The sequence below is a fragment of the Salmonella sp. SSDFZ54 genome, from assembly GCF_004010735.1.
Taxonomy (GTDB): domain Bacteria; phylum Pseudomonadota; class Gammaproteobacteria; order Enterobacterales; family Enterobacteriaceae; genus Salmonella; species Salmonella enterica.
The window spans coordinates 114,217-170,757 of the sequence record NZ_CP034820.1; the positions used below are offsets into that span (position 1 = coordinate 114,217).

Annotated in this window: 57 protein-coding genes and 8 pseudogenes (2 of these 65 cut by a window edge); 46 read left to right on the forward strand and 19 right to left on the reverse strand. The window is 52.2% G+C overall.

Translation table 11 applies throughout. The features are described from left to right. On the reverse strand, positions 1–752 hold the 5' portion of the coding sequence (locus EOS97_RS25055) for a methyltransferase (protein ID WP_001167416.1). Its footprint begins 10 nt before the window's first position; 752 of the gene's 762 nt are visible here — the first part of the coding sequence; the start codon lies at positions 750–752; its stop codon lies beyond the left edge, outside the window. An 80-nt stretch (positions 753–832) separates the two neighbouring features. Next, the gene (locus EOS97_RS25060; protein WP_000277497.1) at positions 833–1,597 is read right to left on the reverse strand and encodes a hypothetical protein; all 765 of its coding nucleotides are present in this window, start codon (positions 1,595–1,597) and stop codon (positions 833–835) included. Between the two features lie 320 nt (positions 1,598–1,917). On the opposite strand from EOS97_RS25060, the gene EOS97_RS26835 reads away from it, so the two are divergent. From EOS97_RS26835 to EOS97_RS25190, 26 genes are all read left to right on the forward strand, one after another. Beyond that, the gene (locus EOS97_RS26835; protein WP_000803860.1) at positions 1,918–2,085 is read left to right on the forward strand and encodes a hypothetical protein; all 168 of its coding nucleotides are present in this window, start codon (positions 1,918–1,920) and stop codon (positions 2,083–2,085) included. A 72-nt stretch (positions 2,086–2,157) separates the two neighbouring features. Next, on the forward strand, positions 2,158–4,548 hold the full coding sequence (locus EOS97_RS25065; RefSeq protein ID WP_000694550.1) for an Ig-like domain-containing protein: 2,391 nt from the start codon (positions 2,158–2,160) through the stop codon (positions 4,546–4,548). Between the two features lie 434 nt (positions 4,549–4,982). Next, positions 4,983–5,453 (forward strand): hypothetical protein, encoded by a 471-nt coding sequence (locus EOS97_RS25070; RefSeq protein ID WP_000170638.1) that lies wholly within the window; start codon positions 4,983–4,985, stop codon positions 5,451–5,453. A gap of 49 nt (positions 5,454–5,502) precedes the next feature. Further along, the gene (locus EOS97_RS25075) at positions 5,503–5,799 is read left to right on the forward strand and encodes a type II toxin-antitoxin system RelE/ParE family toxin (RefSeq protein WP_000581857.1); all 297 of its coding nucleotides are present in this window, start codon (positions 5,503–5,505) and stop codon (positions 5,797–5,799) included. Positions 5,800–6,041: 242 nt separating this feature from the next. After that, positions 6,042–6,989 (forward strand): flavin reductase, encoded by a 948-nt coding sequence (locus tag EOS97_RS25080; protein ID WP_164846946.1) that lies wholly within the window; start codon positions 6,042–6,044, stop codon positions 6,987–6,989. A 407-nt stretch (positions 6,990–7,396) separates the two neighbouring features. Next, positions 7,397–7,774, forward strand: a complete 378-nt coding sequence (locus EOS97_RS25085) for a hypothetical protein (protein WP_000853477.1) — start codon at positions 7,397–7,399, stop codon at positions 7,772–7,774. 94 nt (positions 7,775–7,868) lie between these two features. Next, entirely contained in the window at positions 7,869–8,297 is a 429-nt protein-coding gene (locus EOS97_RS25090) for a hypothetical protein (RefSeq protein WP_001133498.1), read from the forward strand. Positions 8,298–8,361: 64 nt separating this feature from the next. Continuing rightward, positions 8,362–8,619 carry a hypothetical protein gene (locus EOS97_RS25095; protein ID WP_001290637.1) on the forward strand — a complete coding sequence of 86 codons (258 nt, stop codon included), beginning with the start codon at positions 8,362–8,364 and terminating at the stop codon, positions 8,617–8,619. Between the two features lie 155 nt (positions 8,620–8,774). After that, positions 8,775–9,383 (forward strand): hypothetical protein, encoded by a 609-nt coding sequence (locus tag EOS97_RS25100; RefSeq protein WP_000833773.1) that lies wholly within the window; start codon positions 8,775–8,777, stop codon positions 9,381–9,383. A 168-nt stretch (positions 9,384–9,551) separates the two neighbouring features. After that, on the forward strand, positions 9,552–10,802 hold the full coding sequence (locus EOS97_RS25105; protein WP_000104323.1) for a site-specific DNA-methyltransferase: 1,251 nt from the start codon (positions 9,552–9,554) through the stop codon (positions 10,800–10,802). 280 nt (positions 10,803–11,082) lie between these two features. Next, positions 11,083–11,229 carry a hypothetical protein gene (locus tag EOS97_RS26840; RefSeq protein ID WP_001426334.1) on the forward strand — a complete coding sequence of 49 codons (147 nt, stop codon included), beginning with the start codon at positions 11,083–11,085 and terminating at the stop codon, positions 11,227–11,229. A 415-nt stretch (positions 11,230–11,644) separates the two neighbouring features. Beyond that, complete coding sequence (locus EOS97_RS25110; protein ID WP_000556022.1) at positions 11,645–11,971, forward strand: hypothetical protein; 327 nt, start codon at positions 11,645–11,647, stop codon at positions 11,969–11,971. A 65-nt stretch (positions 11,972–12,036) separates the two neighbouring features. Continuing rightward, complete coding sequence (locus EOS97_RS25115) at positions 12,037–12,294, forward strand: hypothetical protein (protein ID WP_042634392.1); 258 nt, start codon at positions 12,037–12,039, stop codon at positions 12,292–12,294. Positions 12,295–12,520: 226 nt separating this feature from the next. Further along, positions 12,521–13,312 carry a hypothetical protein gene (locus EOS97_RS25120; RefSeq protein WP_046788417.1) on the forward strand — a complete coding sequence of 264 codons (792 nt, stop codon included), beginning with the start codon at positions 12,521–12,523 and terminating at the stop codon, positions 13,310–13,312. 51 nt (positions 13,313–13,363) lie between these two features. Next, positions 13,364–13,813 (forward strand): hypothetical protein, encoded by a 450-nt coding sequence (locus EOS97_RS25125; protein ID WP_000182314.1) that lies wholly within the window; start codon positions 13,364–13,366, stop codon positions 13,811–13,813. Positions 13,814–13,985: 172 nt separating this feature from the next. After that, on the forward strand, positions 13,986–16,370 hold the full coding sequence (locus EOS97_RS25130; RefSeq protein WP_000469466.1) for a phosphoadenosine phosphosulfate reductase family protein: 2,385 nt from the start codon (positions 13,986–13,988) through the stop codon (positions 16,368–16,370). Positions 16,371–16,619: 249 nt separating this feature from the next. Further along, positions 16,620–16,859: a hypothetical protein gene (locus tag EOS97_RS25135; protein WP_001180999.1), complete on the forward strand. Its 240-nt coding sequence runs from the start codon at positions 16,620–16,622 to the stop codon at positions 16,857–16,859. A 62-nt stretch (positions 16,860–16,921) separates the two neighbouring features. Beyond that, entirely contained in the window at positions 16,922–17,233 is a 312-nt protein-coding gene (locus EOS97_RS25140; protein ID WP_000172889.1) for a hypothetical protein, read from the forward strand. Continuing rightward, the gene (locus tag EOS97_RS25145) at positions 17,230–17,418 is read left to right on the forward strand and encodes a hypothetical protein (RefSeq protein WP_000159618.1); all 189 of its coding nucleotides are present in this window, start codon (positions 17,230–17,232) and stop codon (positions 17,416–17,418) included. The genes EOS97_RS25140 and EOS97_RS25145 overlap by 4 nt, the downstream gene beginning before the upstream one ends. A 60-nt stretch (positions 17,419–17,478) precedes the next feature. Beyond that, positions 17,479–18,012: an HNH endonuclease gene (locus tag EOS97_RS25150; RefSeq protein WP_000241454.1), complete on the forward strand. Its 534-nt coding sequence runs from the start codon at positions 17,479–17,481 to the stop codon at positions 18,010–18,012. A 111-nt stretch (positions 18,013–18,123) separates the two neighbouring features. Continuing rightward, positions 18,124–18,735 carry a DUF6012 family protein gene (locus EOS97_RS25155; RefSeq protein WP_077248242.1) on the forward strand — a complete coding sequence of 204 codons (612 nt, stop codon included), beginning with the start codon at positions 18,124–18,126 and terminating at the stop codon, positions 18,733–18,735. Between the two features lie 227 nt (positions 18,736–18,962). Continuing rightward, positions 18,963–19,190, forward strand: a complete 228-nt coding sequence (locus EOS97_RS25160) for a hypothetical protein (RefSeq protein WP_000276410.1) — start codon at positions 18,963–18,965, stop codon at positions 19,188–19,190. Positions 19,191–19,369: 179 nt separating this feature from the next. Beyond that, entirely contained in the window at positions 19,370–19,690 is a 321-nt protein-coding gene (locus EOS97_RS25165) for a hypothetical protein (RefSeq protein WP_001133831.1), read from the forward strand. A gap of 515 nt (positions 19,691–20,205) precedes the next feature. After that, the gene (locus EOS97_RS25170; protein ID WP_001165367.1) at positions 20,206–20,517 is read left to right on the forward strand and encodes a DUF957 domain-containing protein; all 312 of its coding nucleotides are present in this window, start codon (positions 20,206–20,208) and stop codon (positions 20,515–20,517) included. Between the two features lie 122 nt (positions 20,518–20,639). Further along, the gene (locus EOS97_RS25180) at positions 20,640–21,344 is read left to right on the forward strand and encodes an IS6-like element IS26 family transposase (protein ID WP_001067858.1); all 705 of its coding nucleotides are present in this window, start codon (positions 20,640–20,642) and stop codon (positions 21,342–21,344) included. Between the two features lie 101 nt (positions 21,345–21,445). Continuing rightward, a complete protein-coding gene (locus EOS97_RS25190; RefSeq protein WP_000888203.1) occupies positions 21,446–21,925 on the forward strand; it encodes an Rrf2 family transcriptional regulator in 480 nt (159 codons plus the stop codon). A 69-nt stretch (positions 21,926–21,994) separates the two neighbouring features. On the opposite strand, the gene EOS97_RS25195 is transcribed toward EOS97_RS25190, so the two are convergent. Together EOS97_RS25195 and EOS97_RS25200 are read right to left on the reverse strand one after the other, a co-directional pair. Beyond that, positions 21,995–25,147, reverse strand: a complete 3,153-nt coding sequence (locus tag EOS97_RS25195; RefSeq protein WP_032495443.1) for a multidrug efflux RND transporter permease subunit OqxB2 — start codon at positions 25,145–25,147, stop codon at positions 21,995–21,997. A gap of 23 nt (positions 25,148–25,170) precedes the next feature. Beyond that, entirely contained in the window at positions 25,171–26,346 is a 1,176-nt protein-coding gene (locus tag EOS97_RS25200) for a multidrug efflux RND transporter periplasmic adaptor subunit OqxA2 (RefSeq protein WP_063865358.1), read from the reverse strand. 319 nt (positions 26,347–26,665) lie between these two features. Here EOS97_RS25200 and EOS97_RS25205 point away from each other — a divergent pair, with 319 nt between their 5' ends. After that, positions 26,666–27,370, forward strand: coding sequence for an IS6-like element IS26 family transposase (locus tag EOS97_RS25205; protein ID WP_001067858.1), 705 nt, complete (start codon positions 26,666–26,668; stop codon positions 27,368–27,370). Positions 27,371–27,423: 53 nt separating this feature from the next. On the opposite strand, the pseudogene EOS97_RS25210 reads toward EOS97_RS25205, so the two are convergent. The 3 genes and pseudogenes from EOS97_RS25210 to dfrA12 all read right to left on the reverse strand — a co-directional run. Continuing rightward, positions 27,424–28,011 (reverse strand): annotated as a pseudogene (locus EOS97_RS25210) (AadA family aminoglycoside 3''-O-nucleotidyltransferase); the annotation flags it as partial. Between the two features lie 5 nt (positions 28,012–28,016). Then, positions 28,017–28,307 (reverse strand): DUF1010 domain-containing protein, encoded by a 291-nt coding sequence (locus tag EOS97_RS25215; RefSeq protein WP_001336345.1) that lies wholly within the window; start codon positions 28,305–28,307, stop codon positions 28,017–28,019. Between the two features lie 111 nt (positions 28,308–28,418). Then, on the reverse strand, positions 28,419–28,916 hold the full coding sequence (gene dfrA12, locus EOS97_RS25220; protein ID WP_001083725.1) for a trimethoprim-resistant dihydrofolate reductase DfrA12: 498 nt from the start codon (positions 28,914–28,916) through the stop codon (positions 28,419–28,421). Between the two features lie 144 nt (positions 28,917–29,060). Between dfrA12 and intI1 the strand changes: the two genes are divergently transcribed. The 5 genes and pseudogenes from intI1 to EOS97_RS25245 all read left to right on the forward strand — a co-directional run bounded on the left by intI1 (position 29,061) and on the right by EOS97_RS25245 (position 34,692). Continuing rightward, a complete protein-coding gene (gene intI1 / locus EOS97_RS25225) occupies positions 29,061–30,074 on the forward strand; it encodes a class 1 integron integrase IntI1 (protein ID WP_000845039.1) in 1,014 nt (337 codons plus the stop codon). 202 nt (positions 30,075–30,276) lie between these two features. Further along, positions 30,277–30,627 (forward strand): annotated as a pseudogene (locus EOS97_RS26845) (DUF3330 domain-containing protein); the annotation flags it as partial. 125 nt (positions 30,628–30,752) lie between these two features. Then, positions 30,753–31,313: a recombinase family protein gene (locus EOS97_RS25235; RefSeq protein ID WP_000147567.1), complete on the forward strand. Its 561-nt coding sequence runs from the start codon at positions 30,753–30,755 to the stop codon at positions 31,311–31,313. Between the two features lie 2 nt (positions 31,314–31,315). Continuing rightward, complete coding sequence (locus EOS97_RS25240; protein ID WP_001138064.1) at positions 31,316–34,282, forward strand: Tn3-like element TnAs3 family transposase; 2,967 nt, start codon at positions 31,316–31,318, stop codon at positions 34,280–34,282. Next, on the forward strand, positions 34,216–34,692 hold the full coding sequence (locus tag EOS97_RS25245; RefSeq protein ID WP_223171565.1) for a hypothetical protein: 477 nt from the start codon (positions 34,216–34,218) through the stop codon (positions 34,690–34,692). The genes EOS97_RS25240 and EOS97_RS25245 overlap by 67 nt, the downstream gene beginning before the upstream one ends. An 84-nt stretch (positions 34,693–34,776) precedes the next feature. On the opposite strand, the gene EOS97_RS25250 is transcribed toward EOS97_RS25245, so the two are convergent. Further along, positions 34,777–35,481, reverse strand: a complete 705-nt coding sequence (locus tag EOS97_RS25250; RefSeq protein WP_001067784.1) for an IS6-like element IS1006 family transposase — start codon at positions 35,479–35,481, stop codon at positions 34,777–34,779. A gap of 63 nt (positions 35,482–35,544) precedes the next feature. On the opposite strand from EOS97_RS25250, the pseudogene EOS97_RS25255 reads away from it, so the two are divergent. The 5 genes and pseudogenes from EOS97_RS25255 to EOS97_RS25275 all read left to right on the forward strand — a co-directional run. After that, positions 35,545–36,375: pseudogene (locus EOS97_RS25255) on the forward strand (IS91-like element ISVsa3 family transposase); the annotation flags it as partial. A gap of 30 nt (positions 36,376–36,405) precedes the next feature. After that, the gene (locus EOS97_RS27320; protein WP_001447541.1) at positions 36,406–37,290 is read left to right on the forward strand and encodes a DUF3363 domain-containing protein; all 885 of its coding nucleotides are present in this window, start codon (positions 36,406–36,408) and stop codon (positions 37,288–37,290) included. Between the two features lie 216 nt (positions 37,291–37,506). Then, a complete protein-coding gene (gene floR, locus EOS97_RS25265; RefSeq protein WP_000214122.1) occupies positions 37,507–38,721 on the forward strand; it encodes a chloramphenicol/florfenicol efflux MFS transporter FloR in 1,215 nt (404 codons plus the stop codon). A 27-nt stretch (positions 38,722–38,748) separates the two neighbouring features. Next, positions 38,749–39,054, forward strand: a complete 306-nt coding sequence (locus EOS97_RS25270; protein ID WP_001255015.1) for a LysR family transcriptional regulator — start codon at positions 38,749–38,751, stop codon at positions 39,052–39,054. Between the two features lie 111 nt (positions 39,055–39,165). Further along, complete coding sequence (locus EOS97_RS25275) at positions 39,166–40,659, forward strand: IS91-like element ISVsa3 family transposase (RefSeq protein WP_015344975.1); 1,494 nt, start codon at positions 39,166–39,168, stop codon at positions 40,657–40,659. 235 nt (positions 40,660–40,894) lie between these two features. On the opposite strand, the pseudogene glmM reads toward EOS97_RS25275, so the two are convergent. Further along, positions 40,895–41,137 (reverse strand): annotated as a pseudogene (gene glmM, locus EOS97_RS25285) (phosphoglucosamine mutase); the annotation flags it as partial. 86 nt (positions 41,138–41,223) lie between these two features. Further along, positions 41,224–42,039, reverse strand: a complete 816-nt coding sequence (gene sul2, locus EOS97_RS25290; protein ID WP_001043260.1) for a sulfonamide-resistant dihydropteroate synthase Sul2 — start codon at positions 42,037–42,039, stop codon at positions 41,224–41,226. An 89-nt stretch (positions 42,040–42,128) separates the two neighbouring features. Between sul2 and EOS97_RS25295 the strand changes: the two genes are divergently transcribed. Further along, a protein-coding gene (locus tag EOS97_RS25295) for an IS4-like element ISAba1 family transposase (RefSeq protein WP_085940648.1) occupies positions 42,129–43,219 on the forward strand; the annotation gives its coding sequence in 2 pieces (ribosomal slippage) (positions 42,129–42,669 and positions 42,669–43,219; 1,092 coding nt in all). A 196-nt stretch (positions 43,220–43,415) separates the two neighbouring features. Here EOS97_RS25295 and EOS97_RS25305 read toward each other — a convergent pair. The 3 genes and pseudogenes from EOS97_RS25305 to EOS97_RS25315 form a co-directional block, all read right to left on the reverse strand. Further along, positions 43,416–43,901: a hypothetical protein gene (locus EOS97_RS25305; protein WP_006581703.1), complete on the reverse strand. Its 486-nt coding sequence runs from the start codon at positions 43,899–43,901 to the stop codon at positions 43,416–43,418. 37 nt (positions 43,902–43,938) lie between these two features. Further along, positions 43,939–44,073, reverse strand: a complete 135-nt coding sequence (locus EOS97_RS27545) for a phenol hydroxylase subunit (RefSeq protein WP_223231885.1) — start codon at positions 44,071–44,073, stop codon at positions 43,939–43,941. Positions 44,074–44,126: 53 nt separating this feature from the next. Next, positions 44,127–45,650 (reverse strand): annotated as a pseudogene (locus EOS97_RS25315) (Tn3 family transposase); the annotation flags it as partial. Positions 45,651–45,711: 61 nt separating this feature from the next. Here EOS97_RS25315 and EOS97_RS25320 point away from each other — a divergent pair. After that, complete coding sequence (locus EOS97_RS25320; protein ID WP_000602738.1) at positions 45,712–46,464, forward strand: IS6 family transposase; 753 nt, start codon at positions 45,712–45,714, stop codon at positions 46,462–46,464. A 110-nt stretch (positions 46,465–46,574) separates the two neighbouring features. Here the strand turns inward: EOS97_RS25320 and EOS97_RS25325 are convergent. The 3 genes and pseudogenes from EOS97_RS25325 to aac(3)-IVa all read right to left on the reverse strand — a co-directional run. Beyond that, positions 46,575–46,880, reverse strand: a pseudogene (locus EOS97_RS25325) (AAC(3) family N-acetyltransferase); the annotation flags it as partial. 5 nt (positions 46,881–46,885) lie between these two features. Beyond that, positions 46,886–47,911 carry an aminoglycoside O-phosphotransferase APH(4)-Ia gene (aph(4)-Ia, locus tag EOS97_RS25330; RefSeq protein ID WP_000742814.1) on the reverse strand — a complete coding sequence of 342 codons (1,026 nt, stop codon included), beginning with the start codon at positions 47,909–47,911 and terminating at the stop codon, positions 46,886–46,888. Positions 47,912–48,139: 228 nt separating this feature from the next. Continuing rightward, positions 48,140–48,916 (reverse strand): aminoglycoside N-acetyltransferase AAC(3)-IVa, encoded by a 777-nt coding sequence (gene aac(3)-IVa, locus EOS97_RS25340; RefSeq protein ID WP_001199192.1) that lies wholly within the window; start codon positions 48,914–48,916, stop codon positions 48,140–48,142. 113 nt (positions 48,917–49,029) lie between these two features. Here aac(3)-IVa and EOS97_RS25345 point away from each other — a divergent pair, with 113 nt between their 5' ends. From EOS97_RS25345 to EOS97_RS25365, 4 genes and pseudogenes are all read left to right on the forward strand, one after another. After that, on the forward strand, positions 49,030–49,734 hold the full coding sequence (locus tag EOS97_RS25345) for an IS6-like element IS26 family transposase (protein ID WP_001067855.1): 705 nt from the start codon (positions 49,030–49,032) through the stop codon (positions 49,732–49,734). A gap of 302 nt (positions 49,735–50,036) precedes the next feature. After that, the gene (locus tag EOS97_RS25355; protein ID WP_001617865.1) at positions 50,037–50,912 is read left to right on the forward strand and encodes an extended-spectrum class A beta-lactamase CTX-M-14; all 876 of its coding nucleotides are present in this window, start codon (positions 50,037–50,039) and stop codon (positions 50,910–50,912) included. Positions 50,913–50,946: 34 nt separating this feature from the next. Further along, positions 50,947–51,264, forward strand: a pseudogene (locus EOS97_RS25360) (IS5/IS1182 family transposase); the annotation flags it as partial. A gap of 259 nt (positions 51,265–51,523) precedes the next feature. Continuing rightward, a complete protein-coding gene (locus EOS97_RS25365) occupies positions 51,524–51,940 on the forward strand; it encodes a fosfomycin resistance glutathione transferase FosA3 (protein WP_014839980.1) in 417 nt (138 codons plus the stop codon). Between the two features lie 4 nt (positions 51,941–51,944). On the opposite strand, the gene EOS97_RS25370 is transcribed toward EOS97_RS25365, so the two are convergent. Genes EOS97_RS25370 through EOS97_RS25380 form a run of 3 tightly spaced genes read right to left on the reverse strand, consistent with a single transcriptional unit; the run spans position 51,945 to position 53,919 of the window. Then, positions 51,945–52,463: a FidL-like protein gene (locus tag EOS97_RS25370; protein WP_014839979.1), complete on the reverse strand. Its 519-nt coding sequence runs from the start codon at positions 52,461–52,463 to the stop codon at positions 51,945–51,947. Next, complete coding sequence (locus EOS97_RS25375) at positions 52,463–53,209, reverse strand: winged helix-turn-helix domain-containing protein (protein ID WP_071448054.1); 747 nt, start codon at positions 53,207–53,209, stop codon at positions 52,463–52,465. The genes EOS97_RS25370 and EOS97_RS25375 overlap by 1 nt, the downstream gene beginning before the upstream one ends. A gap of 5 nt (positions 53,210–53,214) precedes the next feature. Then, positions 53,215–53,919, reverse strand: a complete 705-nt coding sequence (locus tag EOS97_RS25380; RefSeq protein ID WP_001067855.1) for an IS6-like element IS26 family transposase — start codon at positions 53,917–53,919, stop codon at positions 53,215–53,217. 65 nt (positions 53,920–53,984) lie between these two features. Between EOS97_RS25380 and EOS97_RS25385 the strand changes: the two are divergent. The 3 genes and pseudogenes from EOS97_RS25385 to EOS97_RS27325 form a co-directional block, all read left to right on the forward strand. After that, a pseudogene (locus tag EOS97_RS25385) lies at positions 53,985–55,499 on the forward strand (Tn3-like element TnAs1 family transposase); the annotation flags it as partial. Between the two features lie 73 nt (positions 55,500–55,572). Beyond that, a complete protein-coding gene (locus tag EOS97_RS25390; RefSeq protein WP_181728339.1) occupies positions 55,573–55,959 on the forward strand; it encodes a hypothetical protein in 387 nt (128 codons plus the stop codon). 166 nt (positions 55,960–56,125) lie between these two features. Beyond that, a protein-coding gene (locus tag EOS97_RS27325; RefSeq protein WP_001027750.1) for a hypothetical protein crosses the window boundary here: on the forward strand, positions 56,126–56,541 show its 5' portion. The gene runs 112 nt beyond the window's last position; 416 of the gene's 528 nt are visible here — the first part of the coding sequence; the start codon lies at positions 56,126–56,128; the stop codon falls past the right edge of the window.

A 56,541-nucleotide genomic window follows, 5' to 3' on the forward strand; every position in this document is an offset into this window, starting at 1 on the left:
AGATCAATTTCAAGGCGGGCTGTTTTGACCTTTGTTCCGGACTCCCTAAATGTATCATCCGGAAGAGGCGAAATTTGTCCGCCAAGTTGTTTGACTCGCTCCCTGAGCGCTTTTGTCAGTGTGTCTTCCCGGAACAATACCCCAGCTGACAGAATGGCCTGTAAGCGACCTCGCTTAGCGAGCATTGCGATGGCATGCATGACATGTTTAACGTCAGAGCGTTTAAGGAATGGTGGATTCATAACGATAACATCAAAAGTTTCATCGGGCTGGTACCCAAGAAAGTCGGTATGCACCAGCTCGGCCCCTGTGCTAAGGACACTATCGTTCTTCACTGCAAGGAATCGCTCATCGTTCAATTCGATCCCGGTAATCAATGCATCCGGAGCCGCCAGTTTTAAGGCTTTCAGAATGCGGCCATCACCAAACTCAGGCTCCAGAACACGTTCCCCGGCAGCTGGTTCAGCGCGTAGAACCATATCTGTGACTAAATTCTCAGGGGTAGGGAAGAAATTGAACAAATCACGTGGGATGTCGACCGAACCTGTCAGAATGATTTGCTCGATACGCTCAGCTGCATCCGCCGTAAAAATATGTGCCTGCTCTTTTCGGTTCCATTTGCCACCGGCAGCTTCCAGCACTTTGTTTGTCTTAACATAAATGCTGCGGTCGAGCTGGTCGGCCAGGAAAAGAAAGTTCCCTTCAGCACGGCAGCGAGATAAGACGTTCAGAACTTCAGTTGAGATTTGCATTAAAACTCCATTAAGAGGATTTACCCGCCTGGCGGCAGCGGGTTGGTTACTTAAACAGGACAATTCAGATTTGGCCTTGGTTAGTCGGCAGACAACAGCAGGGATGGGCTGTTATAAGCGAAGCGGTCAACGGGAGCCTTCTCAAATCGCTGACCGCTTGCATCAGGGGTCAGAACGAGTCCGTTATGGGCGCAATGAATGTGGAGCAACATATCCCCGCCGGTGTTGATGTGTAAGGCAGGCACACCCTGATCGATTTCGAACATGACACCAAAACAGGGGTTACCTTCCTTGTTAACAACTTCACAGTGGATGTTATGTTGGCCGGTAACGCTGACCTGATAGGCCTGACTGTCCTCTTCTCTCAGTGTTTCCTCCTCCAGGCGCCAGTCCTGAAGTGTGAGGCTAATTTCAGGGGTATCATGCTCCTTCTGAAGAGCCTGGATACCTTTACGGAACAGCTGCATCATTTCATGAGTAAGGCAGTCTTCCTCAGCTCCAAAATGTTCTTTCCAGCCTTCAGGATCTGCATACATCCAGACGTTTTTAGCGAGCGAAGGTAAGGAAGCATCAGGCTCTACAAGGAGGTGAGGGATGCTCTCTTTGATTCCGAGATAACGTACTGGCTGGCCGTTAAGCGGTAACCCATCCGGCACTGTAACTTCAGCTCCTGGCAAGACGACGCTGTTTACCAGACCTCCACAATGTTCTGCCACCACCCGGCCTAAATCTGCCATAAACATCCGATGCTTTTCTGGTGAGTCCAGCTCACCAAGGAGTTCAGGTTTAAGCAGTAAACCGGTAATAATCTCAGTCAGTTCACGAGGAGATACTAATTTATACATTTTGTTTTCCTTTTCTGTGTTGGCTTTATATTAACAATCCAGATGCACGAGCTAATAACCTCCAGACAACTTTTTCAAAAATTATATACTTAAAGCAGGGGCTAATATGCGCAAGAAATGAATTTAGGAAGGATGGCTTCAAATTTAACTTTTTGGTTTTTTATTTTAGACGGACTTTAAAATAGCATCGCTGGTAAAATAATAAACATGGTTTATTTTTTGTTTGTATTGACAATCAAATGGGTAAAAATTAATTTACTTACATGGCGTATATTTAATGCCACCGTCCCGGCGGCACCGGGCATAAAAGGAAAACCATCTTGAAACCAATGCTCAAAAAAGATTTTTTTTCAGCTATTGAAAACCTTCTCAAAGCTGGCTTTCAACCTCGCTTTTACACTGTTAACAGTGGACGAATCGGTCTCATTACATTCACTGATAAAAATGGAACAAAACAGGTCCCGCCGGGCAGAAAAGAAAAACATTAAAATTAGCTATTTTCCCGAAAAGATCTCGAACACTGAAAAAGTATCATGGGGAACCTGATCAGGAGACAACCCATGAAAATCAAACTAGCCCTGCTTATTGCATTTGCAGGTTTCAGCGCAGGAGCTTCCGCTGAAATCGCAGAATTCAGCTTTAAAGATACCCTGAACGTTAAAAAGACCGTATCGCCTGCATCCGTATGGATTAATCCGGTAACGAGCTTTGACGTTGCCGTTATTTCCGGTCTGGACCGTTATATTACGCTCAGTCTGCTGAAAAGTGACGGGAGCCTCATCTGGAGCACGAAAAGCAGCCTGGTTACCGTAGATGACCGTACCACATCTTCGACAGGCTTTGATTATTACGGCAAGACTCTGACCGTACCAGCGATGGGAGAAGATAGCTTCACCCTCAGAGAGGTGATTACCGACTTGCAAGGGAAGGAGGTCTCCCGGCAGGATTACCCGCTTGCAATTGACCGAACGCCTCCGGCAACGGGTACCATAAGTTATACGAGAAACGGGTGGAACTTTGGCAGCGAAGCGATCTTCACTTCAGTACCAGCCGGTATGCAGTACGCCAGCGTCCAGGCACTGGTCTTTAATGGACTGAGTGATAAAGGTTCCGGGCTTGCTAATGCTGAATATTTCATAACCGATGCCGCTGGAGTGGAGCGTAAAAAGCCAGCGGAAATTAATACAGTGGAAGGTAGCGTAACCGTTCAAGTCGCCGACGCAAGCAGCAATGCCCTGGCACCGGAAAACCGCTCTGAATATAAAGTGGGGATCTACCTTTATGACAAAGCGGGAAACAGGATCGAACTAAGCCGCCGAAGCGTAATTGATCGGGTTAAGCCTGACGATATCATCCAGGTGCAGGACGCCACTACCGGATCATGGGTCACTTATCAGTCTGGCATGACCGTCTTCCAGAACCCTATTTCCGTACGGGTATTAAGGAAAAAAAGTGACTTTACTGCTGTTAACGGTTCCAAATATGGCTGGGCGGACTCGAATTTCCAGACGTCCGATAGCACTTATAATATTTATACTTTCAAATACATATATCCCAATGTGGGGGATACTTATCATGAATTCCAGACTCTGGCAGGAGGAGTAAGACGAATTCATCATAACTCCCTCAACTTCACTCCAGCCCCGGCGATGGAAATAGCCCCGAAGATAGTGGCTAAAGAGATGTACCGGAGTGATACCAGTGAGTGGTTAACTCAGGCCTCAATCAGCGTTAAAACCGCCACCATTAGCCGCATAAAGGTAACCGCTGAACCCCGACCATACGTGCAAAAGTTCAGAACGGTAAAAAATGCAGCCTGGTTCTGCACTATACCTATCGGACAAAGTTCATGCGAGATGACGGTTAACTTCAACTACACCAGTGACAAAGGATTTGAGTATCTGCACCTTTACTCGGGAAAAGATGGTGACAGCATATTCGATGCGCTTGCTGGTAATTTTACGGTTATCTGGGATAACAACCCACCGGTGGTTAATGTCGCTCAGGTAAACAAGGCCTCCAAGACAATCACTATGACGGCCACCGATAATGATCGCGTCAACGCCTGGAACATCAGCTACTGGGATACCAAAGTTTTCGAAGCCACCCTTAAAAATGCCCGGGGGGAACCTTTCACGCTGAAGCCTGTGACCGTCAGTGAAAGCGATTATAAAACCAAAAACGCCACCTTCTCATACGCTGGTCTACCGGACGGGGATTATACGGTGGTTAGCGTCTCTGCCACGGATCTTGTTGGAAACACCGGAACCAAAACGCTTAATGCACCGCTGAAAATTGACTCAACGCTTCCGGTTATCGCGTTCAGTTTTAATGGCGCAGACGCAGAAGGAAAACTGGTTAAAGGGCTTGAGAACCTTCGCATAAGCGTTACTGATGCCTCTGGGGATGCTTCCCTGACATCGCTTCAGCTCGCTGGTGGACCTAACTCTGAAAAGGTCACCCTGGCATTCACGCCGTTATCCAAGGATGTCTTTATTCCGGAATACCCCAGAATCTTCCCCAACACTGACGAATCGGGACAGATGTATCATCTGGAGGCACTGGCTATTGACGAATCAGGTAACCGGACCACTAAAACGCTTAATTTTACCTACCAGCCTGCGAATCTGATTATGCTGGATAATCTCAAGACGCTGGCCACAGCCGTAGCACTGAAAGCAACGGACAACACGCCGCTGGCCATCATCCGAACCAGTGTGTTGCGGCGTCAGGACGGTTCTATCATTACCGGACAGTTAAACGGAACCCTGACTGTTCAGAAAAATGCCCAGTTCGGCGTTACGGTTGCCGGAGTTACGGTCCAGCCTGGTGAAACTAAATCGCTGTCACTGGATCTTGGTAATGGTGAAGAGCGCACGTATCCCGTTACTCCCGCTGTAAGTGGTCAATCTGGCACGGCCACATTTGCTATAGAATTCCCTCAAACATAAGCTCTTCAGAAGGGTGCGGTAGTATGCCGTACCCTGTTACGCCATCCTCAATGTAATATGTAGAGTTGAGCATGACTTAATTATTACTTTCTCATTAAGTGGCTCTTAAATTGCAAACGGGAAAGTAATATTCCCGAGACGGGAAGGACGCCTTCCTTTTGGTTTTAATCTATGATGCTAAACCGTTTAATCACTCCGGAACAATGCCCGCGTTTAAATGGCTGGCACCAGTACATGATTTATCCATGAATGCTTTTTGATGCACTTTTACTTCAGAATGCTCTTAATTTTTTAAACAAAATTATATTTGAATCCTTCGTGTATAAATTTGCAGACCCTCTCTCAATGTTTTTTTAAAATATTTACTCTCAGGTTATTAGCCAGTAGATTCATTCTGTCATGATTACTCCAGAACTAACCGGAGGAATCACATTATGACCAAATATTATGATCGCAGTGGAATTGAAATCTCCAGCGCAAAAATCCGCTGTGTTGATTCTGTAAAAGGTACTGCGGAATATACTTTTCGTATTCTTTGCGATAAATGCAATGGTCGGGGAGAGCGTAAGCATTTTTATAGAAGTCGCTGTATGGCTTGTAAAGCCACGGGTTACAGCCTCGAAACGACCCGCACTGCTTACACGCTGAATGCGCTGTACCGCATTAATGCTCAAGCTGCCCGCAAAGTGTCAGCATCCTTGCAAAACGAGCGTTTGAGGACTGAAAACGCCCACAACTCTGCGTTCAATGCATGGTGCAGATCTCATCAAAAAATGGTTGATGCAATCACCCAGCAATCCAGCAGTAATAATTTTCTGGAAAGCCTTAAGTCTTCTTTAACCCACCAGCGTCAGTTAAGTGATAAGCAGCTGGCAGTCGCCGCCCGCATTTTAGGGATTCATTAATTCAAAGCCCTTTTAATTTAATTTTAAGGTCAATTATTACGGAGGAACTATGATCCATTCATTTAAAGACAGACGGCTTGAAAAGTTCTTCCGTAATGGAAAAACAACGGCAGGTATTCCTTCTGAAATTATTAACGCGATTCTGTGTCGACTCGAAACGCTGGATAATGTCCAGAGTGAGCGGGAGTTATTATCCAACAGCTTGCGTTATGAACGCTTAAGAATGACGTCAAACCGTTATTCCTCCATTCGAGTAAACTCTAAGTATCGATTATTCTTTGAATGGAATGATGGCGCACATAATGTCCATTTGTCAGCACATGACTATAAATCGCTCATCCATTAAGGTTAAAAATGAAGCTATTTTCAATTTCATCCCGGGATACAAGCATGGACGCGATGTTTTATATCCAGGCCAGTACTAAACAATAGGCAAGTTACATATTTAGTACCCTTTCCCCGAAGCCTACTGCGAACTGCCAGCTTACAGATTTGCAGAATGAGACGGTCGTCCCTTCCATAAGCCCTATTTCGCTTTCACTTAACCCCTGGTCGATCAATTCCCAGTCCCGAACCCGGGAATTGAGTATGGCCACGCATGGTCTTAACCTGATCTGTGCAGTCACGGATGAGCATACCCGTCAGATAGTAGACTTTTGCGATAACCTTGGACAGCAGCTTAAGGATCCGGACGACAAAAGCGCCTGGGTTAAGCTCATTAATTCTGAATGCGCATTGCTTAATTCTCCGCGTTTATATCCCGTTCTGCTGGAGCCGGAGACACCGGCACAATTTGAAATCTTTGTGCCAGCTCCGGAAGATGGCGATCACGACACGGTTATAGCCAGCGTTGTTGAAGAATGTTTCGGAGATGAATGCCGGTACAGAGCAACGGACAAAGCTTTTGCAATGTCGGAAAAGCCAATCATCAGGCTGGAAGCACATTTCAATGACAAACGGGAAAAGGTTTTAGAACTGACCTTTTCCAGTTTCAACCTTTCACTTTCTGCGTCCGTGTATGAACACCAGCTACGTCAGATTTTATTACTTTGCGAAGATTTTGGCGTAAGGCTTCAGGGTAGAGCCGGGGCATCCTGCCACATCAATATGCGCAGCGCTTACCGTCGTCTTGCACATGTCGGCACCGGCTCTCGCCCAGGTGATGGGAGTGATGTGCGGGGCTATACCTCATCTAAAGAGCAAAAAGATGTTAAGGGGCTGCTCGATAAGTCAACCAGGGGAAGTGAGCTTGTACCGGCGAGGCACGGGCAGCAGTTTAACGGTGTCTTAGTGAATGCCACACCCGCACCGGCCACGACGGGTTTTATATACCTGTCGCATGATTTTCCGGAAGGCCAGTTTATGATGACAGCCGAGGTGTTGCATGTTGGAATAACACCGGGCGGGATCTACTACATTGAAACACTGGACGGATACCGGTTTATCGTTACAGCGTTTGAAAAGGGATTAATGAACGGTTTAAGGGAGTTTTTGGCTGTAAATGAGGACTACTTTAAGTATTACCGCTGGTCTTAGCGTCTGACCTGAAACCGGTAGGCCAGGGAAGGCAACCGGGAAAATGCAATTTAACCTGATCCTCTCCCTACCACTACCTTTACCCACGTATAATAGCCCGACCAAATTATAATGCCCGATCACCGCATTGGCTGAAACCACACATATTCTTCTTAGGCCTCGCCTGATGAACTTCGACCACAAGACAAAGGAACGTAACTAATAAATAAAATTTATGAGCTGCACAAAAGTTACTTTTCCATAATGGCGCTTCACTTACATTGTGGTTTCATAATCATTGTTGGTATTTAAAAAGGATGTGTTCAATCTTAAATAAAAGGCGGTGTTTTTTTTCTGAAAATTTGCTGGGAGGTTATTAGCTGGGGGTTGGGTAACAGTATAATAAGTACAGATGAAAAGGAGGTTTTATGAAAACGTTAGACGTGATTTCAACTCAACTCAACTTTAATAATCTGCTGAATCAGGCAGGATATAATCTTTCAGAAATTGTTGTTAAACGCTACAGCGCTGCACCCGCCTTTAACGAAGGGCACTGGTTGTTCATTGCAGAGCAGGATAATCGCTACATTGAAGTGGTCAGTCTTCTTTCAAAGGCATCAGAAAGCGGAGAGCAGCATGTCGATATCTTTATCAATATGTTCGAAGATCCGATTGATGACATTATCTCCCGAAACATTGAACCCAAAACATTTGCGACACTTTATAAATACATTGAACGTATACCTTTTACACCGGACGTAAAAAAAGAATTCTTGAGCAGTATTGAGACTATTAATTTTAGTTAACTAAAAATTACAGATTTTCTTTCACCAAGTTATTAGGTAATGATATCGACCTGGTATCATTACCGTATCATGAATATGGACGGGGACGGGTAAAATGCCTAATAATACTGAAGTCATTAGCTGCGACTTATTTTCAATTCTTTCCTCACTTAATTTTAGTGTTGAGGATATTACAGGGCTAACTCCGGCCAAATTCAGAAAGGGGGCTTTCTTGCATGCAAAAATATCTGCAAGCCAGGCCACGCGAGCAGCTGATATTTCCCTTCAATTACTCACGGATCGTGTTTCAGGTGAAATGAACTACGTAATAGTAATTGGCAGGCACGAAGGGCTCCTGCAAAGCGAAGCAATTGACCCAAACGCTGATAAGCAGTACCGGGAAAACCGTCATTCTCGCCATTTTATCCCAGTAACCGATGCCAATACCAAAGCCCTGAAAAAAACCTGCAAGGTAATGAAAACATATATCAAAGAGCAGGCATTTAAGCCTAACACCTGGGGGCACAATTTCATTAAGGGTTGATTTATTCTTGCCCCGGTGAACCGGGGCAACGCTAAATTAACCTCAACCTGAGCTGGAGGCACAAATGTCTGAAAAACACTTTATCGTAAAGATCCAGAACCGTAACGGCGACCATGAGAAAAGCTATGTTCGTATACTCGTCAGCGATTGTGAGAAAAATGCTTGCCAGACGGCACTGATTTCCGAGTGTGCTGGCGAGGTTGAACAGCTGAGTTTTGAAGACGGTGGGGTTTATGACTACAACGGCGAAAATCACTACAGTGTCAGGAGCTGCGTGGAGGTTGCCCCTGAAGATGTTGCAACTTTGCAACGCTACCTTTAACACCTGCGGCATTAAAAAAAATATCGGGTGTCTGTTACAGGATGCCGCTGTTTTAAACGATGCCTCAAAGATCGCTATCGCTCCTGATGCCTTCATTAAGAGCGGGTTTGTGGTAGGTTCAGCGTAACAAAACTACTGGAATTTTGGTTGCCTCGATGAAGAGCTGCTTTTCTGATTTACCCGTTAAAGACGGCAAGTCCGGAACTTGGAAACTGGACACTTTCGAAATTACCACAGATAAGGCGCTGACCCTCGCCCTTCGTGCCGAGTGTACTGGTAATACAGATGAGTTTATCCCGCCCGGTAGATATCGCCGCTTGTCCAACGGCTGGGATGTGGTGATGTCCAATACCCCGATGGAGATCCGAACCTGCCAGGATTTTATAGAGCGAGCCACCGGGCGGGTGCTCATTAATGGTCTTGGTCTTGGTATGGTGCTCCACGCCATTCTTCAGAAAGACGATGTAACCCATGTCACGGTAATCGAAAAAGAACAGGATGTTATTAACCTCGTTGCAGCCTCGTTTGCAACCGATCTTCGCGTTGAAATTATTAATGCTGATGCAATGGAGTATTGTCCACCAGCTGGCGTTACGTACAACGCTTGCTGGCATGACATATGGACAGACTTCGCAACAGCTAATCTCGCACAGATGGATAAGCTGGAAAGTAAGTACCGGGACATCTGTGACTGGCAGGGATCGTGGGGCAGGGAGGAGTGTGAGCAAAAGCTCATTGAGTTCCAGAATCTTGAGGCTGATTAATCCAACTTGCGAAGGTGTCTCCGCTAAAGGAGCCCGGCTCGCTCTGTGCAAGCCCAGCTGTGCTGCATGATTTGGCAAAGTCTTCAACAAACCAGATCGGTCTGATTTAGTAATCTCACTTCCAACCATCAGGCCGATATAATAACTGTATCCCCATTAGGATGGCTGATGAGTACGATTAATACGGACTTAATTGCGCATATCTACGCTGCCTCCGAATCGCCGTTGACCAACGACGAGCTTTATCGCGAAGTGCAGCGTAAAACTGGCATGTCGGATGCCGAATTGCACGAACTGAAAGAATTTGGGTCAGATAAAACCAGAACCAGCGGCGTCAAACATAAGGTTCGCTGGTTTCAGCAGACTCTCCGTCAGGCCGGGGTCATCGAACGCGTTCCAGAAAAACGGGGCGTCTGGAGATACGCCTCTAAGACGAAAACAAACCTGCATGAGTCATGGGAAAAGCTCTGTGTTGTCGGTTTCTCAACTTCTCTTGGGGCATCGGTTTTTGGAAACGCCTATGCCTTCTTCAGCAATATCACCGAGCAAATTCATCTTTGCCTGACCTCGCCACCTTACCTCCTTCGAAATTCAAGAGACTACGGGCACGGAGGGGGGCGTGGCGAGCAGGCTTATATTGACTGGCTTCTGCGTATCCTCGAACCGATCGTGAAACAGCTTGTACCGGGCGCAAGTGTGGCATTGAATATCACTCAAGATAGCTTTAATAGGGGTAGGCCTTCACGTTCTCTGTATCTGGAGCGTCTGACACTGGCATTATGTGACAAGCTGGGGCTTGAGCTCATGGACAGGCTTCAGTGGGTGAATCGCAGTAAGCCCCCATCGCCAACGCACTGGGCATGTAAGCAACGGGTGCAGCTCTGCTCATCGTATGAGCCTGTGCTGTGGTTTACCAATGATGCGAGTAAGGTTCGTTCAAACAACTTACGTGTACTACAACCGCATTCAGACCAGCATCTAAAATTGCAGGCAGCAGGCGGTGAAAATCGCACGACCTTTTATGGTGATGGGGCGTACCAGCTTAAAAGCGGTTCCTTTGGAAATAAAACAGAAGGAACGATCCCCAAGAATACTTTGTTTTACGGCAATAGCTGCGCTGATACGAGATTTTGCCATTCCATTGCCCGCGAGCTCGGTTTTCCGCTGCACGGTGCAACGTCTCCTACCAGGCTTGCAGCGTTTCTGATTGAGTTTTTGACAGAGCCGGGAGATCTTGTTGTAGATCCCTTCGCTGGCTTGCATAAAGTCCCCATCGCAGCCGAGCGACTTGGCAGACGTTGGCTGGCGACGGACAAAATCATGGAGTGGCTGGCGATTTCCCGAAACCTTTTTACGGCCGCACCGGGATATAAGAGTAACCCCATGCTGGATGAGCTCGCCGAACTGTATCGGACTTAATGCAAGTTAACGGTTTTGATAAAGTGGTTTGAAGCGACAAACGGTTTATTCATTTAGCAGTGGTTCCACCAGAGAATGGCAATATTAACGGCTTAGCATATACCGCTGAGATAATCAGGTAGTCATTCATTTCCGGTTGTCTGTATTAACGAGTGTATTCATTATTCACTTGTTTCTACGATATAGACCCAACAAAAACAAATTGATGGTTGTGATACAGATGTTGTTGGATTAACTAATTTGGTAATTTAGACGGTTTCTAAATTAAAGGTGGACAGATATGAAGTCAGATTCAGAAATGGCTTCTCCTATCGAGTTGCACATTGGCGATCATGTCCAGCGGCATGGTGCTTTATCTGAGGTCATGCATATTGTTGAATCCAAATGCGATATTCCCGGCGGCATCCGGGTAGCAGCATGCATTTGACGGGTTATCGGTAACGTTCCGGGCAATATTCCTCGTGGTTGGCTGGAAACACCGAAGCGTATGGCTGAGCGAGGCGTTAAGTGGGCGACGAGTCTGCCCGGAGGGCTTTACTTTAACATGCAGGGGAACGCACATGCGAAAGTAAGCCGGGTTATTCGTAATGTGACTAACTGAAACTTTTTTCTGAATTGCGGTGTAAAAGTTACTTTTCACCGCGTCGTTTTCCATCACTACTAATTCAGAGTTTTTCTGAAATAAGCAGAGTTAAAGCTAACGATTTATTCAGGCCATTTTATTCTAATCATTATCCTACACTTCAAAAATATGCAATATTTTTTCTTCTGACCTATTAGCCAGAATTCTCGATTCGGTATCATTTACTTACGGTAATTCTTTTAAAAACGAGGTAAATGGCATGCATTCTCAGGATCCTATCACGAAATTAACCCAGACGTTGCAACGCGACGATGGTTCTCAGGTTCGTATTGTAGCGCAGCGGGGATATGGAAGCGGGCTTACAGCCTCGCTTGATGTGTACGTTCTCCGTCGTGATTCCTCTGAAAGCAACTGGTCACTGTGCGGAAAAGATCCTCACCCCGAGTGGAGAAAGATGTCAGTAGATGAGTATCAGAAATTTGGACGCTCAGAAATGCTGCGCTATGCCACACCAGGTGAAATTCTCAGGGTGGCATCCGCTATTGGCCAGCCAATGAGCTTCCTCGATGGCAACCCTGCGTTTTAGCCTGAACCCTGGCGACGCCTTTTAAACCGGCGTCATTCTTTTTACGAGCAACAGACGGAGAAAAAATGAATCTGAACGAACGAAGCACGAGCGCAGCGACGCCAGATTTGAGCCGACTTTATCTCATTTCCGGGCGCATTATGTTTGATGATGATGATCAGGCCTACCCGGTCGAAGCCGATTCCCCTGGTGATGCAGAGGAGGCTTTTCGGCATCATATTGCCGACAGTGCCGACGACTTAGAAAAGGTGATTATAGTTTCCTCTACAAGTTTCGCTTCAGCTCACAGCAGTCGCGTAATTTGTCGGCCTGCCGTGAAGTAATTTCAGCTTCCAATGATATTTCCCTCTTTATAAAAGCCGCCGTCTGGCGGTTTTTATTTGCAAAAATGAATATTAATCCTGAACAATATTAATTTAAGATGAGGTGGTGTTCATATTCTTCTTAATATTTTTTCTAAAAAAACGACTTCAGGTTATTAGTTGGTAGTAGTGTGTTTGTTATGATCTTCTCATCAAATACATTAATTAAATAATCAAGGAGTCAACTGTGGCAGATAATTATACTCTGGCGTCGTTTATTATTCCCTGCACTCAGGAGCAGGCTAAAATGGCACAAGAAGCAATCACATTCGTTACCGAAGCAGAAATTGCAGAAGGTGAGCGTTTGATTGATAAGCCACTGGCAGATTGTTCTCTGACTGAGAAGCTGATTCTCAGTATTATTGAGAACCACCCTGAGTATGACCCTTCAGAGCCGAGCTTTGGGCAACCATCCTGCCCAGACTGTAATTATGAACTGTCGTTCGCAACAGAAGTTAACAGCAGTGGGCTGTCAGTTTTTCATGGAGAGACTATTGATCTTGACCATGCAATTTGCCTCACAACTGCCGTGCTGTCGGTATTCGACCTCCCGGAAATGGTAACAATTACTGCTGCATTTACATGCAGTAAAAGCCGGACAGATGAATTTGGGGGTATGACTATTCTGGTCACAAAGGATACCCACTATTACCAGGATGGCTGTCAGTTTTCTCGTCTCATGAATGAGGCTCACAAAGCCGGTATCCAGTATGCTCTGTGTAAAGTGACGCATTACCACGGTGAGAGCAGCTATGTGGCAAGCTATGTCCTGAGCTGCGACGTAGCGGATTCAGCCCAGGAGGTCGTTAACAGACGACTGAAGGCATGTGCCGGAAAAGAGCCAGAAGACGGAATCTATATTCTGAGTGAAGAAGACAACACCAGTCTTTCGGTCGAACTCGTTACAGAACTGTCTCCGCTCGATTACGACAAGCTGAGCAAGCTTCTTCCTTCCCTTGACACCCTTTGCGGCGCATAAGCCTGCCTGATAACCGTAGCCACCGGTTCCCCCGGTGGCCTGGAGCCTGCCATGACCAATAAATTCATAGTATCTACCGTTGTTTGCATCAATGACTTTGCAAGTGATGTTCCGCAAAGTGTTTCCTTACGGATAGATACAATGCTTGAACAGCGTATCCGCAAATTGGCGACATACGTGAAAAAAAACGATCTTCAGTTAACTGAGTTTTACTTCTATGACGCTAACTGGTCATTTTGTGGTGAAGATGAAATTCAAGAAATAACAGACCAGGATGAATATAAGCATAGCGATAGCACAAGGCAGGAAGCGATGCTGCGGGAAGTAATGCCATCAGCACGTACGGAATGCCCGGTTATTAGGGTGATGAAAGATTCATTTCAGCTTTCTGCTCTACCACGCCATTGTGGTGATGACATGACTCTTAACACTCCTTCAATTCCGCTGTCTGAGTTGAAAACAAATGTCACGGCTTTTATTACACCACCAACCTATATCTAATAGCTGTGCTGGGAGATTAAATTACAATGGGTTTTTATTTTAAATCTATTTAAGAATTAAATTTGCGTGATTTTGATTTAATATAATTTCGCTAAATGGTTGCGCTGTAGTTATTTTAAAGTTCTAATAAAAATATCAGTGATGCAGCATATGCCGTGGTTCAGGAAAATATATGTTTATTGAAAAAAGTGACTCATTCCTTGAATTACCCTCAGAAGTTATTTTTCCTGAGGCGGCTAATGCTGCCATTTTGAAACATGATAAATGGGCTGATGTTTGGGAGACCCTGACAACCGATGCCGATCTGAACTATACCGATGAAAAGGAGACTGTGAGTCTTTCTTCTCTGGTCACGTCAGCCACATCTGCTATTTATCAGGCTATTACGGACGGATGGACGATGTGCGTGGGATACAGTGGCGGTAAAGACTCCCATTCTCTTCTTCACCTATTTCTGATGGCATTGATCAGGGCAGTACGTAACGGCACAAATATCAGCGAACATCATTTCATTCAGATGTCCGATACGCTGATCGAAAACCCTGAGATGCACTATCAGGCTTCACAGGTTCTCAACCAGCTTAGAATGTTCATTGCTGAACACCAGCTACCGGTCACAGTCCTTGTCGCCCAACCGTCTCTTACGCAGAGCTGGGTAGGCCGCATTCTGACTGGACGTGGACTTCCGACCTGGACTAATTCTTCAACCCGTCAGTGCTCAACCGACTACAAAATCGCCCCCCTGCGCAAGGCCAAAGCTCGTTATCTAAAAAACGCCCCGGCATCCGTACGAAGCAGGGTATGCCTGATGCTGGGCTCCAGGGATGATGAAAGTGCCCGAAGGGCCGGAAATATCCTCAAAATGGGAGGGCAGGCGAGGAAAGTAACCCTGACTGAGCACGGTGGTGAACTCTATCCAGTAAAGGAGTGGCGCACTCAGGACATCTGGTCTTTTCTAATGGCCTGTGGTTCCGAATCCCGCTTCCCTTTACCAAGCTTTATGCCGGATAACTTCAGCCTGGCAACGCTTTATAAAGACGCCACCGGAGAGTGTATCTGGTCGCCGGAGAAACCCACGCGAACCTCAGCTTGTGGGGCTAGATATGGGTGCTCGCTTTGCACAGCCGTAGGGGTTGACCATTCAATGGAAACGCTCCTTCGCACTGACCCTGAGAAATATGGTTATCAGGCAGGCCTAAGTCGTCTTCAGCGATTTCTTTCTAAGATCCAGTACGACTGGAGCCTGCGGGATTATATCGGTCGTAAAGTGTTCGAAGGCGGGTATGTGCGTCTTCAACCCAATATCTTTTCTTCGTCCCTGACTGAACGTCTTTTTCATGTCTGTTGCAGCCTTGATTATGTTGAAGCCAGACGTGCGGCAAAGCATCGCAGAAAGCTACTTTCCGGCGAGGTGGACGATACGGCTTATAACCGTCGTATGGCTGAGCCACAATTTCGGCTTGTACATGAAGCAAACGTGATCCACGTTGATTTCCTCTGGTCGTTGCACTGTTTCAACCCTCGCCCGTTTCGGGCAATTGAGATCTATCGCAGAGTCTGGGAAGAGGCCGATCTGGACCTTCTTGAGGATGAGCCTGACATGCTGCCTGTGGCCCGTACACCAATGCCAGCTCCACTCTGGATGAAACTGCCCGGAGGCCGGTTCGGTACAGCTTATGATGGACTGACTGATACGTTGCCGCTGATGACCTATTTTGACGGGCAGGCTGACCCCAGGGCTTCACGTAGCCTAAAGACCGGAGAGAGCAGTTCTGTCGTCGTGGCATTCGAGGAAGAGGATGAGCTGACTGTTGAAGAAGATACGGCGTCCTGGATTATCTGGCATGAATACGACGGGTTACGCCAGAGCATCGCTGACGGTGAGTTTACTCCAACGACTGCTGCTCAGTATCTTCTTCGTTATGGCGCGGTCCGAATTTCAAAAGGGAAGGGCGCTGTCTATCATCGTCTCGCACAACGGGGACAAACCTTTTCCCGCCTGGGGATAGGCGAAAGAGTGTCGCTTCCAGAGCTGGTTGCCAGTCGGCGTTTTAAAATACTCAGCGATACTGCATACCGTCAGGTTGTAGCCCGGAAATTGCGTGGACAGATAAAAAAGTTCAGATTCTGGGCATGCGTAGCTGCCTGTGTACAGTTGCACGTACACAACAAGACGGCACTCGGAGAAAGAATCTTAACGTTACTCGAAGGTGAGAGGGAACAGCAACAAGGTGCGATCCAGGCGAAGCTGAAGGCGGGAATGATGGATGCAGTTCTAACTCTGTGTAACCAGCGACTCCGGGTGAAAGAAAATACTAACCAGCCAGAGGAGTTCCGCTATTACCGTGCCGTAAGAGCTCGTTTCATGCGCCATTTATCTGAATGCCTTAAGCCAGAAAATGGCGGCGTTATCCGTGACGTTATCTGGGAACTGAGGGTGCTGAGCAGTGCTCACGGTACGACCAAAACAGGTTTTTACTATGTCGATAGCAATCGCCCGACAGCGAAAGGACTGTTAAACCGCCTTCTGATGAGGATGGTCAGGCAGGTCGTATAAGCGTCTGAAACGCGAAACACACGAAAATGAAGGGGTTATACAAAAAAAACTTAGCTTTGATCGTGATGTAATGTGGACATCATGTCCAAGCGTTGCTGCATCCAGAAAAGTAACTTTAATCCTGTTGATACAGCCTTTGCATTACCTGTTTACGCATAGCCTGGAAACGTTCTAATTAAACCAGACAAATATAAATTTAAATTAATTCACTCACCCCCGGAATCGGGGAACTAAACAAAAGGATCATCAATGCAAAATCAAAATACCCCCGCTCAGGAAAAACACACCGTATACCTTTTTAATGCTGAACATGCTGACAAGACAGCCGCCAAGCAAGCCGGGAAACTCTTCACGCTGGACATTGAACACCCAATGACCCTCAACGATCTCTCGCTGCTGTGTGAGTCGGTCGCGGACGCTGTGGGAGCACCTGGCGGTATTAAATATGAAATCACAACAGAGCCTAATGGGGTTCAGGAGGAATACTGAATCAGTGTGGTGTGAGTCCATTTTAATTTGAGGTTTCATGAGTTCTATCGAGAGGCTGAAGTATGACTTTGAAAATGGGAAGTCCCCGGACTTCCAAGCCTGAGGGGCCATTTGTATTAATCACTTTTGAGGGGGACGAATTTCTTTTTGATGACAGACATAATGTCGTCAAGATAAATGGCAGGCCTAAAAAAATGGATGTAAAGCGAAATTATTTTGAGTCCGATCTGGGAGAAGGGAAAGCGAAATACTGGACTTTAAATATCGAAGAGGCTCATCGGTTCAATTCGATTGATGAAGCGACAGAACAACTTTGTAAACTGAATCGCCCTCATCTGATCAAAATTCGCAAAGTTGAGGGGGTATCTGAATGACCAAAGAGATGTTTTTACGCATTTTAAATGAGGCACAGGCTCGTGTGGATAACGATTCGCTTCCGCTTGATGTTCGTATCCGGTCACGCACCACGGTAAATGATTGCGTCATCCGGGCAGATAAAGAGGGGTGGCCTATTGAGTATAAACAGAAGGTCTGGGTAGAGGCAGTCAGTGGCTGTTAACTTCAGCGGTTACTTAAGCCAGCTCCTGTGCCCGTGAGATTAGTAAAGGCGGAAAATGATATGGTCAAGGTGATAAATATCAACGGGAATTTAGTTGAGTTACCTGAGCCCTCAGCAAAGTTATCCAAAGCGGAATCACCTGATGGTAGGTTCTCAAAACCTAAAAATAAGATCTCTAAAATACAGCGAGCTGAGCTGCGAATGAAATTTGGGGGGCGTTGTGCCTATTGTGGTTGCAAGCTTCCTGAAAAAGGGTGGCATGCCGATCATGTTGAGCCTGTTCGACGCGACTTTGAACTGGTGAGAGCCCCGGTCGGCAGCGGCGTAACTCATGTTGCCCGAAGTACGGGTAAGGTTATGCACCCTGAACTGCATGCAATAGAAAACTTATTTCCATCATGCGCTCCCTGCAACCTTTTTAAAGGAGCTTTTAGTGTTGAAGGAATGAGAAATGAAATTACCAAACAGGTTGAACGGGCTCGCGCATATAGCGTGAATTTCCGTACCGCAGAACGTTTTGGTTTGCTTCATATTGTAGTAAAACCGGTCGTCTTCTGGTTTGAGCAGTATAACGAACAGAAACAAAACGAATAATTTCTCAGAGACATAAAACAAGTCAATCAACAGTGGTTAACCAATTAAAAAAGTCTATTAACTATTTTGATGCTGCTGAGGATCTGCCAGTTATATCCATAAAAGGAGAAAATGATGTATCTGCATCTTGTGCCACGTATTCTTCACCATATGAAAAACAAGTGTACTCTCATGTCCGTGTCTGTCCCTGAATTGTCACTTGAGCTTAAAGCTGATTCGCTGGTGGCAATGAAACCCTATCCCAACAAGACCTACCACGTTGGCATGCTGAAGGGGCGACGAGCATTAAATGGCTTTCTGGTAAAGAGCCCACGAACTTTAGCTGAGTTCACAATGATAACGCTCTGGGAAATAGACGGCTTTGGGGAAATTAGTCATACCGTAAAAACGCTCGTTCAGGACAACGACTATGACCTGGTCTCCCACGATGTCCTTTTGGCACATGCATACCATCAGACGGAGGAGGGATTGGGGTACCGTGTTCATCCATCCTATGACAGTTTAGCCCCTGTCGATTTTGAGCCAACAATGCAATCCCGGTACATAAAGGAATCCGACCTTTCTCACGACGTATGGGAAACCTATTCATGGGGGGAATTTCTGCGTTCGCGTGAAGAGACATTTCTGGCGATGACCATTTCTTCTTCTCGTTTAAACCACCCTGCATTTATCAGAGGAAACCGGCTTCCTCAAACTGACCAGGCCATCATTATTAGTTCCTAACTCTGCCTGGAATAAAAGTCAGACGACGGGTCAGATTTCTAGCATCTAATTAAATGAATGCCCGGTAAGCCGGGCTTTGTCTATTCAGCAATCAGCTTCTAAAATATAGTTGCTAACCGAAATTCACTCCTCCAGCTTGTTAGCTAAAGTGCTTACTTATGTATAATAATTTACGTCTGGTTATAAATTTTTTTGAATCATTTAACACAACGTCTTAAGGATACATAATGTATAAGTTCACTCCCGTCCAAATTATTGCTGATTATATACTGAGGTTTCTTAAAAATAATGCGGATGCCAAGCTTTACGAGGCAATGCAGCGGCTTGAAACAAAAATCGGTCAGTTTATCGCTGATGGGGTTGATGAACATCAACTACGCTCTTCATTAAGCAAAGCCAGTCGATCTCGTTCCAGGGCGACTCTTATACAGGAGTGTGAGAAACTTATTTCGTAAAAAGAGCATCATCCGGGAAAGTTACTTTAACGATAAATGGCTCCCTTCTTATCGGTTTAAGTTGACGGCCATCCCTACTAAAGCCATCATAAAGCTTGATTAGCATTCGAGTGTAGCACAACTGATTTTCATAGAGTCTTTATCCATTCTCCAGTTCTCTAACTGTATAGGTTCTATTCATGCCCAATAGCTTCGATAAGCCGCAGACGCGCCCAGCACATAACTCTGATGCCGAACCCTTTTTTCCCAAAAACCTTGGTTCGTTTATAGAGCAGGTGTCCGGAAGAGATCTGGCAATGCTCACAGAATCCGAAAAAGAACAGCTTGCGCACCTAATCAAAATTGGACGGAGATATGGAGTTTCTGTAGCTATCGTTCCCGATACAGACTCTGCTGAGCTTCATGAATTACTGTCTAATGCCGGTTCCATTGAAAGGCAGTTTTCCATCTATGAACGCATCCAGACGAAGATTGCGTTCACACGGTGTCAGGAAGCATAAACAAAGTGAGAAATACAACTACGTGGTATGACGTTGTACATGTTGAAATCATTACAGGCGAGCGAGACGGCAGGATATGGGTGCTGAAGCTCTCCTGTGGCCATACAGTATTTCGTCGAATACCTCCTCTTCGTCTTCATAGCCTCACCGCTTTTTCTCTGCGGGAGCCCCCAGAAAAATGTCGGTGCTCCCTTTGTAATTCGAATCCAAAATAAAACCTTTTTAAGGCCCCAAACTGAATATCACTGGATAAATCAACCTCTACAGCGTTCAATCATAAACGCTAAATTTATATTTCATTCATTCTATTTTAAAAGCGATATAAAAGACGGAATCCGATTTAGTCTGTTTGATGCTTAAATCATCTTTAGTGCCCTTTATCTTTTACACAGCGACTTTAACATTAACCTGAGCAGAAAAGTTGTTTTCAAACAAAGTGCGAAAACTTTCTGCTCAGGTTATTAGCCGGGTAAGCCACTTTGTTATATTTGTTTCACATTAACAGAGGAGGCGATATGCAAATTGAAAAGGTGATGTCATTACTTGAAGTGCTTTCAAGCTGGCTTGAAGATAACATCAATATGGATTCTGAAATTATCTTTGATAATGACGAAGATAATACCAACTCAGAAATTCTGTATCCTGCTGTAGAAAAGGCTAATGCCGTTTTGCGCAAAATGGCATCTTTATCTTCAGATTCTGTTCATGCAATTCGACAGCGCTTGCAGCTTGCCGTAGAAGGCAAAGCTGAATTGTCCCTCAAGGATGTGGGAGAGCTTCTGCTGGCAACAAAGTATCTGATGTTGTCCACTGAAGAGGGAGAGTAAGCCTGTGACCACTCTCGTATTTGAAATGGCGGATATTAATAAACTGATCGAAGAAATTCGGCACTGTTGCAAATAGTCGGTGGTGATAAACTTATCATCCCCTTTTGCTGATGGAGCTGCACATGAACCCATTCAAAGGCCGGCATTTTCAGCGTGACATCATTCTGTGGGCCGTACGCTGGTACTGCAAATACGGCATCAGTTACCGTGAGCTGCAGGAGATGCTGGCTGAACGCGGAGTGAATGTCGATCACTCCACGATTTACCGCTGGGTTCAGCGTTATGCGCCTGAAATGGAAAAACGGCTGCGCTGGTACTGGCGTAACCCTTCCGATCTTTGCCCGTGGCACATGGATGAAACCTACGTGAAGGTCAATGGCCGCTGGGCGTATCTGTACCGGGCCGTCGACAGCCGGGGCCGCACTGTCGATTTTTATCTCTCCTCCCGTCGTAACAGCAAAGCTGCATACCGGTTTCTGGGTAAAATCCTCAACAACGTGAAGAAGTGGCAGATCCCACGATTCATCAACACGGATAAAGCGCCCGCCTATGGTCGCGCGCTTGCTCTGCTCAAACGCGAAGGCCGGTGCCCGTCTGACGTTGAACACCGACAGATTAAGTACCGGAACAACGTGATTGAATGCGATCATGGCAAACTGAAACGGATAATCAACGCCACGCTGGGATTTAAATCCATGAAGACGGCTTACGCCACCATCAAAGGTATTGAGGTGATGCGTGCACTACGCAAAGGCCAGGCCTCAGCATTTTATTATGGTGATCCCCTGGGCGAAATGCGCCTGGTAAGCAGAGTTTTTGAAATGTAAGGCCTTTGAATAAGACAAAAGGCTGCCTCATCGCTAACTTTGCAACAGTGCCCTCTGCGGTGCTAAAAAGAACAAGATTCACCGCAACCCAGGACACTGCCATGTTAGATTACCGCTTCCCGACAGCTTTGCAGATGGTTCTCAGCGTAGCAATGGCGGAGCAGATGGGTGAACGTTCGACGAGTGCGATTCTGGCCTACGGCCTGGAAGCGAACCCGAGCTTTATCCGTAAACTAATGGTTCCGCTAACTCGTGACGGCATTATCGTCTCCACGCTTGGTCGCAACGGCTCAATTCATCTTGGCCGTCCGGCGGACAAGATCACCCTGCGTGATATCTATCTTTCGGTTATCGAAGATAAAAAACTGTGGGCGTCGCGTCCTGACGTCCCGGCCCGCTGCGTGGTCAGCGCCAACGCCTGCTGGTACTTCAAATCGGTTGCCGATGAAGCAGAGCAGGCTTCGTTAAACGTCCTCGCTCGCCATACCGTGGCCAGCGCGCTGGAGGCGGTCAAAAACGCCGATACCAGCGGCTGCGACCCGGTGCCGGAAATGATCGCCCGCTTTAAAAAAGCGCATTAATCATTTTCTGGTGACGAAAAAAAACCGCCTTCAAATTGTGAAGGCGGTTTTTTTGTTATCTGCTGCAGGCTAGGCGGGCAGATCCTCCTGGACCGGCTTCCTGCGGGTCACCAGTTTCCGTAGCGTCACGTAAAACACCGGCGTCAGGAACAGACCGAAGAGCGTCACGCCCAGCATCCCGGAGAACACCGTGATCCCGGTGACGCCGCGGACTTCCGCCCCCGCGCCGTGGCCGAGGATCAGCGGAATGGTCCCGGCGATAAAGGCGATGGAGGTCATCACGATCGGGCGCAGACGCAGGCGGCATGCCTCCAGCGCCGCTTCCATGATGCCTTTCCCCTGGATCTCCAGCTCGCGGGCAAACTCGACGATCAGAATGGCGTTTTTACAGGCCAGGCCCATCAGGACCACCAGACCCACCTGCACGAAGACGTTGTTATCGCCCCCGGTCAGCCAGACGCCAAACAGCGCGGAGAGCATCGTCATCGGTACGATAAGGATCACCGCCAGCGGCAGGGTCCAGCTTTCATACAGCGCGGCCAGTACGAGGAATGCCAGCAGCACCGCCACCGGGAAGACGATCAGCGCCGTGTTGCCCTGGGTGGCCTGCTGGAAGCTGAGATCCGTCCACTCAATATTCATCCCATTCGGCAGGATCTGCTTCGACAGCTCTTCCAGATGCGTCATCGCCTGCGAAGAAGAGAGGACCCGCGGATCGGCATCGCCAATCAGGTCCGCCGCCGGATAACCGTTGTAGCGGATCACCGGATCCGGCCCGTAGGTGGTACTGATATTCACCATACTGCCGATCGGTACCATTTCGCCCTGATTATTGCGGGTGCGCAGATTGGCGATATCTTCCACGCTCTCGCGGTATGGTCCGTCAGCCTGGGCCATCACGCGCCAGGTACGCCCGAACTGGTTAAAGTCATTGACATAAGACGAGCCGAGATAGGTCTGCAGCGTACCGAACAGATCGGTTAGCGATACCCCCTGCGCTTTCGCCTTATCGCGATCGACCTGCACGTCCAGCTGCGGCACGTTAGCCTGGTAAGTCGAGATCGGGAAGTGCATCCCCGGCGTCTGCATAATCGCCCCGGACATCGCATTCACCGCGCTTTGCAGCGCGCCATAGCCCAGCCCTCCGCGATCCTGGATGTACAGGGAGTAGCCGGAACCCTGACCCAGACCTAAAATCGGCGGCGGCAGGATGGAAAAGCCAAAGCCCTGCTGGATTTGCGCGATTTTGGCGTTGATCTCCGCGTTAATTTCCGCCGCCGTGTGTTTGCGCTGGTCGAACGGTTTCAGGCCAAAAAAGATCGTCCCGGTATTCGGCGTGTTGGTGAACTGCAGCGCGTTAAGCCCCGGGAAAGCGACCGCATAGTCGACCCCTTCGGTATTCATCCCGATCTCGCTCATTTTGCGGATCACCGCGTCGGTGCGCGCCAGCGACGACCCTTCCGGCATCTTCACGCCGCCAATGAGATACAGCTTATCCTGGGTGGGAATAAACCCGCCGGGGACGACTTTAAACATCACCCCAGCGGCGCAGAGCAGCAGCAGGTACACCGCAAACACTGCGCCACGGCGTCCAAGCGTTTTGCCTACCAGTCCCTGATAGCCGTTCGAGCTGCGCAGGAAAAAGCGGTTAAACGGACGGAAAATCCAGCCAAACAGGCGATCGATCAGCCGGGTAGGGAGGTCTTTCTTCGCGCCGTGCGGCTTTAACAGCAGGGCCGCCAGCGCCGGGGAGAGCGTCAGCGAGTTGATGGCCGAGATCACCGTCGAGATGGCGATGGTCACCGCGAACTGTTTGTAGAACTGGCCGGTGACCCCGGAGAGAAACGCCATCGGCACGAACACCGCACACAGCACCAGCGCAATGGCGATAATCGGCCCGGAGACCTCACGCATCGCCTGATACGCCGCGGCAAGCGGCGCAAGCCCCTCTTCGATATTACGCTCGACGTTCTCCACCACCACGATGGCGTCGTCCACCACGATACCGATAGCCAGTACCAGCCCGAACAGGCTCAGGGTATTCAGCGAGAAGCCCAGCAGATAGAGAATGCTGAAGGTACCCACCACCGATACCGGCACAGCGATCAACGGGATAATCGACGCGCGCCAGGTCTGCAGGAACAGGATCACTACCAGCACCACCAGCACTACCGCCTCCAGCAGCGTCTGCACCACCGCGCGGATGGAGTCGCGGACGAAAACCGTCGGGTCGTACGGCGCCGCCCATTGCATATCTTCCGGGAAGCGGGTGGCCAGCTCGGCCATTTTGGCGCGTACCGCGTTCGACAGATCGATGGCGTTAGCGCCGGGTGACTGGAAGATACCGATCCCGACCGCATCCTTATTGTTGAGCTGGGAGCGCAGCGCATAGCTACCGGAACCCATCTCGATGCGCGCCACGTCGCGCAGGCGGACCAGCGAGCCATCCTGCGCCGTTTTCAGAATGATATTGCCAAACTCTTCTTCGGTATGCAGACGGCCCTGGGCGTTAATGGAGATCAGGAAATCGCTCTCCTGCGGCAGCGGCTCGGCGCCAAGCTGTCCGGCAGACACCTGGACGTTTTGCTCCTGCATCGCCGTCACCACATCCGAGGCCGTCAGACCGCGGGCAGCGACCTTATTGGGATCCAGCCAGACGCGCATCGCATATTCACCGGAGCCAAAAATCTGGATCTGGCCGACGCCGGGCAGGCGCGCCAGCTCATCCTTCACTTTCAGCGTGGCGTAGTTGCGCATATACAGCGAGTCGTACTTCCCGCCGGGGGAGAACAGATGCACCACCAGGGTCAGCGTCGGAGACTGCTTCTGGGTGGTGATCCCCAGACGGCGTACATCCTCCGGCAGACGCGCTTCGGCCTGCGCGACGCGGTTCTGCACCTGAACCTGCGCCTGATCCGGGTCGGTACCCGGGCGGAAGGTGACGGTGGTGACCAGCACGCCGTCGGAGCCGGCGACCGATTTCATGTACATCATGTTTTCAACGCCGTTGATCGCTTCCTCCAGCGGCGTCGCCACGGTCTCGGCAATCACTTTCGGGTTGGCGCCGGGATACTCCGCGCGCACCTGGACGCTCGGCGGGACGACATCCGGATATTCGCTCACCGGCAGCAGTGGGATAGCGATTAACCCGGTGATAAAAATTAAAATCGACAGCACCGCGGCGAAAATCGGCCTGTCGATAAAAAAGCGGGAAAAGTCCATGTCTTGGATTCTCTGATTAGGGATCAGTTAAGGGTGGCGCTGGAGGTCATGGCAACGGTTTTGGCGTTAACCGGCATACCCGGCATAAACACTTTTTGTAAGCCGTCGACGATGACGCTATCCCCAGGATTCAACCCCTTCTGAACGATGCGTAAACCGTCTGCCAGCCGCCCTGGGGTAATGTCGCGGCGCTGTGCTTTACCATCTTTATCAACGATATAGACGTATTTACGATCCTGATCGGTCAGTACCGCTTTGTCGTCGATCAGCGTGGCTTTGAACTCTGCGCTGCCCGGCAGACGCACGCGGGCAAACAGCCCCGGCGTGAACAGACGCTGCGAGTTATCCAGCAGCGCACGCATGCGGATGGTGCCGGTACTCGGCGTTAACTGATTATCGAGAAAATCCACTTTGCCCTGGTGGGGGTAACCCTCCTCGCCCACCAGGCCAATCTCCACCGGGAGCGCCTGATTATCGCTGGACGCGCCTTGCCCGCGGCGGGCGAGGTTTTGATAGTGGAGGTAGGTTGACTCGTCGACGTCAAAGTAGACGTACACCGTCTTTTGCGAGACCAGGGTGGTGAGCACGCTGGCGGTGTCGCCCGCGGTGACCAGGTTACCGCTGGTGATCAGCGCCCGGCTGGCGCGGCCGTCAATAGGGGCGGTCACTTTGGTGAAGTCGAGGTTAAGCTGCGCGGCATCCACCGCCGCCTGCGCGGCGCGAACGTCGGCCTGCGCCTGAACCGCGGCTGACCGGCGCTGCTCCCACTCTTCACGGGAGACGAGGTTGGTATGGACTAATTTATCGGTGCGGTTCGCCTCGCTTTGCGCGAGGCTGGCCTGCGTTTTGGCTCTTGCCAACGCCGCCTGCGCCTGCTCCAGCGCGGCGCGATAGGTTCTGTCATCTATCGTGAACAGCACCTGGCCCTTTTTCACCTCCTGGCCGTCAGTGTAATTCACTTTATCAATGTATCCCGAGACGCGAGGGCGAAGCTGAACGCTCTCCACCGCTTCAATGCGACCGTTAAAACTATCCCACTGACTGATCGACTTCACCAGCACCTTAGCGGCGCTGACCGTCGGGGCGGGAGGCGCAGCATTCTGTGCGACGCTGTCGTCGCAGCCGACGAGCAGAAAGGAGAGCATCATCGCGCCGAGCGCGGTCAGGTGAATGTTTCCCCAGGTTTTTTGCAGGCTCATTATTTTTATTCCGGTAAATGTAGCCGCCGGGCAAGACGCAGCGTGAGAAGCCGCGCCACTTCCTTTGTCCGGGCTGGCTTAAGGCCATTTGTGTCGATCATCGCCACAAAACTGTAACAATTTCGAATACACTATCGCGGCGATTGTAGGAAGGCGCTTAACTAAGTGCAAGAATAATTGTTGCACTTTATGTGCGGTCCAGGGGGGGGATAAAAAACCGCGATCCCGGCGTGGATTTAAATGTAACAATAAAACTGGCACTGTTGCAAATAGTCGGTGGTGATAAACTTATCATCCCCTTTTGCTGATGGAGCTGCACATGAACCCATTCAAAGGCCGGCATTTTCAGCGTGACATCATTCTGTGGGCCGTACGCTGGTACTGCAAATACGGCATCAGTTACCGTGAGCTGCAGGAGATGCTGGCTGAACGCGGAGTGAATGTCGATCACTCCACGATTTACCGCTGGGTTCAGCGTTATGCGCCTGAAATGGAAAAACGGCTGCGCTGGTACTGGCGTAACCCTTCCGATCTTTGCCCGTGGCACATGGATGAAACCTACGTGAAGGTCAATGGCCGCTGGGCGTATCTGTACCGGGCCGTCGACAGCCGGGGCCGCACTGTCGATTTTTATCTCTCCTCCCGTCGTAACAGCAAAGCTGCATACCGGTTTCTGGGTAAAATCCTCAACAACGTGAAGAAGTGGCAGATCCCACGATTCATCAACACGGATAAAGCGCCCGCCTATGGTCGCGCGCTTGCTCTGCTCAAACGCGAAGGCCGGTGCCCGTCTGACGTTGAACACCGACAGATTAAGTACCGGAACAACGTGATTGAATGCGATCATGGCAAACTGAAACGGATAATCAACGCCACGCTGGGATTTAAATCCATGAAGACGGCTTACGCCACCATCAAAGGTATTGAGGTGATGCGTGCACTACGCAAAGGCCAGGCCTCAGCATTTTATTATGGTGATCCCCTGGGCGAAATGCGCCTGGTAAGCAGAGTTTTTGAAATGTAAGGCCTTTGAATAAGACAAAAGGCTGCCTCATCGCTAACTTTGCAACAGTGCCCGCTGTACCAAATGCGGGACAACGTAAGCACTACATTTCGCTCATCGCCGGCCCAGTCGGGCTGCGAGTTCCATAGCTTCAAGGTTTCCCTCAGCGCCTCGAATAGATCCTGTTCAGGAACCGGGTCAAAGAATTCCTCCGCTGCCGGACCTACCAAGGCAACGCTATGTTCTCTTGCTTTTGTAAGCAGGATAGCTAGATCAATGTCGATCATGGCTGGCTCGAAGATACCCGCAAGAATGTCATTGCGCTGCCATTCTCCAAATTGCAGCTCGCGCTTAGCCGGATAACGCCACGGGATGATGTCGTCATGCACGACAAGGGTGACTTCTATAGCGCGGAGCGTCTCGCTCTCGCCAGGGAAAGCCGAAGCCTCCATAAGATCATTGAGCAATGCTCGCCGCGTCGTTTCATCAAGCTTTACGGCCACAGTAACCAACAAATCAATATCGCTGTATGGCTTCAGGCCGCCATCCACTGCGGAGCCGTACAAATGCACGGCCAGCAACGTTGATTCCAGATGGCGCTCAATGACGCTTAGCACCTCTGATAGTTGGTTCGAAATTTCGATGGTCACCGCTTCCCTCATGATGTCTAACGGGCGAGGTAAGCCGACCGCAGAATGCGGGTCGGCTTGACCGAAATGTTAGAACCAGAAGCCAAAACGGATAACTTGAATTTGGCGACGGGCGCTAACCGTGAAAAAACGCTGCGCCACCGAGGCGGCACAGCACTGCAAAAACGATAGCTGCTTGCGCTTGCTACGCAAGGGCTAGAGGCCAAAAAGACTGAAAACCTGCGCAGCCCATGCAGGCGAAGCCCGGAAAAAAGGCAAAACAGGCACTGAATAACGCCTGAAAAGCTAAATGCCGTTTGAATAAACATGAGCTAAATAAAGCTGGGTTTCAGTGGTGCTAACGTTGGACGTAACGAGAGCCGGAGCGCAGCGGAGGGAACCAAAATGCGCAGCATTTTGGCGTCCCGTTGACGGAATGGTTAGCCGTTTCGACGCGCATAAACGGAGTGGGTGTACGGAATTACAGCTTGAATGGTTTCGGTTGAGACAAGCTCGAATTCTGTTTCGTTGAGCATTGGGAAGAAGGCGTCACCCTCGAAGGTTTGATGTACCTCAGATAGAAACACGCCGTGGGCGTGAGGTAGTGCCAGAGTGTATATCTCAGCTCCGCCCGCGACGTAGAGTTCATTGCCGAGTTCGGATGCCAAAGCGATAGCGTGCGACAGCGTTGAAACAACTACGCAGCCAGTGGCGCGGTAGTTAGCTTGGCGTGAGATTACCAATGTGTGACGGTTCGGTAGAGGCTTGCCGATAGACTCAAAGGTCTTTCGCCCCATGACAACGACTTTTCCCTCAGTGAGTCTGCGAAAAATCTTCTGCTCACCCGGAATTTTCCAGGGGATATTAGGACCATTGCCAATAACCCGATTGGCTCCCATCGCAGCAACGAGATAAATGCGTACTGATTCCGAGTTCATATGGCTAACTTTGTTTTAGGGCGACTGCCCTGCTGCGTAACATCGTTGCTGCTCCATAACATCAAACATCGACCCACGGCGTAACGCGCTTGCTGCTTGGATGCCCGAGGCATAGACTGTACAAAAAAACAGTCATAACAAGCCATGAAAACCGCCACTGCGCCGTTACCACCGCTGCGTTCGGTCAAGGTTCTGGACCAGTTGCGTGAGCGCATACGCTACTTGCATTACAGCTTACCAACCGAACAGGCTTATGTCCACTGGGTTCGTGCCTTCATCCGTTTCCACGGTGTGCGTCACCCGGCAACCTTGGGCAGCAGCGAAGTCGAGGCATTTCTGTCCTGGCTGGCGAACGAGCGCAAGGTTTCGGTCTCCACGCATCGTCAGGCATTGGCGGCCTTGCTGTTCTTCTACGGCAAGGTGCTGTGCACGGATCTGCCCTGGCTTCAGGAGATCGGAAGACCTCGGCCGTCGCGGCGCTTGCCGGTGGTGCTGACCCCGGATGAAGTGGTTCGCATCCTCGGTTTTCTGGAAGGCGAGCATCGTTTGTTCGCCCAGCTTCTGTATGGAACGGGCATGCGGATCAGTGAGGGTTTGCAACTGCGGGTCAAGGATCTGGATTTCGATCACGGCACGATCATCGTGCGGGAGGGCAAGGGCTCCAAGGATCGGGCCTTGATGTTACCCGAGAGCTTGGCACCCAGCCTGCGCGAGCAGCTGTCGCGTGCACGGGCATGGTGGCTGAAGGACCAGGCCGAGGGCCGCAGCGGCGTTGCGCTTCCCGACGCCCTTGAGCGGAAGTATCCGCGCGCCGGGCATTCCTGGCCGTGGTTCTGGGTTTTTGCGCAGCACACGCATTCGACCGATCCACGGAGCGGTGTCGTGCGTCGCCATCACATGTATGACCAGACCTTTCAGCGCGCCTTCAAACGTGCCGTAGAACAAGCAGGCATCACGAAGCCCGCCACACCGCACACCCTCCGCCACTCGTTCGCGACGGCCTTGCTCCGCAGCGGTTACGACATTCGAACCGTGCAGGATCTGCTCGGCCATTCCGACGTCTCTACGACGATGATTTACACGCATGTGCTGAAAGTTGGCGGTGCCGGAGTGCGCTCACCGCTTGATGCGCTGCCGCCCCTCACTAGTGAGAGGTAGGGCAGCGCAAGTCAATCCTGGCGGATTCACTACCCCTGCGCGAAGGCCATCGGTGCCGCATCGAACGGCCGGTTGCGGAAAGTCCTCCCTGCGTCCGCTGATGGCCGGCAGCAGCCCGTCGTTGCCTGATGGATCCAACCCCTCCGCTGCTATAGTGCAGTCGGCTTCTGACGTTCAGTGCAGCCGTCTTCTGAAAACGACAATGGAGGTGGTAGCCGAGGGTGTGGAAACACCCGACTGCCTTGCGTGGTTGCGGCAGGCGGGTTGCGACACGGTGCAGGGTTTCCTGTTCGCCAGGCCGATGCCGGCGGCGGCCTTCGTCGGCTTCGTCAACCAATGGAGGAACACCACCATGAACGCCAATGAACCGAGCACCAGTTGCTGCGTGTGCTGCAAGGAAATCCCGCTCGATGCCGCCTTCACGCCGGAAGGGGCCGAGTACGTGGAGCATTTCTGCGGGCTGGAGTGCTATCAGCGCTTCCAGGCGCGGGCCAGCACTGCGACCGAAACCAGCGTCAAACCGGACGCTTGTGATTCGCCGCCGCCAGGTTGAGGCATACCCTAACCTGATGTCAGATGCCATGTGTAAATTGCGTCAGGATAGGATTGAATTTTGAATTTATTGACATATCTCGTTGAAGGTCATAGAGTCTTCCCTGACATTTTGCAGGGAATTCCATGACTGGACAGCGCATTGGGTATATCAGGGTCAGCACCTTCGACCAGAACCCGGAACGGCAACTGGAAGGCGTCAAGGTTGATCGCGCTTTTAGCGACAAGGCATCCGGCAAGGATGTCAAGCGTCCGCAACTGGAAGCGCTGATAAGCTTCGCCCGCACCGGCGACACCGTGGTGGTGCATAGCATGGATCGCCTGGCGCGCAATCTCGATGATTTGCGCCGGATCGTGCAAACGCTGACACAACGCGGCGTGCATATCGAATTCGTCAAGGAACACCTCAGTTTTACTGGCGAAGACTCTCCGATGGCGAACCTGATGCTCTCGGTGATGGGCGCGTTCGCCGAGTTCGAGCGCGCCCTGATCCGCGAGCGTCAGCGCGAGGGTATTGCGCTCGCCAAGCAACGCGGGGCTTACCGTGGCAGGAAGAAATCCCTGTCGTCTGAGCGTATTGCCGAACTGCGCCAACGTGTCGAGGCTGGCGAGCAAAAGACCAAGCTTGCTCGTGAATTCGGAATCAGTCGCGAAACCCTGTATCAATACTTGAGAACGGATCAGTAAATATGCCACGTCGTTCCATCCTGTCCGCCGCCGAGCGGGAAAGCCTGCTGGCGTTGCCGGACTCCAAGGACGACCTGATCCGACATTACACATTCAACGATACCGACCTCTCGATCATCCGACAGCGGCGCGGGCCAGCCAATCGGCTGGGCTTCGCGGTGCAGCTCTGTTACCTGCGCTTTCCCGGCGTCATCCTGGGCGTCGATGAACTACCGTTCCCGCCCTTGTTGAAGCTGGTCGCCGACCAGCTCAAGGTCGGCGTCGAAAGCTGGAACGAGTACGGCCAGCGGGAGCAGACCCGGCGCGAGCACCTGAGCGAGCTGCAAACCGTGTTCGGTTTCCGGCCCTTCACCATGAGCCATTACCGGCAGGCCGTCCAGATGCTGACCGAGCTGGCGATGCAAACCGACAAAGGCATCGTGCTGGCCAGCGCCTTGATCGGGCACCTGCGGCGGCAGTCGGTCATTCTGCCCGCCCTCAACGCCGTCGAGCGGGCGAGTGCAGAGGCGATCACCCGTGCTAACCGGCGCATCTACGACGCCTTGGCCGAACCACTGGCGGACGCGCATCGCCGCCGCCTCGACGATCTGCTCAAGCGCCGGGACAACGGCAAGACGACCTGGTTGGCTTGGTTGCGCCAGTCTCCGGCCAAGCCAAATTCGCGGCATATGCTGGAACACATCGAACGCCTCAAGGCATGGCAGGCACTCGATCTGCCTACCGGCATCGAGCGGCTGGTTCACCAGAACCGCCTGCTCAAGATTGCCCGCGAGGGCGGCCAGATGACACCCGCCGACCTGGCCAAATTCGAGCCGCAACGGCGCTACGCCACTCTCGTGGCGCTGGCCACCGAGGGCATGGCCACCGTCACCGACGAAATCATCGACCTGCACGACCGCATCCTGGGTAAGCTGTTTAACGCTGCCAAGAATAAGCATCAGCAGCAGTTCCAGGCGTCAGGCAAGGCCATCAACGCCAAGGTACGTCTGTACGGGCGCATCGGTCAGGCGCTGATCGACGCCAAGCAATCAGGCCGCGATGCGTTTGCCGCCATCGAGGCCGTCATGTCCTGGGATTCCTTTGCCGAGAGCGTCACCGAGGCGCAGAAGCTCGCGCAACCCGATGACTTCGATTTCCTGCATCGCATCGGCGAGAGCTACGCCACCCTGCGCCGCTATGCACCGGAATTCCTTGCCGTGCTCAAGCTGCGGGCCGCGCCCGCCGCCAAAAACGTGCTTGATGCCATTGAGGTGCTGCGCGGCATGAACACCGACAACGCCCGCAAGCTGCCAGCCGATGCACCGACCGGCTTCATCAAGCCGCGCTGGCAGAAACTGGTGATGACCGACGCCGGCATCGACCGGCGCTACTACGAACTGTGCGCGCTGTCCGAGTTGAAGAACTCCCTGCGCTCGGGCGACATCTGGGTGCAGGGTTCACGCCAGTTCAAGGACTTCGAGGACTACCTGGTACCGCCCGAGAAGTTCACCAGCCTCAAGCAGTCCAGCGAATTGCCGCTGGCCGTGGCCACCGACTGCGAACAATATCTGCATGAGCGGCTGACGCTGCTGGAAGCACAACTTGCCACCGTCAACCGCATGGCGGCAGCCAACGACCTGCCGGATGCCATCATCACCGAGTCGGGCTTGAAGATCACGCCGCTGGATGCGGCGGTGCCCGACACCGCGCAGGCGCTGATAGACCAGACAGCCATGGTCCTGCCGCACGTCAAGATCACCGAACTGCTGCTCGAAGTCGATGAGTGGACGGGCTTCACCCGGCACTTCACGCACTTGAAATCGGGCGATCTGGCCAAGGACAAGAACCTGTTGTTGACCACGATCCTGGCCGACGCGATCAACCTGGGCCTGACCAAGATGGCCGAGTCCTGCCCCGGCACGACCTACGCGAAGCTCGCTTGGCTGCAAGCCTGGCATACCCGCGACGAAACGTACTCGACAGCGTTGGCTGAACTGGTCAACGCTCAGTTTCGGCATCCCTTTGCCGGGCACTGGGGCGATGGCACCACATCATCATCGGACGGACAGAATTTCCGAACCGCTAGCAAGGCAAAGAGCACGGGGCACATCAACCCAAAATATGGCAGCAGCCCAGGACGGACTTTCTACACCCACATCTCCGACCAATACGCGCCATTCCACACCAAGGTGGTCAATGTCGGCCTGCGCGACTCAACCTACGTGCTCGACGGCCTGCTGTACCACGAATCCGACCTGCGGATCGAGGAGCACTACACCGACACGGCGGGCTTCACCGATCACGTCTTCGCCCTGATGCACCTCTTGGGCTTCCGCTTCGCGCCGCGCATCCGCGACCTGGGCGACACCAAGCTCTACATCCCGAAGGGCGATGCCGCCTATGACGCGCTCAAGCCGATGATCGGCGGCACGCTCAACATCAAGCACGTCCGCGCCCATTGGGACGAAATCCTGCGGCTGGCCACCTCGATCAAGCAGGGCACGGTGACGGCCTCGCTGATGCTCAGGAAACTCGGCAGCTACCCGCGCCAGAACGGCTTGGCCGTCGCGCTGCGCGAGTTGGGCCGCATCGAGCGCACGCTGTTCATCCTCGACTGGCTGCAAAGCGTCGAGCTACGCCGCCGCGTGCATGCCGGGCTGAACAAGGGCGAGGCGCGCAATGCGCTGGCCCGTGCCGTGTTCTTCAACCGCCTTGGTGAAATCCGTGACCGCAGTTTCGAGCAGCAGCGCTACCGGGCCAGCGGCCTCAACCTGGTGACGGCGGCCATCGTGCTGTGGAACACGGTCTACCTGGAGCGTGCGGCGCATGCGTTGCGCGGCAATGGTCATGCCGTCGATGACTCGCTATTGCAGTACCTGTCGCCACTCGGCTGGGAGCACATCAACCTGACCGGTGATTACCTATGGCGCAGCAGCGCCAAGATCGGCGCGGGGAAGTTCAGGCCGCTACGGCCTCTGCAACCGGCTTAGCGTGCTTTATTTTCCGTTTTCTGAGACGACCCCTAGTTGTTTGCGGTCTTGCGTGGCAGGGAGCAGGCATCTTTAACTTGCCTTTCACAGTGATGCTATGGACTATCATTAGATTAATTATCGTGGTATCGCTTGTATTTATTACTGGAAAATTCGGTCTATCAAGAGAGTTTACTTTCCCCGCAGCAGCAGTAGGTTTAGCTTTTAGTTTATTCCCTGTCCTTGATCATATTGCGTTAGGTTATTCTGCTAAAAATTTCTATGAAACCACTAATTTTATGGGGCAAACGGTTCGGGAATTTGGTGCCAGTAAAATTACGGTCTGGTGGGGTTCGATTTATGCCAAAATAGCCTATGCTAGCCTTGCAGGTTTAATTGGATATGGTGTTAAGGTCGCCACTGATGATTAAAAAAGAAAAACCAACTTGAAGTTGGTTTTTTTGGCACTGTTGCAAATAGAGATTTGAGTCGATGATGTTCCCTTTAAAAAGTACTTAGAGACCGAAAACCCTGTTGATTAGACACACTTCACCCTGAGGCTGACCATAATAAAATGACGATGCTTGTCCTTTACGTAGTGCACGCATGACTTCAATACCTTTAATTGTGGCATAAGCCGTCTTCATAGATTTGAATCCTAATGTGGCCCTGATGATCCGCTTTAGCTTGCCATGATCACATTCAATCACGTTATTTTTATACTTAATCTGCCTGTGCTCAAGGTCTGGTGGACATTTACCTTCCCGTTTTAACCGTGATAAAGCACGTCCATATGTGGGTGCTTTATCCGTGTTGATCACTTGTGGAATTTGCCACTTCTTCACATTATTTAAAATTTTTCCAAGAAAACAATATGCTGATTTGGTATTACGTCTAGAAGAAAGATAAAAATCAATGGTATCGCCACGTTGATCGACTGCACGATACAGATAAGACCATCGTCCATTCACTTTTACATAGGTTTCATCAATATGCCACGAGCTCAGATCTGTAGGATTACGCCAATACCAGCGTAAACGTTTTTCTATTTCAGGAGCATAACGTTGAACCCAACGGTAAATAGTCGTGTGATCAACATTCACACCCCGTTCGGCCAGCATTTCCTGCAGTTCACGATAGCTAATGCCATATTTACAATACCAGCGCACAGCCCAAAGAATGATTTCGCCCTGAAAATGCCGACCATGGAAAGGATTCATATGCTGCACCTTTAGCTAAAACAGTCTTCAGCTTACCATTCGTGGTTATTTGCAACAGTGCCGCTGACGCACACCATCGCCCACCGGGTGGGTCGCTATCTGGAACGGCAAGGCCTGCTGGAACGGGATGTCGAAAACAGCTATCTGGCCTCGGATGCGGTGGATGACGACCCGATGACACCCCTGCTGGGGCACTCGATCACTTACCGTATCGCTGTCGGTTCACAGGCGGGGCGAAAGGTGTTCACTTTGCAAACTCTGCCGACCAGTGGTGATCCGTTCGGTGACGGGATTGGCAAGGTAGCCGGGTCCAGCCTGCACGCCGGCGTGGCGGCCAGGGCCGATGAACGCAAGAAGCTCGAACGGCTGTGCCGGTACATCAGCCGCCCGGCGGTATCCGAGAAGCGGCTGTCGTTAACACGAGGCGGCAACGTGCGCTACCAGCTCAAGACGCCGTACCGGGACGGCACCACGCACGTCATTTTCGAACCATTGGATTTCATTGCAAGGCTGGCCGCCCTGGTACCGAAGCCCAGAGTCAACCTAACCCGCTTCCACGGGGTGTTCGCACCCAACAGTCGGCACCGGGCGTTGGTCACGCCGGCAAAACGGGGCAGGGGCAACAAGGTCAGGGTGGCTGATGAACCGGCAACACCAGCACAACGGCGAGCGTCGATGACATGGGCGCAACGGCTCAAGCGTGTTTTCAATATCGACATCGAGACCTGCAGCGGCTGCGGCGGCGCCATGAAAGTCATCGCCTGCATTGAAGACCCTATAGTGATCAAGCAGATCCTTGATCACCTGAAGCACAAAGCCGAAACCAGCGGGACCAGGGCGTTACCCGAAAGCCGGGCGCCACCGGCTGAGCTGCTCCTGGGTCTGTTTGACTGACGAGCCTGAAGGCCAACGATACCAATCAAAATGCTGCGTTCACAGCGCCGCGGCAGGGATCCGCCGTGCTGGTTGTCGGAAAAGGAGCCGCTAGTGGGAAAGAGGAGGGTAAATTTTCAGCGTTGCTGGCTCCCCGTCAGCCGGATTGGGTTGCATCGCAGGGGTGTCGAAAGAGTCAACTGCGGTCCAAAGCTGTTGGACTTGGGTGAAAAGGGCGTTTATTCTTCCTATACGTGCCGCGTTCCAGGCGGCGACTATGAGGGCTATGTCGATGCCCATGTGCGCCGGCTGGAGGCGCTACGCCGGGCCGGTATCGTCGAGCGGATCGACGCCGACCAATGGCGCATCCCCGATGATCTGGTCAGCCGTGCCGCCGCCCATGACGCCGGCCGAGACAGTCAGGCCAGCGTTCGCGTCCTTTCCCCGGTCGATCTGAACAAACAGATCGGATCGGACGGCGCGACCTGGCTGGACCGGCGGCTGATCCACGGCGAGACGGCCGACCTTGCGCCAACCGGCTTCGGGCAACAAGTCCGCGAAGCCATGGACCAGCGCCGCGAGCACCATATCGAACAGGGCGACGCCACCCGCAGCCGGGACAGCCGCGTCTTCTACCGGCGCAACCTTCTCGCCATCCTGCGGGAGCGCGAGGTAGCCGGCGTCGGATCGGATATGGCTTTGAGTAAGGGCCTGCCGTTCCGCGCCGCCACGGACGGCGAGAGCGTCAGCGGCAAGTTTACCGGAACCGTGCATCTATCGAGCGGCAAGTTCGCCGTGGTCGAGAAATCCCATGAGTTCACCCTTGTCCCGTGGCGGCCGATCATCGACCGCCAACTCGGCCGCGAGGTTATGGGCATCGTGCAGGGCGGGTCGGTGTCGTGGCAGTTAGGGCGGCAGAGGGGGCTGGAACGCTGAGTGCGCCCATGCCGCATTGCGAAGCAAAAGATAATCGGATAAAATGTAGCAATTCATATTCGTAAGCGTGGAGTAATCAGATGGGAAATTCCAAGTCAGCAGACAAGTAAGCCGCAACAACCAGTATTGTTGTTGCGGCGCTCTGTAAGGCTAGTCTCATCTGATTGCTGACGAGCAGACGTCGCCCGGTATTCCTTAATCGAGGGTTGATTCGTCATGACCACCACACGCCCCGCGTGGGCCTATACGCTGCCGGCAGCACTGCTGCTGATGGCTCCTTTCGACATCCTCGCTTCACTGGCGATGGATATTTATCTCCCTGTCGTTCCAGCGATGCCCGGCATCCTGAACACGACGCCCGCTATGATCCAACTCACGTTGAGCCTCTATATGGTGATGCTCGGCGTGGGCCAGGTGATTTTTGGTCCGCTCTCAGACAGAATCGGGCGACGGCCAATTCTACTTGCGGGCGCAACGGCTTTCGTCATTGCGTCTCTGGGAGCAGCTTGGTCTTCAACTGCACCGGCCTTTGTCGCTTTCCGTCTACTTCAAGCAGTGGGCGCGTCGGCCATGCTGGTGGCGACGTTCGCGACGGTTCGCGACGTTTATGCCAACCGTCCTGAGGGTGTCGTCATCTACGGCCTTTTCAGTTCGATGCTGGCGTTCGTGCCTGCGCTCGGCCCTATCGCCGGAGTATTGATCGGCGAGTTCTTGGGATGGCAGGCGATATTCATTACTTTGGCTATACTGGCGATGCTCGCACTCCTAAATGCGGGTTTCAGGTGGCACGAAACCCGCCCTCTGGATCAAGTCAAGACGCGCCGATCTGTCTTGCCGATCTTCGCGAGTCCGGCTTTTTGGGTTTACACTGTCGGCTTTAGCGCCGGTATGGGCACCTACTTCGTCTTCTTCTCGACGGCTCCCCGTGTGCTCATAGGCCAAGCGGAATATTCCGAGATCGGATTCAGCTTTGCCTTCGCCACTGTCGCGCTTGTAATGATCGTGACAACCCGTTTCGCGAAGTCCTTTGTCGCCAGATGGGGCATCGCAGGATGCGTGGCGCGTGGGATGGCGTTGCTTGTTTGCGGAGCGGTCCTGTTGGGGATCGGCGAACTTTACGGCTCGCCGTCATTCCTCACCTTCATCCTACCGATGTGGGTTGTCGCGGTCGGTATTGTCTTCACGGTGTCCGTTACCGCGAACGGCGCTTTGGCAGAGTTCGACGACATCGCGGGATCAGCGGTCGCGTTCTACTTCTGCGTTCAAAGCCTGATAGTCAGCATTGTCGGGACATTGGCGGTGGCACTTTTAAACGGTGACACAGCGTGGCCCGTGATCTGTTACGCCACGGCGATGGCGGTACTGGTTTCGTTGGGGCTGGTGCTCCTTCGGCTCCGTGGGGCTGCCACCGAGAAGTCGCCAGTCGTCTAACCGACGACTGGTAGCAGGCCCGCTCCGATGCGGCGCACTAACCATCGAAACCTCGTGAATGTCGGTATCCTGTCTGGCAGGATACCGCTCATTTCCCTTGTTCAGTTCATCGCCGTCGCCGAGCATCTGAATTTTCGGCATGCGGCCAAGGCACTTGGTATCAGCCAGTCGAGCGTCAGCGCGCGTGTGAAAGCGCTGGAGGATAACCTTGGTGTCCTGCTATTTGAGCGCCATGCGCGGGGCGTTCGGCTAACAGACGCAGGCAGGCACTTCATGGAGCGTGTCACGGCGGGTGTCGATCAACTCGATCACGCAGTGAAGACCGCGGAGTGACGGGCACTGGCTGGCAATGTCTAGCAACGGCAGGCATTTCGGCTGAGGGTAAAAGAACTTTCCGCTAAGCGATAGACTGTATGTAAACACAGTATTGCAAGGACGCGGAACATGCCTCATGTGGCGGCCAGGACGGCCAGCCGGGATCGGGATACTGGTCGTTACCAGAGCCACCGACCCGAGCAAACCCTTCTCTATCAGATCGTTGACGAGTATTACCCGGCATTCGCTGCGCTTATGGCAGAGCAGGGAAAGGAATTGCCGGGCTATGTGCAACGGGAATTTGAAGAATTTCTCCAATGCGGGCGGCTGGAGCATGGCTTTCTACGGGTTCGCTGCGAGTCTTGCCACGCCGAGCACCTGGTCGCTTTCAGCTGTAAGCGTCGCGGTTTCTGCCCGAGCTGTGGGGCGCGGCGGATGGCCGAAAGTGCCGCCTTGCTGGTTGATGAAGTACTGCCTGAACAACCCATGCGTCAGTGGGTGTTGAGCTTCCCGTTTCAGCTGCGTTTCCTGTTTGCCAGCCGGCCCGAGATCATGGGGTGGGTGCTGGGCATCGTTTACCGCGTCATTGCCACGCACCTGGTCAAGAAAGCGGGCCATACCCACCAAGTGGCCAAGACGGGCGCGGTCACCCTGATCCAGCGTTTTGGATCGGCGCTCAATCTGAATGTTCACTTCCACATGCTGTTTCTCGACGGTGTGTATGTCGAGCAATCCCACGGCTCAGCGCGTTTCCGCTGGGTCAAGGCGCCGACCAGCCCAGAGCTCACCCAGCTGACGCACACCATCGCCCACCGGGTGGGTCGCTATCTGGAACGGCAAGGCCTGCTGGAACGGGATGTCGAAAACAGCTATCTGGCCTCGGATGCGGTGGATGACGACCCGATGACACCCCTGCTGGGGCACTCGATCACTTACCGTATCGCTGTCGGTTCACAGGCGGGGCGAAAGGTGTTCACTTTGCAAACTCTGCCGACCAGTGGTGATCCGTTCGGTGACGGGATTGGCAAGGTAGCCGGGTTCAGCCTGCACGCCGGCGTGGCGGCCAGGGCCGATGAACGCAAGAAGCTCGAACGGCTGTGCCGGTACATCAGCCGCCCGGCGGTATCCGAGAAGCGGCTGTCGTTAACACGAGGCGGCAACGTGCGCTACCAGCTCAAGACGCCGTACCGGGACGGCACCACGCACGTCATTTTCGAACCATTGGATTTCATTGCAAGGCTGGCCGCCCTGGTACCGAAGCCCAGAGTCAACCTAACCCGCTTCCACGGGGTGTTCGCACCCAACAGTCGGCACCGGGCGTTGGTCACGCCGGCAAAACGGGGCAGGGGCAACAAGGTCAGGGTGGCTGATGAACCGGCAACACCAGCACAACGGCGAGCGTCGATGACATGGGCGCAACGGCTCAAGCGTGTTTTCAATATCGACATCGAGACCTGCAGCGGCTGCGGCGGCGCCATGAAAGTCATCGCCTGCATTGAAGACCCTATAGTGATCAAGCAGATCCTTGATCACCTGAAGCACAAAGCCGAAACCAGCGGGACCAGGGCGTTACCCGAAAGCCGGGCGCCACCGGCTGAGCTGCTCCTGGGTCTGTTTGACTGACGAGCCTGAAGGCCAACGATACCAATCAAAATGCTGCGTTCACAGCGCCGCGGCAGGGATCCGCCGTGCTGGTTGTCGGAAAAGGAGCCGCTAGTGGGAAAGAGGAGGGTAAATTTTCAGCGTTGCTGGCTCCCCGTCAGCCGGATTGGGTTGCATCGCAGGGGTGTCGAAAGAGTCAACTGCGGTCCAAAGCTGTTGGACTTGGGTGAAAAGGGCGTTTATTCTTCCTATACGTTGTCGGCAGCGGGCCAAAAAGGAATACGTCCATGCCCATCGAGGTGAAACCGGCTGTGAGCGCGGGTTCAAGCATATAGCCCGACAGGCGCGTATCCTTGCCGATCACGACACGATGGCGGTGGTCACCGCGACGAAAGACACGGCCAGCCGCCATGCCGACGCGCAAGGCGGTTTCCGCCGTCATCGCGCCTTCGTTGGCTTTGCCACGAATACCGTCTGTGCCGAAATATTTGCGCACCATAAGGTCGATTATCCTGTCGTCGGGTCGCCCTCAAAGGGGACATGCCTGCTGAACCGCGAATATAGAGAAATATCCCGAATGTGCAGTTAACGAATTCTTGCGGTTTCTTTCAGCGCCGCCAATACCGCCAGCCCGTCGCGCAAGGGGCGCGGCTCGTGTGTGCGGATGAAGTCAGCTCCACCTGCGGCGGCGGCAAGCTCTGCAGCGAGTGTCGCGGCCCCGACATCCCCCGGACCACGGCCTGTGAGCGCGCGCAGAAAGGATTTGCGCGAAACAGACAGAAGCACCGGCAAATCGAAGCGCAGCCGCAATTCATCGAACCGCGCCAGCACCGAGAGCGAGGTTTCGGGAGCAGCCCCCAGAAAAAACCCCATGCCGGGATCAAGGACAAGGCGGTTGCGTTTGATACCGGCACCCGTCAGCGCCGCGATGCGCGCGTCAAAGAACGCCGCAATGTGATCCATGATGTCGCCAGCGGGTGCCTCGCGCCGATCTGCCTGCCCGTCTTGCACCGAATGCATAACGACGAGTTTGGCAGATGATTTCGCCAATTGCGGATAGAACGCAGCGTCTGGAAAACCGCGAATATCATTGAGATAGGCCACACCACGCGACAAGGCATAGGCTTGCGTCGCGGGTTGATAACTGTCGAGCGAGACGGGAATGCCATCTGCCTTGAGCGCGTCCAGCACCGGCGCGATACGCGCGATTTCTGTGTCGGACGAAACAGGCGCGGCGTCGGGATTGCTGGATGCCGGACCGAGGTCGATCACATCTGCCCCCTCGGCCATCAGCTTACGCGCCTGCGCAATGGCTGCGTCTGGCGCCAGATACCGGCCTCCATCGGAGAAACTGTCCGAGGTTATGTTGACGATGCCGAAAATGATGAGCGATTTATTCATGGGGGCTTCTATAATAATCTCTGTACACGACAAAAATAGATAACTCATTGAAATAATGTCACAATAATTGTTTTCTAACGACGAATACTATGACACATCTCAATGAGTTATATCTTATCTTAAACAAATCTCTAAAATGGAACAAGTCACATTTAAAGTGCTTTGCGCTCATCATGCTTGTGATTATTTTAAAGCAAACATGTAATCTTTCTTCTGCATCTAAAGCCTTGCCCATCAAGTGTTTACCACAATCATTTTATCGACGTATGCAGCGCTTCTTTGCAGGTCAGTATTTTGATTATCGTCAAATTTCTCAGTTGATTTTCAATATGTTTTCATTCGACCAAGTGCAACTGACTTTAGATAGAACCAATTGGAAATGGGGAAAACGAAATATTAATATCCTGATGCTCGCAATCGTTTATCGTGGAATAGCGATACCTATCCTTTGGACATTGCTTAATAAACGTGGAAATTCAGATACGAAAGAGCGTATTGCTTTGATTCAACGCTTTATAGCCATTTTTGGTAAAGACCGTATTGTGAATGTGTTCGCAGACAGAGAGTTTATCGGTGAGCAGTGGTTTACATGGTTAATTGAACAAGACATCAACTTCTGCATTCGTGTTAAAAAAACTTCATTGTCACCAATCATTTAGGAAAGAATCATAAAATTAGTGATTTATTTCGCCATCTTAAAGTTGGTCAAATTGAATGTCGTAAACGACGGATTTTGGTTGGTCGGGTGAAACTATATATAAGTGCACTACAGTTAGAAAATGGAGAGCTTTTACTCGTCGTTTCTCCTCAGTTTAATGCCAATGCTATTCAGGATTATGCATTACGCTGGGAAATTGAAACCTTATTCAGTTGTCTCAAAGGACGCGGGTTTAATCTTGAAAATACGCGCTTGACAGACCCTAGACGAGTGAAAAAATTGATTGCGGTGTTAGCTATAAGCTTCTGTTGGTGTTACTTAACGGGTGAATGGCAACATAATCAAAAAAAAGCGATAAAAATAAAGAAGCATGGACGACTCTCAATGAGTTTATTTCGCTATGGTTTAGACTATGTTCAAATGGCGATTCAGCGTTTAATTGGTTTTGGGAAAAAAGAAGAGTTTAAGGAAATTTTGGCAATTTTAAGAAAGCAGAATCCTGATAGGATAAGGGTTCTGTGAAATTTGTCGTGTACAGAGTATAATAATAATAATCGAGCATGAGTCTCATACGGATGCTCGGGTCGAAAGGGAATCCCCAGGCGAGTAACCTGTTTGCGGTGATCCATTAGCTGCAGGAGCAGAAGAGCATACATCTGGAAGCAAAGCCAGGAAAGCGGCCTATGGAGCTGTGCGGCAGCGCTCAGTAGGCAATTTTTCAAAATATTGTTAAGCCTTTTCTGAGCATGGTATTTTTCATGGTATTACCAATTAGCAGGAAAATAAGCCATTGAATATAAAAGATAAAAATGTCTTGTTTACAATAAAGTGGGAGTAGTAATTTCGTTACTTTGTTTAGAATTTCTTCAGAAATATTTCTTAATAAATCGTGTTTTTCAACAAGCGTAAAATTACTTTCTAAAATCTCTTGTTGTTTAGCTCGAGTTTGGGTATAAGCCCCATAATAAAATTGACGAGGATCTTTAAGCACGTACCAATCTTTCATTTGGATTACAGTACGGCCCTTATCGTAAAGATCAAATTCAGGCTGCCATAAAGGTTTGTAATGAAAATTAATTTCTTCCTGAATATCGTAGGTCGCTTCTTGATAACGTGAAGCTGGTTTATCACCAAATCTTTTTTCAATATAAGCATAAGTATTTCTTAAAGGCTTAACTGAAGATGTTTTAATATCAATTTGCATATAAATCTTCCTGATTTTTTAATAAAGACTAGAGTTTTTATTCTCTAATACCGGCCTGTCCAAATCGCCACTTCATGCGGTCATATTCAATCTTTGCAAAATCATCCGTACTTAGGTGCTGTACTTGATGGTGTGCGCAGAATTCTTCAAAAGCCTTGACTGGCATAATCATTTCTACAGCTAACTCTGGATGGGGTCGTTTGCGGGAGGGGGCGGAATCCTACGCTAAGGCTTTGGCCAGCGATATTCTCCGGTGAGATTGATGTGTTCCCATCCGAGCGGCGAAACATGGGCCAAGAGATCGGGCGATAGCAGCTTTCCATCGCGTTTCTGGTTTGCAACGACCTCGCCGAGCTTCATGGTGTTCCAGAAGATGATGATGGCGGCGAGCAGATTCATGCCGGCGATGCGGTAATGCTGGCCTTCGGCGGAACGGTCGCGGATTTCACCGCGGCGGTGGAAGCTGATTGCCCGCTTCAGCGCATGATGAGCTTCGCCTTTGTTGAGCCCGATCTGGGCACGCCGTTGGAGTTCGGCATCCAGAATCCAGTCGATCATGAACAGGGTGCGCTCGACGCGACCGACTTCCCGCAGGGCTGTCGCGAGCTCGTTCTGCCGCGGATAGGAGGCGAGTTTCCGCAGAATCTGGCTTGGCGCGACGGTCCCGGCAGCAATGGTGGCGGCGATGCGCAGGATGTCGGGCCAATTGCGCTCGATCATGGCTTGGTTGACCTTTCCGCCGATCAACGCTCGCAGGTGCGCCGGGGCGGCCGACGGATTGAACGCGTAGAGCCGTTTGGATGGCAGGTCGCGGATGCGCGGAGCGAACCGGTAGCCGAGAATGGCACATGCGGCAAAGACGTGATCGGTGAAGCCGCCCGTGTCGGTGAACTGCTCGCGGATATGGCGTCCAGCATCGTTCATCAGCAGGCCATCGAGGATGTAAGGCGCTTCGCTTGCCGTTGCAGGAATCACCTGGGTTGCGAACGGCGCATATTGGTCGGAGACGTGGCTATAGGCTTTCAGGCCCGGGGTATTGCCATATTTCGCGTTGACCAGGTTCATGGCCTCACCTTGCTCTGTAGCGACGAAGAACTGTCCGTCGCTCGAAGCCGACGTGCCCATGCCCCAGAACCGGGCCATGGGTAACGCTGCCTGTGCCTCGACCACCATGGCCAGCGCCCGGTCATAGGCTTCGCCCTCGACATGCCACCGTCCAATGCGGATCAATTCCCAGAAGGTGTGGGTGTTTGTCGCATCCGCCATTTTGCGCAAGCCGAGGTTGATCCCTTCCGCCAAGATAACGTTCATTAGCCCGATCCGGTCAGCGCAGGGTGCTCCTGTGCGCAGATGGGTGAACGCTTCGGTGAAGCCGGTCGCCGCATCCACCTCCAGCAGGAGATCGGTGATGCGCGTGGGCGGGATCTGCTTGTAGAGATCGAGCACCAGATCTTCGGCGCCTGTCGGCGCGGCGGCTTCGAGTTTCTCGATATGCAGAACGCCGTTTTCAATCGACCCGCCCGGGATCGTGCCTGCGCGAGCGGCACGGCCAAGCTCGCGCAACCGCATGTCGAGGCGAGCTTGCCGGTCTGCCAGCCATTCCTCCGGCCGCAATGGCACAGCGAGACGACCGCCTTCCGCGATGGATTGTGCCGGAACGAGTGCGTGTTTCAGATCGCCATAGCGCCGGGACCTAGTAAGCCAGACATCTCCGGAGCGGAACGCATGGCCTTGTCGCAAATTCTTCAGGTTAACTCGATGTTGACCATGGGGAGAGAAGTTGCCGCTCCTGATATTGCGGAGCGAGCCGATGATTTTGAATACCATTGCCGAAAAGCTGAAGCGCCAGTCGAAGGATGATTTCAAGGGCAGGCATTTCGAGGCCTGGCTGATTGTACAGGCGGTTGCCTGGTACTTGCGCTACCCGCTCAGCTATCGTGACTTGGAAGAGATGTTTCGCGAGCGGGGCTTCGAGGTCGATCATAGCACGATCAACCGCTGGGTATTGGCTTATGCACCTGTCATCGAGAAACGGCTGCGGCAGTTTCGTCGACCCCATTGCGGCTCGGTCCGGATTGATGAGACCTATGTCAAGATCCGCGGCAAATGGCGCTATCTGTACCGAGCCATCGATAAGCATGGCAATCCGGTGGATTTCCTGCTGACCGCTAAGCGCGATCTCGACGCTGCCAAGCGGTTCTTCCGAAAGATGCTTAAAGATGAACCCTTGTTGTCGCCGAACAGGATTGGGACGGACGGGGCCAACACCTTCCCGTCAACGATCAAAACGTCGGTTGATGATGGGCTTCTCCATCCCGATCCCGTGCATTATGTGACCAAACATCTCCAGCAGGGGATTGAGAGCGACCATTTCCGGGTGAAGAAGAACATGCCGAAGATCGGCGGTTTCCAATCCTTTAACACGGCGCGGCGAACCATCGCGGGTTTCGAGGCGATGCTGTGGCTGCGGAAGGGCTTTGGCTTTTCAGGCGGCTGGACCGTCAATGACCAGAATGATTTGCTTGCGCGCCTCTTCGGACTGCAAAAGGTTAACAAAGCATGAAAATACCGGCCTTGGCTGGGTGATAGCTGCCTCCAAAAGTGTTTGCGACACGCCCGGAACAATTCAGCCACTGCACCCATGTTCCGAGTTGGTGTGGTTTGCGGATCGTATGCCGGCATCTCGTTGCGCAAGATCTGCACCCAATCGGCAGGCACGGGCGGCGATCTCCAATCTGCGGGATCAGTCAGATCACCCGAGTGCGTGGGCATGACAATCGTGCCCTGGGGACCAACACAATCCAGAAGGGCCTGAATCACTGCGACCGGCCCTCCCGCGACCCAGCCGAGCGAGCTTAGCGAACTGTGGACGAGAACTGTGCCACCAAGCGTAAGGCCGTTCTCTCGCATTTGCCTTGCTAGGCTCGCGCGAGTTGCTGGCTGAGGCGTTCTCGAAATCAGCTCTTGTTCGGTCGGCATCTACTCTATTCCTTTGCCCTCGGACGAGTGCTGGGGCGTCGGTTTCCACTATCGGCGAGTACTTCTACACAGCCATCGGTCCAGACGGCCGCGCTTCTGCGGGCGATTTGTGTACGCCCGACAGTCCCGGCTCCGGATCGGACGATTGCGTCGCATCGACCCTGCGCCCAAGCTGCATCATCGAAATTGCCGTCAACCAAGCTCTGATAGAGTTGGTCAAGACCAATGCGGAGCATATACGCCCGGAGCCGCGGCGATCCTGCAAGCTCCGGATGCCTCCGCTCGAAGTAGCGCGTCTGCTGCTCCATACAAGCCAACCACGGCCTCCAGAAGAAGATGTTGGCGACCTCGTATTGGGAATCCCCGAACATCGCCTCGCTCCAGTCAATGACCGCTGTTATGCGGCCATTGTCCGTCAGGACATTGTTGGAGCCGAAATCCGCGTGCACGAGGTGCCGGACTTCGGGGCAGTCCTCGGCCCAAAGCATCAGCTCATCGAGAGCCTGCGCGACGGACGCACTGACGGTGTCGTCCATCACAGTTTGCCAGTGATACACATGGGGATCAGCAATCGCGCATATGAAATCACGCCATGTAGTGTATTGACCGATTCCTTGCGGTCCGAATGGGCCGAACCCGCTCGTCTGGCTAAGATCGGCCGCAGCGATCGCATCCATGGCCTCCGCGACCGGCTGCAGAACAGCGGGCAGTTCGGTTTCAGGCAGGTCTTGCAACGTGACACCCTGTGCACGGCGGGAGATGCAATAGGTCAGGCTCTCGCTGAATTCCCCAATGTCAAGCACTTCCGGAATCGGGAGCGCGGCCGATGCAAAGTGCCGATAAACATAACGATCTTTGTAGAAACCATCGGCGCAGCTATTTACCCGCAGGACATATCCACGCCCTCCTACATCGAAGCTGAAAGCACGAGATTCTTCGCCCTCCGAGAGCTGCATCAGGTCGGAGACGCTGTCGAACTTTTCGATCAGAAACTTCTCGACAGACGTCGCGGTGAGTTCAGGCTTTTTCATATCTCATTGCCCCCGGACGAGCGTCTGCTCCGCCATTCGCCGTCCGCCGTGCCAATCGGATCAGCCGTCCAAATGCGGGATTTTCGTTAGTCGGAGGCCAAACGGCATTGAGCGTCAGCATATCATCAGCGAGCTGAAGAAAGACAATCCCCGATCCGCTCCACGTGTTGCCCCAGCAATCAGCGCGACCTTGCCCCTCCAACGTCATCTCGTTCTCCGCTCATGAGCTCAGCCAATCGACTGGCGAGCGGCATCGCATTCTTCGCATCCCGCCTCTGGCGGATGCAGGAAGATCAACGGATCTCGGCCCAGTTGACCCAGGGCTGTCGCCACAATGTCGCGGGAGCGAATCAACCGAGCAAAGGCATGACCGACTGGACCTTCCTTCTGAAGGCTCTTCTCCTTGAGCCACCTGTCCGCCAAGGCAAAGCGCTCACAGCAGTGGTCATTCTCGAGATAATCGACGCGTACCAACTTGCCATCCTGAAGAATGGTGCAGTGTCTCGGCACCCCATAGGGAACCTTTGCCATCAACTCGGCAAGATGCAGCGTCGTGTTGGCATCGTGTCCCACGCCGAGGAGAAGTACCTGCCCATCGAGTTCATGGACACGGGCGACCGGGCTTGCAGGCGAGTGAGGTGGCAGGGGCAATGGATCAGAGATGATCTGCTCTGCCTGTGGCCCCGCTGCCGCAAAGGCAAATGGATGGGCGCTGCGCTTTACATTTGGCAGGCGCCAGAATGTGTCAGAGACAACTCCAAGGTCCGGTGTAACGGGCGACGTGGCAGGATCGAACGGCTCGTCGTCCAGACCTGACCACGAGGGCATGACGAGCGTCCCTCCCGGACCCAGCGCAGCACGCAGGGCCTCGATCAGTCCAAGTGGCCCATCTTCGAGGGGCCGGACGCTACGGAAGGAGCTGTGGACCAGCAGCACACCGCCGGGGGTAACCCCAAGGTTGAGAAGCTGACCGATGAGCTCGGCTTTTCGCCATTCGTATTGCACGACATTGCACTCCACCGCTGATGACATCAGTCGATCATAGCACGATCAACGGCACTGTTGCAAATAGTCGGTGGTGATAAACTTATCATCCCCTTTTGCTGATGGAGCTGCACATGAACCCATTCAAAGGCCGGCATTTTCAGCGTGACATCATTCTGTGGGCCGTACGCTGGTACTGCAAATACGGCATCAGTTACCGTGAGCTGCAGGAGATGCTGGCTGAACGCGGAGTGAATGTCGATCACTCCACGATTTACCGCTGGGTTCAGCGTTATGCGCCTGAAATGGAAAAACGGCTGCGCTGGTACTGGCGTAACCCTTCCGATCTTTGCCCGTGGCACATGGATGAAACCTACGTGAAGGTCAATGGCCGCTGGGCGTATCTGTACCGGGCCGTCGACAGCCGGGGCCGCACTGTCGATTTTTATCTCTCCTCCCGTCGTAACAGCAAAGCTGCATACCGGTTTCTGGGTAAAATCCTCAACAACGTGAAGAAGTGGCAGATCCCGCGATTCATCAACACGGATAAAGCGCCCGCCTATGGTCGCGCGCTTGCTCTGCTCAAACGCGAAGGCCGGTGCCCGTCTGACGTTGAACACCGACAGATTAAGTACCGGAACAACGTGATTGAATGCGATCATGGCAAACTGAAACGGATAATCGGCGCCACGCTGGGATTTAAATCCATGAAGACGGCTTACGCCACCATCAAAGGTATTGAGGTGATGCGTGCACTACGCAAAGGCCAGGCCTCAGCATTTTATTATGGTGATCCCCTGGGCGAAATGCGCCTGGTAAGCAGAGTTTTTGAAATGTAAGGCCTTTGAATAAGACAAAAGGCTGCCTCATCGCTAACTTTGCAACAGTGCCATAAGAATATCATCAATAAAATTGAGTGTTGCTCTGTGGATAACTTGCAGAGTTTATTAAGTATCATTGCAGCAAAGATGAAATCAATGATTTATCAAAAATGATTGAAAGGTGGTTGTAAATAATGTTACAATGTGTGAGAAGCAGTCTAAATTCTTCGTGAAATAGTGATTTTTGAAGCTAATAAAAAACACACGTGGAATTTAGGGAATACTGATGTAACACGGATTGACCGTATTGGGAGTTTGAGATGGTGACAAAGAGAGTGCAACGGATGATGTTCGCGGCGGCGGCGTGCATTCCGCTGCTGCTGGGCAGCGCGCCGCTTTATGCGCAGACGAGTGCGGTGCAGCAAAAGCTGGCGGCGCTGGAGAAAAGCAGCGGAGGGCGGCTGGGCGTCGCGCTCATCGATACCGCAGATAATACGCAGGTGCTTTATCGCGGTGATGAACGCTTTCCAATGTGCAGTACCAGTAAAGTTATGGCGGCCGCGGCGGTGCTTAAGCAGAGTGAAACGCAAAAGCAGCTGCTTAATCAGCCTGTCGAGATCAAGCCTGCCGATCTGGTTAACTACAATCCGATTGCCGAAAAACACGTCAACGGCACAATGACGCTGGCAGAACTGAGCGCGGCCGCGTTGCAGTACAGCGACAATACCGCCATGAACAAATTGATTGCCCAGCTCGGTGGCCCGGGAGGCGTGACGGCTTTTGCCCGCGCGATCGGCGATGAGACGTTTCGTCTGGATCGCACTGAACCTACGCTGAATACCGCCATTCCCGGCGACCCGAGAGACACCACCACGCCGCGGGCGATGGCGCAGACGTTGCGTCAGCTTACGCTGGGTCATGCGCTGGGCGAAACCCAGCGGGCGCAGTTGGTGACGTGGCTCAAAGGCAATACGACCGGCGCAGCCAGCATTCGGGCCGGCTTACCGACGTCGTGGACTGTGGGTGATAAGACCGGCAGCGGCGACTACGGCACCACCAATGATATTGCGGTGATCTGGCCGCAGGGTCGTGCGCCGCTGGTTCTGGTGACCTATTTTACCCAGCCGCAACAGAACGCAGAGAGCCGCCGCGATGTGCTGGCTTCAGCGGCGAGAATCATCGCCGAAGGGCTGTAACTGGTTTTGTTGAATAAATCGAACTTTTGCTGAGTTGAAGGATCAGATCACGTATCTTCCCGACAACGCAGACCGTTCCGTGGCAAAGCAAAAGTTCAAAATCACCAACTGGCCCACCTACAATAAAGCCCTCATCAACCGTGGCTCCATAACTTTCTGGCTGGATGATGAAGCTATTCAGGCCTGGTATGAGTCAGCAACACCTTCTTCACGAGGCAGACCTCAGCGCTATTCTGACCTTGCCATCACGACTGTGCTGGTCATTAAACGCGTATTCAGGCTGACCCTGCGCGCTGCGCAGGGCTTTATTGATTCCATTTTTTCTCTGATGAACGTTCCGCTACGCTGCCCGGTGTAATGTCGGTGCTGATTTGGTCTTCAATAAGGCGATTTTTAGCCCGCTTTTTCCGGGGGGATGAAATGTTATTGGATTGCTAAATGATTTCAAAAAAGGGGTAACATAGAGCGGGGATTAGTGTGGCGAGGCGCAGGTTTCCGATGGCAGGCTAAACGCAAAAAATGCGCTTTTTAGCCGGTGATGAGGTGAGGCCGGGAGGGGATGCGTCGCCGATCACAGTTTACAACAGGGTTTGATAACGGGAGGAAAAGTCATGCTGCAGGGATTGAATCATCTGACGCTGGCGGTCAGCGATCTGGCGTCAAGCCTGGCATTTTATCAGCAGTTACCTGGAATGCGCCTGCACGCCAGCTGGGATAGCGGAGCCTATCTCTCCTGTGGGGCGCTGTGGCTGTGCTTGTCGCTGGATGAGCAGCGGCGTAAAACGCCCCCTCAGGAAAGCGACTATACCCACTACGCCTTCAGCGTGGCGGAAGAAGAGTTTGCCGGGGTGGTGGCTCTGCTGGCGCAGGCGGGGGCTGAGGTATGGAAAGATAACCGCAGTGAAGGGGCGTCTTACTATTTTCTCGACCCTGACGGCCATAAGCTGGAGCTGCATGTGGGGAATCTGGCGCAGCGGCTGGCCGCCTGTCGCGAACGCCCCTACAAGGGGATGGTCTTTTTTGATTGACGGGTTAGTTCAGCTTACTGCCGGATTTCAACGTGCAGATCCACAGCGGTGAATTGATAGAGCTGAGCAAGATAGCCTTTTCGTTGAGCTTCTGAGCGTTGAGAAACAGCCCGTCGTGGCTGTCGGACATCTCGCGCATAAAGTAGTCGAAAATCACGTTCGGCGATTCATCAATCGAGGAGGCGCTCGATTCCCACTGATTGATGCGGTAATGACGCTCGGTGGCCGAGATGCGTTTGCTGCTGTAGGTAAACTTCACGTAGCGTTGCAGGTAGAGCCAGCCGGCGGCGGAGTCGGTGTAACCTTCGACCACCATCGAGCCTTTACCCTGCGCGCCAAAATTGAAGTGAATATTGCCGTTAACGTTCTCTTTGTCCATGTTCTCAAAGCGCATGATGCCCTTAGTGGAACAGCTCATGACACCCGCGTTGTCGGCAGGCAGCAGCCGCCAGGCGCTAAACGCGGCGGCGGCAATAAATACCAGAACGCAGAGGGCAAAGAACGGACGCGGCGCGAGTCTCATTACGGCTTCCAGGAGTAGTAAAAGTAGTTATCGCAATAGCTGAACGGGTTATCTTCATGCATGGCGCAGTGGGCAAGGAACACGCGCCCCAGCCCGTTGGTTTCGAGCCGATCGCCGTAGAAGAAAAGAAAACGTTCACCGGGTTTACAGGCAATATTCAGCCGCTGGCGTACCTCATCGAAGTTTTTGCCGTAGGACTCTTCACTGACCGAACGTCGCATTTCATCGCTGGCCAGCAGTTCGCACTGGCTATGGCTGAGGCGGGTCAGCGCGATAGGCTGGGATTCACTGATGCCGACCAGACTGAAGGCAACCAGAAGCAGGGCAATGGTGAGCAAGCAGGCTCCGGCCATGTACCAGCACATCCCGCGAGCATGTGCGGAGCGCGGTGCGTCTGGCGTTGTCGTAACGGGCGGCGGTTCGGCAGGCGTCTGTTGTGGTGAAACCGGCGGCGCGTCGTCCAGCGCTTCGATAATGACCTCGGGATTAAGCTGCAAATAGCCGCGCGAGACGGTGACGATGATGTTATCGACGCCGTAATGGCGAAAGGTCTTCCGCAGCATGCTGAGATACTGATTCAGATTGCTGTTGGATGAGGTTAATCCATTGTCATCCCAGACTTTTTTCAGAACATCTTCCCGGCTGACAATCTCGGTATGGCGCAGAAAATAGTTAAACAGGGCGCTGGCGGTGAGGGATGGCACTGTTGCAAAGTTAGCGATGAGGCAGCCTTTTGTCTTATTCAAAGGCCTTACATTTCAAAAACTCTGCTTACCAGGCGCATTTCGCCCAGGGGATCACCATAATAAAATGCTGAGGCCTGGCCTTTGCGTAGTGCACGCATCACCTCAATACCTTTGATGGTGGCGTAAGCCGTCTTCATGGATTTAAATCCCAGCGTGGCGCCGATTATCCGTTTCAGTTTGCCATGATCGCATTCAATCACGTTGTTCCGGTACTTAATCTGTCGGTGTTCAACGTCAGACGGGCACCGGCCTTCGCGTTTGAGCAGAGCAAGCGCGCGACCATAGGCGGGCGCTTTATCCGTGTTGATGAATCGCGGGATCTGCCACTTCTTCACGTTGTTGAGGATTTTACCCAGAAACCGGTATGCAGCTTTGCTGTTACGACGGGAGGAGAGATAAAAATCGACAGTGCGGCCCCGGCTGTCGACGGCCCGGTACAGATACGCCCAGCGGCCATTGACCTTCACGTAGGTTTCATCCATGTGCCACGGGCAAAGATCGGAAGGGTTACGCCAGTACCAGCGCAGCCGTTTTTCCATTTCAGGCGCATAACGCTGAACCCAGCGGTAAATCGTGGAGTGATCGACATTCACTCCGCGTTCAGCCAGCATCTCCTGCAGCTCACGGTAACTGATGCCGTATTTGCAGTACCAGCGTACGGCCCACAGAATGATGTCACGCTGAAAATGCCGGCCTTTGAATGGGTTCATGTGCAGCTCCATCAGCAAAAGGGGATGATAAGTTTATCACCACCGACTATTTGCAACAGTGCCACTTCGACGACTACCTGCTGCCGGCCGAGAAGTTCGCCGCACTCAAGCGCGAGCAGGCCCTGCCCCTGGCGATCAACCCGAACAGCGACCAGTACCTGGAAGAGCGTTTGCAGCTGCTGGACGAGCAGTTGGCCACCGTCACCCGCCTGGCCAAGGACAACGAGCTGCCCGATGCCATCCTCACCGAGTCAGGGCTGAAAATCACCCCGCTGGATGCGGCGGTGCCGGATCGGGCGCAGGCGCTGATCGACCAAACCAGCCAGTTACTGCCGCGCATCAAGATCACCGAACTGCTGATGGACGTGGACGACTGGACGGGCTTCAGCCGCCACTTCACCCACTTGAAGGACGGGGCCGAGGCCAAAGACAGGACGTTGCTGCTGTCCGCAATCCTCGGTGATGCGATCAACCTCGGGCTGACCAAGATGGCCGAGTCGAGCCCCGGCCTGACCTACGCCAAGCTGTCCTGGCTGCAAGCCTGGCACATCCGCGACGAAACCTATTCGGCGGCCTTGGCCGAGCTGGTCAACCACCAGTATCGCCACGCCTTTGCCGCCCACTGGGGCGACGGCACGACCTCATCCTCCGATGGCCAGCGCTTCCGCGCGGGTGGCCGGGGCGAGAGCACCGGGCACGTCAACCCGAAGTACGGTAGCGAGCCGGGACGGCTGTTCTATACCCATATCTCCGACCAGTACGCGCCGTTCAGCACCCGCGTGGTGAATGTCGGCGTCCGCGATTCCACCTATGTGCTCGACGGCCTGCTGTACCACGAGTCCGACCTGCGGATCGAGGAGCACTACACCGACACGGCCGGCTTCACCGATCACGTCTTTGCCCTGATGCACCTGCTAGGCTTCCGCTTCGCGCCGCGCATCCGCGACCTCGGCGAAACCAAGCTGTACGTGCCGCAGGGCGTGCAAGCCTACCCGACGTTGCGCCCGCTGATCGGCGGCACCCTGAACATCAAGCACGTGCGTGCCCACTGGGACGACATCCTGCGCCTGGCCAGCTCGATCAAGCAGGGCACCGTCACCGCCTCGCTGATGCTGCGCAAGCTCGGCAGCTACCCGCGCCAGAACGGACTGGCCGTGGCCCTGCGCGAGCTGGGCCGGATCGAGCGCACGCTGTTCATCCTGGACTGGCTGCAAAGTGTTGAACTGCGCCGCCGCGTGCATGCCGGCCTGAACAAAGGTGAGGCGCGCAACTCGCTGGCCAGGGCGGTGTTCTTCAACCGCCTTGGGGAAATCAGGGATCGGAGCTTCGAGCAGCAGCGCTACCGGGCCAGCGGCCTCAACCTGGTGACGGCGGCTATCGTGCTGTGGAACACGGTGTACCTGGAACGCGCCACCCAGGGGTTGGTCGAGGCCGGCAAGCCGGTGGACGGCGAGCTGCTGCAATTCCTGTCGCCGCTGGGCTGGGAGCACATCAACCTAACCGGCGATTACGTCTGGCGGCAGAGCCGCAGACTGGAAGACGGGAAGTTTCGGCCCTTACGGATGCCCGGAAAACCTTAGCGTACGATTTTTTCCGAATTCTGCGGGCTCCCCTTTAAGATTTTGGCAAGCAGTAGCGTCCTCTGGTTTACCCATGAACATGGTAATACGGGAAAAACCATACCAACTTATGGTCGCTTTGATTGCTTTATATACGGCCATCCCTGTTGTTACAATAGTAATTTTATCTGGTCAGCAATCGCATAAGTTGGAACTAATTGCTGTGCATTTCATTACATTTATCACGATGGTGTTTGTTTTGCGTCGTAAGATGGGGAAACGTTGGCTGGATTTATTTGAAGAAAAATTAGCCATTTATAAACCTAATGATAAACTCGCGCTTAGCGAATTACACGAAAGCATACGTGAGAAAAATGGGCTAGACTTGCAGGATCTACAAGATTGGTACTGGAAAGAGAAGATGACATATGCGTATCACAAAGAACATAAAACAACCATAAGCTATCAAAAATTCAAGTAGCATTTTAAAATGTCAGGGGAGGGCTATTGTGATTTATTAAGTCGGCAAGGTTATTAGGTAGGGGTGTTCAATATGATAAATTCTTCGAGTGTGGTTATTTCAAGAGTTGTTCTGGTCCTTTGAGATAGCTAATTATCATTACAGACTTTATCGAAAGGTATGAATTATGAACATTACCGACAAAGAACTTAGCTCAAATACAGTGAGTCAGTATGGATGGAACTTAGGAGAGTTCAATCACTCAACGCCTTTTACATCTCATTTTATTTATATTACCGACTATCATAAAGATAATACATGGATGATTTCACTTTCGCAGGAGGATTTTAATACGACCAAAATTTCAACATCGTTAAGTCTAGATGCCTGTGTGTCCATGCTCGGAAAGATACTAAAAAAAATGTCTAACAAAATCGGTATCTCACAAACGGAAGAATCTGAATTCGCATTTCTTTTAACAAACTATATTAAACAAACTTTGACTTTTAGAGAATGGCAACGCAATGCTGAAGGAAATCAACGACTGCACTTTCTTATTAATATCTACGGTGCAAAAGAAGACGGTGGCGAAGTGGTTTTAAG

Coding starts and splice junctions, on each gene's coding strand:
- EOS97_RS25060 (WP_000277497.1), bottom strand. CDS start 1,597: ATGTATAAATTAGTATCTCCTCGTGAACTGACTGAGATTATTACCGGT.
- EOS97_RS25065 (WP_000694550.1), top strand. CDS start 2,158: ATGAAAATCAAACTAGCCCTGCTTATTGCATTTGCAGGTTTCAGCGCA.
- EOS97_RS25070 (WP_000170638.1), top strand. CDS start 4,983: ATGACCAAATATTATGATCGCAGTGGAATTGAAATCTCCAGCGCAAAA.
- EOS97_RS25075 (WP_000581857.1), top strand. CDS start 5,503: ATGATCCATTCATTTAAAGACAGACGGCTTGAAAAGTTCTTCCGTAAT.
- EOS97_RS25080 (WP_164846946.1), top strand. CDS start 6,042: ATGGCCACGCATGGTCTTAACCTGATCTGTGCAGTCACGGATGAGCAT.
- EOS97_RS25085 (WP_000853477.1), top strand. CDS start 7,397: ATGAAAACGTTAGACGTGATTTCAACTCAACTCAACTTTAATAATCTG.
- EOS97_RS25090 (WP_001133498.1), top strand. CDS start 7,869: ATGCCTAATAATACTGAAGTCATTAGCTGCGACTTATTTTCAATTCTT.
- EOS97_RS25095 (WP_001290637.1), top strand. CDS start 8,362: ATGTCTGAAAAACACTTTATCGTAAAGATCCAGAACCGTAACGGCGAC.
- EOS97_RS25100 (WP_000833773.1), top strand. CDS start 8,775: ATGAAGAGCTGCTTTTCTGATTTACCCGTTAAAGACGGCAAGTCCGGA.
- EOS97_RS25105 (WP_000104323.1), top strand. CDS start 9,552: ATGAGTACGATTAATACGGACTTAATTGCGCATATCTACGCTGCCTCC.
- EOS97_RS26840 (WP_001426334.1), top strand. CDS start 11,083: ATGAAGTCAGATTCAGAAATGGCTTCTCCTATCGAGTTGCACATTGGC.
- EOS97_RS25110 (WP_000556022.1), top strand. CDS start 11,645: ATGCATTCTCAGGATCCTATCACGAAATTAACCCAGACGTTGCAACGC.
- EOS97_RS25115 (WP_042634392.1), top strand. CDS start 12,037: ATGAATCTGAACGAACGAAGCACGAGCGCAGCGACGCCAGATTTGAGC.
- EOS97_RS25125 (WP_000182314.1), top strand. CDS start 13,364: ATGACCAATAAATTCATAGTATCTACCGTTGTTTGCATCAATGACTTT.
- EOS97_RS25130 (WP_000469466.1), top strand. CDS start 13,986: ATGTTTATTGAAAAAAGTGACTCATTCCTTGAATTACCCTCAGAAGTT.
- EOS97_RS25135 (WP_001180999.1), top strand. CDS start 16,620: ATGCAAAATCAAAATACCCCCGCTCAGGAAAAACACACCGTATACCTT.
- EOS97_RS25140 (WP_000172889.1), top strand. CDS start 16,922: ATGACTTTGAAAATGGGAAGTCCCCGGACTTCCAAGCCTGAGGGGCCA.
- EOS97_RS25145 (WP_000159618.1), top strand. CDS start 17,230: ATGACCAAAGAGATGTTTTTACGCATTTTAAATGAGGCACAGGCTCGT.
- EOS97_RS25150 (WP_000241454.1), top strand. CDS start 17,479: ATGGTCAAGGTGATAAATATCAACGGGAATTTAGTTGAGTTACCTGAG.
- EOS97_RS25155 (WP_077248242.1), top strand. CDS start 18,124: ATGATGTATCTGCATCTTGTGCCACGTATTCTTCACCATATGAAAAAC.
- EOS97_RS25160 (WP_000276410.1), top strand. CDS start 18,963: ATGTATAAGTTCACTCCCGTCCAAATTATTGCTGATTATATACTGAGG.
- EOS97_RS25165 (WP_001133831.1), top strand. CDS start 19,370: ATGCCCAATAGCTTCGATAAGCCGCAGACGCGCCCAGCACATAACTCT.
- EOS97_RS25170 (WP_001165367.1), top strand. CDS start 20,206: ATGCAAATTGAAAAGGTGATGTCATTACTTGAAGTGCTTTCAAGCTGG.
- EOS97_RS25180 (WP_001067858.1), top strand. CDS start 20,640: ATGAACCCATTCAAAGGCCGGCATTTTCAGCGTGACATCATTCTGTGG.
- EOS97_RS25190 (WP_000888203.1), top strand. CDS start 21,446: ATGTTAGATTACCGCTTCCCGACAGCTTTGCAGATGGTTCTCAGCGTA.
- EOS97_RS25195 (WP_032495443.1), bottom strand. CDS start 25,147: ATGGACTTTTCCCGCTTTTTTATCGACAGGCCGATTTTCGCCGCGGTG.
- EOS97_RS25200 (WP_063865358.1), bottom strand. CDS start 26,346: ATGAGCCTGCAAAAAACCTGGGGAAACATTCACCTGACCGCGCTCGGC.
- EOS97_RS25205 (WP_001067858.1), top strand. CDS start 26,666: ATGAACCCATTCAAAGGCCGGCATTTTCAGCGTGACATCATTCTGTGG.
- EOS97_RS25215 (WP_001336345.1), bottom strand. CDS start 28,307: ATGTTTATTCAAACGGCATTTAGCTTTTCAGGCGTTATTCAGTGCCTG.
- dfrA12 (WP_001083725.1), bottom strand. CDS start 28,916: ATGAACTCGGAATCAGTACGCATTTATCTCGTTGCTGCGATGGGAGCC.
- intI1 (WP_000845039.1), top strand. CDS start 29,061: ATGAAAACCGCCACTGCGCCGTTACCACCGCTGCGTTCGGTCAAGGTT.
- EOS97_RS25235 (WP_000147567.1), top strand. CDS start 30,753: ATGACTGGACAGCGCATTGGGTATATCAGGGTCAGCACCTTCGACCAG.
- EOS97_RS25240 (WP_001138064.1), top strand. CDS start 31,316: ATGCCACGTCGTTCCATCCTGTCCGCCGCCGAGCGGGAAAGCCTGCTG.
- EOS97_RS25245 (WP_223171565.1), top strand. CDS start 34,216: ATGGCGCAGCAGCGCCAAGATCGGCGCGGGGAAGTTCAGGCCGCTACG.
- EOS97_RS25250 (WP_001067784.1), bottom strand. CDS start 35,481: ATGAATCCTTTCCATGGTCGGCATTTTCAGGGCGAAATCATTCTTTGG.
- EOS97_RS27320 (WP_001447541.1), top strand. CDS start 36,406: ATGCTGCGTTCACAGCGCCGCGGCAGGGATCCGCCGTGCTGGTTGTCG.
- floR (WP_000214122.1), top strand. CDS start 37,507: ATGACCACCACACGCCCCGCGTGGGCCTATACGCTGCCGGCAGCACTG.
- EOS97_RS25270 (WP_001255015.1), top strand. CDS start 38,749: ATGCGGCGCACTAACCATCGAAACCTCGTGAATGTCGGTATCCTGTCT.
- EOS97_RS25275 (WP_015344975.1), top strand. CDS start 39,166: ATGCCTCATGTGGCGGCCAGGACGGCCAGCCGGGATCGGGATACTGGT.
- sul2 (WP_001043260.1), bottom strand. CDS start 42,039: ATGAATAAATCGCTCATCATTTTCGGCATCGTCAACATAACCTCGGAC.
- EOS97_RS25305 (WP_006581703.1), bottom strand. CDS start 43,901: ATGCAAATTGATATTAAAACATCTTCAGTTAAGCCTTTAAGAAATACT.
- EOS97_RS27545 (WP_223231885.1), bottom strand. CDS start 44,073: ATGATTATGCCAGTCAAGGCTTTTGAAGAATTCTGCGCACACCATCAA.
- EOS97_RS25320 (WP_000602738.1), top strand. CDS start 45,712: ATGATTTTGAATACCATTGCCGAAAAGCTGAAGCGCCAGTCGAAGGAT.
- EOS97_RS25345 (WP_001067855.1), top strand. CDS start 49,030: ATGAACCCATTCAAAGGCCGGCATTTTCAGCGTGACATCATTCTGTGG.
- EOS97_RS25355 (WP_001617865.1), top strand. CDS start 50,037: ATGGTGACAAAGAGAGTGCAACGGATGATGTTCGCGGCGGCGGCGTGC.
- EOS97_RS25365 (WP_014839980.1), top strand. CDS start 51,524: ATGCTGCAGGGATTGAATCATCTGACGCTGGCGGTCAGCGATCTGGCG.
- EOS97_RS25370 (WP_014839979.1), bottom strand. CDS start 52,463: ATGAGACTCGCGCCGCGTCCGTTCTTTGCCCTCTGCGTTCTGGTATTT.
- EOS97_RS25380 (WP_001067855.1), bottom strand. CDS start 53,919: ATGAACCCATTCAAAGGCCGGCATTTTCAGCGTGACATCATTCTGTGG.
- EOS97_RS25390 (WP_181728339.1), top strand. CDS start 55,573: ATGAACATGGTAATACGGGAAAAACCATACCAACTTATGGTCGCTTTG.